At 31.5% G+C, this 57,671-nt stretch carries 52 protein-coding genes and 1 riboswitch (2 of these 53 running past the window's edge); of the genes, 33 read left to right on the top strand and 19 right to left on the bottom strand.

Annotated features, from left to right (window positions below; all coding sequences use genetic code 11):
* Positions 1–637: the 5' portion of a response regulator transcription factor gene (locus GXK57_RS07955; protein ID WP_160674067.1), read on the bottom strand. It extends 50 nt beyond the left edge of the window; 637 of the gene's 687 nt are visible here — the first part of the coding sequence; it begins with the start codon at positions 635–637; the stop codon falls past the left edge of the window.
* Between the two features lie 542 nt (positions 638–1,179).
* Here GXK57_RS07955 and GXK57_RS07950 point away from each other — a divergent pair.
* Entirely contained in the window at positions 1,180–2,148 is a 969-nt protein-coding gene (locus tag GXK57_RS07950) for an aminoglycoside phosphotransferase family protein (RefSeq protein WP_160674064.1), read from the top strand.
* A 247-nt stretch (positions 2,149–2,395) separates the two neighbouring features.
* Here GXK57_RS07950 and GXK57_RS07945 read toward each other — a convergent pair whose 3' ends face one another.
* Positions 2,396–3,241, bottom strand: a complete 846-nt coding sequence (locus GXK57_RS07945) for a helix-turn-helix domain-containing protein (RefSeq protein ID WP_160674061.1) — start codon at positions 3,239–3,241, stop codon at positions 2,396–2,398.
* Between the two features lie 276 nt (positions 3,242–3,517).
* On the opposite strand from GXK57_RS07945, the gene GXK57_RS07940 reads away from it, so the two are divergent.
* Both GXK57_RS07940 and GXK57_RS07935 read left to right on the top strand, forming a co-directional pair.
* The gene (locus GXK57_RS07940; RefSeq protein WP_160674058.1) at positions 3,518–5,122 is read left to right on the top strand and encodes an acyltransferase; all 1,605 of its coding nucleotides are present in this window, start codon (positions 3,518–3,520) and stop codon (positions 5,120–5,122) included.
* A 128-nt stretch (positions 5,123–5,250) separates the two neighbouring features.
* Complete coding sequence (locus tag GXK57_RS07935) at positions 5,251–5,466, top strand: hypothetical protein (RefSeq protein WP_160674055.1); 216 nt, start codon at positions 5,251–5,253, stop codon at positions 5,464–5,466.
* A 145-nt stretch (positions 5,467–5,611) separates the two neighbouring features.
* Here the strand turns inward: GXK57_RS07935 and GXK57_RS07930 are convergent, their stop codons facing one another.
* Positions 5,612–6,277, bottom strand: a complete 666-nt coding sequence (locus tag GXK57_RS07930) for an NAD(P)H-dependent oxidoreductase (protein ID WP_160674053.1) — start codon at positions 6,275–6,277, stop codon at positions 5,612–5,614.
* A 366-nt stretch (positions 6,278–6,643) separates the two neighbouring features.
* Here GXK57_RS07930 and GXK57_RS07925 point away from each other — a divergent pair, with 366 nt between their 5' ends.
* From GXK57_RS07925 to GXK57_RS07915, 3 genes are all read left to right on the top strand, one after another.
* On the top strand, positions 6,644–7,078 hold the full coding sequence (locus tag GXK57_RS07925; protein WP_160674050.1) for a MarR family transcriptional regulator: 435 nt from the start codon (positions 6,644–6,646) through the stop codon (positions 7,076–7,078).
* Between the two features lie 277 nt (positions 7,079–7,355).
* Positions 7,356–7,577 (top strand): NifU family protein, encoded by a 222-nt coding sequence (locus GXK57_RS07920; protein WP_160674047.1) that lies wholly within the window; start codon positions 7,356–7,358, stop codon positions 7,575–7,577.
* A gap of 94 nt (positions 7,578–7,671) precedes the next feature.
* Positions 7,672–9,309: a methyl-accepting chemotaxis protein gene (locus tag GXK57_RS07915; RefSeq protein ID WP_160674044.1), complete on the top strand. Its 1,638-nt coding sequence runs from the start codon at positions 7,672–7,674 to the stop codon at positions 9,307–9,309.
* Between the two features lie 137 nt (positions 9,310–9,446).
* Here GXK57_RS07915 and GXK57_RS07910 read toward each other — a convergent pair whose 3' ends face one another.
* A complete protein-coding gene (locus tag GXK57_RS07910) occupies positions 9,447–10,337 on the bottom strand; it encodes a LysR family transcriptional regulator (protein WP_160674041.1) in 891 nt (296 codons plus the stop codon).
* Between the two features lie 165 nt (positions 10,338–10,502).
* Here GXK57_RS07910 and GXK57_RS07905 point away from each other — a divergent pair, with 165 nt between their 5' ends.
* Positions 10,503–11,531, top strand: coding sequence for an epoxyqueuosine reductase (locus GXK57_RS07905; protein WP_160674038.1), 1,029 nt, complete (start codon positions 10,503–10,505; stop codon positions 11,529–11,531).
* A 277-nt stretch (positions 11,532–11,808) separates the two neighbouring features.
* On the opposite strand, the gene GXK57_RS07900 is transcribed toward GXK57_RS07905, so the two are convergent.
* Complete coding sequence (locus GXK57_RS07900) at positions 11,809–12,168, bottom strand: SdpI family protein (protein WP_160674035.1); 360 nt, start codon at positions 12,166–12,168, stop codon at positions 11,809–11,811.
* A 182-nt stretch (positions 12,169–12,350) separates the two neighbouring features.
* Positions 12,351–12,788 carry a MerR family transcriptional regulator gene (locus GXK57_RS07895; RefSeq protein ID WP_160674032.1) on the bottom strand — a complete coding sequence of 146 codons (438 nt, stop codon included), beginning with the start codon at positions 12,786–12,788 and terminating at the stop codon, positions 12,351–12,353.
* Positions 12,789–13,022: 234 nt separating this feature from the next.
* Between GXK57_RS07895 and GXK57_RS07890 the strand changes: the two genes are divergently transcribed.
* From GXK57_RS07890 to ppsA, 4 genes are all read left to right on the top strand, one after another.
* Positions 13,023–13,433, top strand: a complete 411-nt coding sequence (locus GXK57_RS07890; RefSeq protein ID WP_160674029.1) for a cupin domain-containing protein — start codon at positions 13,023–13,025, stop codon at positions 13,431–13,433.
* 53 nt (positions 13,434–13,486) lie between these two features.
* Positions 13,487–13,807 carry a carboxymuconolactone decarboxylase family protein gene (locus tag GXK57_RS07885; protein WP_160674026.1) on the top strand — a complete coding sequence of 107 codons (321 nt, stop codon included), beginning with the start codon at positions 13,487–13,489 and terminating at the stop codon, positions 13,805–13,807.
* A 182-nt stretch (positions 13,808–13,989) separates the two neighbouring features.
* Positions 13,990–15,750, top strand: a complete 1,761-nt coding sequence (locus GXK57_RS07880; protein ID WP_160674023.1) for a 1-deoxy-D-xylulose-5-phosphate synthase — start codon at positions 13,990–13,992, stop codon at positions 15,748–15,750.
* A gap of 152 nt (positions 15,751–15,902) precedes the next feature.
* A complete protein-coding gene (gene ppsA / locus GXK57_RS07875; protein WP_160674019.1) occupies positions 15,903–18,518 on the top strand; it encodes a phosphoenolpyruvate synthase in 2,616 nt (871 codons plus the stop codon).
* Between the two features lie 107 nt (positions 18,519–18,625).
* Here the strand turns inward: ppsA and GXK57_RS07870 are convergent, their stop codons facing one another.
* A complete protein-coding gene (locus GXK57_RS07870) occupies positions 18,626–19,330 on the bottom strand; it encodes an AraC family transcriptional regulator (protein WP_160674016.1) in 705 nt (234 codons plus the stop codon).
* Between the two features lie 467 nt (positions 19,331–19,797).
* Between GXK57_RS07870 and GXK57_RS07865 the strand changes: the two genes are divergently transcribed.
* From GXK57_RS07865 to GXK57_RS07850, 4 genes are all read left to right on the top strand, one after another.
* Positions 19,798–21,228 (top strand): cellulase family glycosylhydrolase, encoded by a 1,431-nt coding sequence (locus GXK57_RS07865; protein WP_160674013.1) that lies wholly within the window; start codon positions 19,798–19,800, stop codon positions 21,226–21,228.
* 331 nt (positions 21,229–21,559) lie between these two features.
* A complete protein-coding gene (locus GXK57_RS07860; protein WP_160674010.1) occupies positions 21,560–23,626 on the top strand; it encodes a methyl-accepting chemotaxis protein in 2,067 nt (688 codons plus the stop codon).
* A gap of 103 nt (positions 23,627–23,729) precedes the next feature.
* Positions 23,730–23,845, top strand: a riboswitch (SAM riboswitch).
* 260 nt (positions 23,846–24,105) lie between these two features.
* On the top strand, positions 24,106–25,257 hold the full coding sequence (locus GXK57_RS07855; RefSeq protein WP_160674007.1) for a PLP-dependent aspartate aminotransferase family protein: 1,152 nt from the start codon (positions 24,106–24,108) through the stop codon (positions 25,255–25,257).
* Positions 25,258–25,262: 5 nt separating this feature from the next.
* The gene (locus tag GXK57_RS07850) at positions 25,263–26,405 is read left to right on the top strand and encodes an aminotransferase class I/II-fold pyridoxal phosphate-dependent enzyme (RefSeq protein ID WP_160674004.1); all 1,143 of its coding nucleotides are present in this window, start codon (positions 25,263–25,265) and stop codon (positions 26,403–26,405) included.
* Between the two features lie 237 nt (positions 26,406–26,642).
* Here the strand turns inward: GXK57_RS07850 and GXK57_RS07845 are convergent, their stop codons facing one another.
* Positions 26,643–27,860 (bottom strand): C39 family peptidase, encoded by a 1,218-nt coding sequence (locus tag GXK57_RS07845; RefSeq protein ID WP_160674001.1) that lies wholly within the window; start codon positions 27,858–27,860, stop codon positions 26,643–26,645.
* A gap of 921 nt (positions 27,861–28,781) precedes the next feature.
* On the opposite strand from GXK57_RS07845, the gene GXK57_RS07840 reads away from it, so the two are divergent.
* The 9 genes from GXK57_RS07840 (at position 28,782) to GXK57_RS07800 (ending at position 36,816) form a co-directional block, all read left to right on the top strand.
* A complete protein-coding gene (locus GXK57_RS07840) occupies positions 28,782–29,039 on the top strand; it encodes a TM1266 family iron-only hydrogenase system putative regulator (RefSeq protein WP_160673998.1) in 258 nt (85 codons plus the stop codon).
* 19 nt (positions 29,040–29,058) lie between these two features.
* Entirely contained in the window at positions 29,059–30,477 is a 1,419-nt protein-coding gene (hydG, locus tag GXK57_RS07835; RefSeq protein WP_160673995.1) for a [FeFe] hydrogenase H-cluster radical SAM maturase HydG, read from the top strand.
* A gap of 625 nt (positions 30,478–31,102) precedes the next feature.
* Complete coding sequence (locus GXK57_RS07830; RefSeq protein ID WP_160673992.1) at positions 31,103–32,104, top strand: rod shape-determining protein; 1,002 nt, start codon at positions 31,103–31,105, stop codon at positions 32,102–32,104.
* Between the two features lie 558 nt (positions 32,105–32,662).
* Positions 32,663–33,064, top strand: a complete 402-nt coding sequence (locus tag GXK57_RS07825; RefSeq protein WP_160673989.1) for a hypothetical protein — start codon at positions 32,663–32,665, stop codon at positions 33,062–33,064.
* 167 nt (positions 33,065–33,231) lie between these two features.
* The gene (locus tag GXK57_RS07820; protein ID WP_160673986.1) at positions 33,232–33,654 is read left to right on the top strand and encodes a hypothetical protein; all 423 of its coding nucleotides are present in this window, start codon (positions 33,232–33,234) and stop codon (positions 33,652–33,654) included.
* 87 nt (positions 33,655–33,741) lie between these two features.
* Positions 33,742–34,527 (top strand): hypothetical protein, encoded by a 786-nt coding sequence (locus tag GXK57_RS07815; RefSeq protein ID WP_160673983.1) that lies wholly within the window; start codon positions 33,742–33,744, stop codon positions 34,525–34,527.
* Positions 34,520–35,347: a hypothetical protein gene (locus tag GXK57_RS07810; RefSeq protein ID WP_160673980.1), complete on the top strand. Its 828-nt coding sequence runs from the start codon at positions 34,520–34,522 to the stop codon at positions 35,345–35,347. The genes GXK57_RS07815 and GXK57_RS07810 overlap by 8 nt, the downstream gene beginning before the upstream one ends.
* Complete coding sequence (locus GXK57_RS07805; RefSeq protein WP_160673977.1) at positions 35,344–36,141, top strand: hypothetical protein; 798 nt, start codon at positions 35,344–35,346, stop codon at positions 36,139–36,141. Before GXK57_RS07810 ends, GXK57_RS07805 begins: the two co-directional genes overlap by 4 nt.
* 15 nt (positions 36,142–36,156) lie before the next feature.
* Positions 36,157–36,816: an ABC transporter ATP-binding protein gene (locus GXK57_RS07800; RefSeq protein ID WP_160673974.1), complete on the top strand. Its 660-nt coding sequence runs from the start codon at positions 36,157–36,159 to the stop codon at positions 36,814–36,816.
* 208 nt (positions 36,817–37,024) lie between these two features.
* On the opposite strand, the gene cls is transcribed toward GXK57_RS07800, so the two are convergent.
* Positions 37,025–38,473, bottom strand: a complete 1,449-nt coding sequence (gene cls, locus GXK57_RS07795; protein ID WP_160673971.1) for a cardiolipin synthase — start codon at positions 38,471–38,473, stop codon at positions 37,025–37,027.
* A 92-nt stretch (positions 38,474–38,565) separates the two neighbouring features.
* The gene (locus GXK57_RS07790) at positions 38,566–39,093 is read right to left on the bottom strand and encodes a TetR/AcrR family transcriptional regulator (protein WP_160673968.1); all 528 of its coding nucleotides are present in this window, start codon (positions 39,091–39,093) and stop codon (positions 38,566–38,568) included.
* A 306-nt stretch (positions 39,094–39,399) separates the two neighbouring features.
* Here GXK57_RS07790 and GXK57_RS07785 point away from each other — a divergent pair, with 306 nt between their 5' ends.
* Both GXK57_RS07785 and GXK57_RS07780 read left to right on the top strand, forming a co-directional pair.
* Positions 39,400–40,143: a DUF429 domain-containing protein gene (locus GXK57_RS07785; RefSeq protein ID WP_160673965.1), complete on the top strand. Its 744-nt coding sequence runs from the start codon at positions 39,400–39,402 to the stop codon at positions 40,141–40,143.
* A gap of 369 nt (positions 40,144–40,512) precedes the next feature.
* A complete protein-coding gene (locus tag GXK57_RS07780; RefSeq protein WP_160673962.1) occupies positions 40,513–41,169 on the top strand; it encodes a prolyl oligopeptidase family serine peptidase in 657 nt (218 codons plus the stop codon).
* Positions 41,170–41,182: 13 nt separating this feature from the next.
* Here GXK57_RS07780 and GXK57_RS07775 read toward each other — a convergent pair whose 3' ends face one another.
* Positions 41,183–41,530, bottom strand: coding sequence for a DUF3784 domain-containing protein (locus GXK57_RS07775; protein ID WP_160673959.1), 348 nt, complete (start codon positions 41,528–41,530; stop codon positions 41,183–41,185).
* 584 nt (positions 41,531–42,114) lie between these two features.
* Here GXK57_RS07775 and GXK57_RS07770 point away from each other — a divergent pair.
* The 3 genes from GXK57_RS07770 (at position 42,115) to GXK57_RS07760 (ending at position 44,503) form a co-directional block, all read left to right on the top strand.
* Positions 42,115–42,945: a PHP domain-containing protein gene (locus GXK57_RS07770; RefSeq protein WP_160673956.1), complete on the top strand. Its 831-nt coding sequence runs from the start codon at positions 42,115–42,117 to the stop codon at positions 42,943–42,945.
* Between the two features lie 12 nt (positions 42,946–42,957).
* Positions 42,958–44,151: a pyridoxal phosphate-dependent aminotransferase gene (locus tag GXK57_RS07765; protein ID WP_160673953.1), complete on the top strand. Its 1,194-nt coding sequence runs from the start codon at positions 42,958–42,960 to the stop codon at positions 44,149–44,151.
* Between the two features lie 91 nt (positions 44,152–44,242).
* Entirely contained in the window at positions 44,243–44,503 is a 261-nt protein-coding gene (locus GXK57_RS07760) for an HPr family phosphocarrier protein (protein ID WP_128213644.1), read from the top strand.
* A 172-nt stretch (positions 44,504–44,675) separates the two neighbouring features.
* On the opposite strand, the gene GXK57_RS07755 is transcribed toward GXK57_RS07760, so the two are convergent.
* Positions 44,676–44,897, bottom strand: a complete 222-nt coding sequence (locus GXK57_RS07755; RefSeq protein WP_160673950.1) for a DUF378 domain-containing protein — start codon at positions 44,895–44,897, stop codon at positions 44,676–44,678.
* A gap of 143 nt (positions 44,898–45,040) precedes the next feature.
* Here GXK57_RS07755 and purB point away from each other — a divergent pair, with 143 nt between their 5' ends.
* Positions 45,041–46,471, top strand: a complete 1,431-nt coding sequence (purB, locus tag GXK57_RS07750; RefSeq protein ID WP_160673947.1) for an adenylosuccinate lyase — start codon at positions 45,041–45,043, stop codon at positions 46,469–46,471.
* Between the two features lie 913 nt (positions 46,472–47,384).
* Positions 47,385–48,389 (top strand): tyrosine recombinase XerC, encoded by a 1,005-nt coding sequence (locus GXK57_RS07745; RefSeq protein ID WP_160673944.1) that lies wholly within the window; start codon positions 47,385–47,387, stop codon positions 48,387–48,389.
* Between the two features lie 235 nt (positions 48,390–48,624).
* On the opposite strand, the gene GXK57_RS07740 is transcribed toward GXK57_RS07745, so the two are convergent.
* Complete coding sequence (locus GXK57_RS07740; protein ID WP_160673941.1) at positions 48,625–49,005, bottom strand: hypothetical protein; 381 nt, start codon at positions 49,003–49,005, stop codon at positions 48,625–48,627.
* A gap of 324 nt (positions 49,006–49,329) precedes the next feature.
* Here GXK57_RS07740 and lexA point away from each other — a divergent pair, with 324 nt between their 5' ends.
* Positions 49,330–49,932 carry a transcriptional repressor LexA gene (gene lexA / locus GXK57_RS07735; protein ID WP_128213649.1) on the top strand — a complete coding sequence of 201 codons (603 nt, stop codon included), beginning with the start codon at positions 49,330–49,332 and terminating at the stop codon, positions 49,930–49,932.
* A gap of 227 nt (positions 49,933–50,159) precedes the next feature.
* Here the strand turns inward: lexA and GXK57_RS07730 are convergent, their stop codons facing one another.
* Complete coding sequence (locus tag GXK57_RS07730) at positions 50,160–50,966, bottom strand: alpha/beta hydrolase (RefSeq protein ID WP_243156384.1); 807 nt, start codon at positions 50,964–50,966, stop codon at positions 50,160–50,162.
* Positions 50,967–51,247: 281 nt separating this feature from the next.
* On the opposite strand from GXK57_RS07730, the gene GXK57_RS07725 reads away from it, so the two are divergent.
* Entirely contained in the window at positions 51,248–51,754 is a 507-nt protein-coding gene (locus GXK57_RS07725) for a TetR/AcrR family transcriptional regulator (RefSeq protein ID WP_160673938.1), read from the top strand.
* A gap of 122 nt (positions 51,755–51,876) precedes the next feature.
* On the opposite strand, the gene GXK57_RS07720 is transcribed toward GXK57_RS07725, so the two are convergent.
* From GXK57_RS07720 to mutS, 5 genes are all read right to left on the bottom strand, one after another.
* A complete protein-coding gene (locus GXK57_RS07720) occupies positions 51,877–53,157 on the bottom strand; it encodes a methionine gamma-lyase family protein (protein ID WP_160673935.1) in 1,281 nt (426 codons plus the stop codon).
* Positions 53,158–53,252: 95 nt separating this feature from the next.
* The gene (gene hfq, locus GXK57_RS07715; RefSeq protein ID WP_160673932.1) at positions 53,253–53,498 is read right to left on the bottom strand and encodes an RNA chaperone Hfq; all 246 of its coding nucleotides are present in this window, start codon (positions 53,496–53,498) and stop codon (positions 53,253–53,255) included.
* A 48-nt stretch (positions 53,499–53,546) separates the two neighbouring features.
* Entirely contained in the window at positions 53,547–54,476 is a 930-nt protein-coding gene (miaA, locus tag GXK57_RS07710) for a tRNA (adenosine(37)-N6)-dimethylallyltransferase MiaA (protein ID WP_160673929.1), read from the bottom strand.
* Between the two features lie 12 nt (positions 54,477–54,488).
* Complete coding sequence (gene mutL, locus GXK57_RS07705) at positions 54,489–56,432, bottom strand: DNA mismatch repair endonuclease MutL (RefSeq protein WP_160673926.1); 1,944 nt, start codon at positions 56,430–56,432, stop codon at positions 54,489–54,491.
* A gap of 11 nt (positions 56,433–56,443) precedes the next feature.
* Positions 56,444–57,671: the 3' end of a DNA mismatch repair protein MutS gene (gene mutS, locus GXK57_RS07700; RefSeq protein ID WP_160673923.1), read on the bottom strand. 1,541 nt of this gene lie beyond the right edge of the window; the window shows 1,228 of its 2,769 coding nt (coding positions 1,542–2,769); its start codon lies beyond the right edge, outside the window; the stop codon is at positions 56,444–56,446.

The raw sequence follows: 57,671 nt of genomic DNA, 5'->3' as shown, positions 1-57,671 counted from the left end.
TAATAATAATCTGAGGTGCGGTCGGGTCAGTTTCTATCTTCTCCCTCAAGCGCTTAATATACACAGTCAAGGTATTGTCATTGACAAACTCGCCAGCAGCGTCCCATAATTCATCAAGCAGCCGGCTCCTTGTGATAATATTTTTAGGATTATTTATAAATACCAACAATAAGCGATACTCTAAGGCTGAAAGAAAGATTTCACTGCCGTCCTTTTTCACTATGCCACTTGATGTATCCACATGAAGCCCGTGGATCTTAAAATCAGCTGGAGAGCGTCCACTTTTTCTAAGAGCGGTTCCGATTCGCGCAATCAATTCACGAGGACGAAAAGGCTTTGTTATATAGTCATCAGCCCCCATGTTAAGCCCAGTAACAACACTAGCCTCATCGCCAGAAGCTGTGAGAAAGATAACAGGAACATCTTGTTTTTCTTTAATTTCTGTACAAATCGTAAAGCCATTTCCGTCTGGCAAAGAAATATCAATCAAAGCTAAATCAAATTTATTTTTCGAAATTACATCCAGAGCTTCAATCCGTGTAGGGGCATGAGTAACTGTAAATCCCTCTGAGCGGAGCAAAAGTATAAGGTTTTTAGCGATTGCCTTATCGTCTTCAACTAAGAATATTCGTTTCATTTATTTTTACCGTCCTTTACTTTACTACTTTTATATAAACAATTAGCAGCTTTTTTAGCGTCAAATGTAAAAAGCTAAGTATTCCCTAGCTTTTTAGATCCCTTAATTCATCCAGTAGAGCAAAGGTTCACTACTGTTTTGTATGAGATTCCTAAAATTTTCGCTGTTTATTTTTTTCGTTATACAATTCATGGATGACAAATCCATAAATATATTGTATTTCTTTTGACAGAAATATACAAGCTGAGGTATAAAGCAAGAAAATATGGAAGTGCTAAAACAAAAGTCTATACTGTATCAGTAAAAGTATCCCTTTGATTCATCATATTTAGTTGAATCTAAAGTCATATGCTAAAGAATAATTGAGACAAGAACGGAAAAAGTGATTTAAAAGCAAGCTATTATTATATAGTGAAATAAAGGTAGGTTTTAGGATATAATATACGTAAAGAATGGTTGACTTTCCTTAATAATGATATTTCTAAAGATCAGTTAAATAAGTCGATTGAAATTAATACAGATATAAAAGAGGAGATTTTATTATGCATTCAAGAACTAAGGCAGATATAAGTGAAGAAAATTTACTACAGATGGTTGAACTGGCTGGTATTAAGGATTTAGTAAATATAGAGGAGCTGACTGGTGGAGAATTTAATGTTGCCTATATGCTTCATACAAAAACTACAAGATATATACTAAAGATTGGACCAAGTGAAGGGACAAACATGCTTACCTACGAAAAAGGAATTATGGAGGTAGAGATTTGGGCCTATGAACAGCTTAGAAAGCATACTGATATAAAGATACCAGAAATAATACATAGTGGTCATGAGATAATAGGAAATCATTGGTTTATAATGACCGTGCTTCCAGGAAAGTTACTATGTGACGTAGAGCTTAATGAAGAGCAGATGTATAATTGGCAATATCAATTTGGTCAAGCACTGGCTCAGATACATAATATTAAAAATGACAAATTTGGTTATACTCAAGTAGGGCTTCATACTACATGGAAAGATGCATACTATGATATGGTATTCAATCTTATAGAAGATGCTGAGAAGCAGGGGAATATGCTGCCGGATCTTTCTCAAATACTTCGCTTTATAAGAAAATGGGAAGGTGCACTTGAAGAAGTAAAGGTACCTAGACTTATACATTATGATCTGTTTGACAATAATGTGTTTATAGATGAAAACCTTAATTTTGCTGGACTCATAGATACTGAACGATGTTTTTTTGGTGATTACTATGCTGACTTTTTTGCCATAGATTTTCTTGGATACCTAGAAGATAATAAAGGTTTAATAGATGGCTATAATTCTGCTGCTGAAGAAAAGATCCAGTTTACACCTTATGCAAGAGCAAGAGTGGCACTTTCTCGTTTAATGCTTGGTCTACTAATGTTTGCAGAAGGAACCACAAGACTTGCACTTTCTGATCCACAACATTGGCAAAGGAAACATCTAGCATCTCTTATAATTAACTTTGCTTTGCATGAACTGGACTAAGAAAGATATTTGCAACGACTAAAAGTGATACTTTAAAACATCCCTATGACTTATATAAATAAAGATATATTACAAAACACAGATCCAGTACGATTATTATCGTATTGGATTATTTGTACTTATCAAAAAATAATGGTGTTTTAAGCATTACATAATTTTATACTTATGAAAATATATATTCTTAATTCAACTTGGTTTGCATTGGAGAAGAGGTATATGTTATTACTAAAAATGATAAATTAGATAGCTAGCTTAACACTTGGCATTGTTCCTTAAATTTATTTGGAGCTATGCCATATTTCTTTTTAAAGGCTTTTGAAAAGCTATAAGGATCTGGATATCCAAGAAAGCTTGCTATCTGTTTTATAGAATAACAACCTATATATAAAAGCTTTTTTGCACGATTCATACGCAATTCATTTATATATTGTAAAGGTGGAACCCCAACATTTTTTCTGAAACGGGTTATAAAGTATTTCTCTGATGTATTTATCATATTAGCTAAATCAATAATACGAATGTTTTTATTCAAATTTTCTTCTATATATTGTAGAACTTGTTGGAGATCAAATCTATCAGTGATGTTTTCTTTTATAGTATTAGGGAAAAAAGTACGGTAAGGTTCACTATTTTCTGCCAAATCTAATATAGTTGCAAGCAATAAATTAAAAGAAGATTTGATTAGATAATTTGCTTGATAATCAGAATTTTTGTATTGAAAATATGTATCTTTAAAAATTTCCGATGTTTTAGCTAGTAGTGGTTTTCTTATAATTCCTGAATAGTTGTAATTGTCTAAAGCATTTAACTTTTTGCCAATGGAAAAGTCAAAATGTATATATATAAATTCGCAATAGTCTTCGATTATTGCAGCTTCGTAGCATACATTGGGATAGAAAAAAATAACATCATCCTTAGATGCTGTATATTCTTTGTTATTTAAAGTTACTGTGACTTCACCGTCTAATATATACCAAATATCATAATCGGTATGGGTCTTTTTTTCTTGATAAAAGGCTGAATGGGATATATCACAACAAGAATTAACTGTTACGTTTATGTAATTATATAGTTGATCAAAAATTGGATTCATATTAGATTTCTTCCGTTCTTTTCTTACTTTTTACCATTATTATAATACAATCTGACATTTCAATAAACTGAAAAATACTTTACAATTATTAAAAGTTACTGAAGTTTCTTTCTTCCGTAATTTTACTTGGATATGTATTTTTGAGATATTATGAAAAGTGTAGGCTCATAGGCTCTGAAAGTTCCATATCCTAAGAAACGTTTCTAATTAAGTAAAATCAATTCAATCTAGTAGTGTATAAGCAAGTAAAGAAATAAATCAAAGGAGTAAATAAGAATGAGATCAGAAGAGTATTTTGATAAATCAATAGATTATTTGCCATGGGAGGAATTGGGAGAAGAGAAAAAGAAAGAACAGGTTATATGGCAGGAACAGCTAAAAAGAAAATATAAGGCTTTATTTGGACGAGATTGTTTTGTCTCTCCATATGCTAATATTTATGGAGTTGAAAAACTACATTTAGGAGATGGGTGCATGATTTGTGCCGGGGGTTTGCTTCGTAACATAACTCTTACAGCTGGAGTAAAATGCTCATTTAATACGAATGCATATCTTCAGGGCAAAATAGCATTAGGAGATTTTGTACGTATTGCCCCAGATGCCAAAATAATTGCAATGAATCATAACTTTGATGATTTAAATAGACCTATTTGTGAGCAGCCTATAACGTCAAAAGGCATCATTATTGGAGATGATGTTTGGATTGGTGCTGGCGCAGTTATCTTGGATGGAGTAACAATTGGAAGTCACTCTGTTATTGGTGCTGGAGCTGTAGTCACAAAGGACATTCCTAAATATTCAGTTGTAGGTGGCAATCCTGCTAAGATCATTAGGTCAAGGAATGAAAATAAAGTAAAGAAAGATATGAATGAAGCTGATCTGAAAAAACGCCTACAGAAATTTGGAAATGAAGTCCGCACTCAATGGCAGGCTGTGCTTAATAATAGAAAGAAACATATAAATGGCAGAGAGATATACGTAAATCTTCCAAGTGATTCTAAGGAACAAGTTCGTCCTTGGTGCGATGCAATAGAAATCGCAGCTATGTTTGACGGAGTACCTGATATTCTTCCAGAAGAATTATTAGTTAAACAAATTCAAGAAATGCAATCCAATGTAATTGACTACAATGTCCTAACGGTGGGGTATGCTTTAGAAGTACTAGGAACAAAAATTCAATATCCATTCAAGGATATTGAAAATGAAAATAAGGCACAATTAGAAGAAAAACTTTACTCATATGACTGGAAAAATGACATTTGGTATGCAGGAGCAGAGATTGATCATTATGGAACAGCTTTGTATATGAACAAAAAGTATTTCCAATCTAAAAATTCTGGTACAACCCTATTTGGCTGGTTAAGCTTAAATGCTAATGCTCAAAATGGAATGTGGGGGATTGGAAATAAAGATGACTTATTGCAGTTGGTCAATGGTTTTTATAGGTTAACTCGAGGAACCTATGCACAGTTTGGCATTCCTCTTCCATATCCAAGACAAGCTATTGATACCCTGTTAAAACATTCAAAGGATACTAGATACTTTAGAGAAGATTGTGGCAACGCATGCAATGTTTTAGATGTTATTCATCCTTTATGGCTTTGTAAGAAACAAACAAATTACCGCTATGAAGAGGGCAGAGAGTGGGCTTATTTACAAATAGAAAGGATACTAAAAAACTGGCAATATGAAGAAGGCTTTAGTTTTGAATTAGAAACAAGCTACAGGGCAGGACTTATGGGTACGGAAATGTGGCTTTCTATCCTATATTTGCTTACAGATTATATTGGATATTCAGAGGTACTTGGATACAAACCAAAAGGAGTTCACCGAACAGAAGTTGCATTTAACATTTTAGAAGTTAATTCAATCGTTGATTAATTTGTAAACTAAAATTAAAATTAGGACCTAAAATAGCAATCTGTGTTTAACTGCTGTAAAAAAGTGTAATTATGTAAGGATATAATGTATAATAAATAGCAACTTATTATATATTAGGGGGAATTCGGTTGGATAGAAGATTTAGTCTGTTATTTGGGATAATAGGAGGTTTTTTTCTTACACAAATTAATGGAATACTTCAATTACAAATGGCTTTTGGAAGTATGAATGGCTACGTTACAGATTTTTTATTTAATATACTTTCAATAATAGGGCTTATATGTGTTATTTATTTTAGCACTTTATTGATTATTGACACGATTAAGACAGTACACAAAAAGTAATGATGATTTTATTATTATGACACAATTTTCTTGAAGTTTAAATTAGGGGCACTTTTGAACGAAGTTCCCCTAAAATATAGCATGCTTTCAACACTGTTCATTAACAAAGCCTGCTTCCTTATCTAATCTTATTTAATATAAAATATTAAACCCATTGTACCACTGCATCTAAAGGTTGTCTTGTCTTTGGATATGGTTCTACTGCACGATATCCAAAGCTAGCCATTACAGAAACTCCAAAATGTTCTGCATCTAAAATACCTTCTTCTTTAAGAATTTCTTCTACTTTTTCAATGTTGAAGCCTTCAATCGGACAGGAATCAACTTGCAAAAATGCTGCTGCAGTTAGCATATTGCCTAAAGCGATATAAGTTTGTTTGCTTGCCCAGTCAAAGAGTGCTCTGTCACTTTCAAGTAAGTTGAAATCATTTTTTTGGAAGCTTTCAAATGCGGCTCTCTTGCCGTCAGCAACTTCCTTAGGAAGCTTTTGTATTTCTGACATGATTTTATTGACATATTCAGAATTATAAATTGTATCAGCTTTTTTTCGTGCAAGAAGAATTACAAAATGGCTAGCACCTTTGAAACTGTTTTGTGCTCCCCAAGATACAGGAAATAATTTTTCTCTAAGCTTTTGATCTTGAATTACAAGGAATTTCCAAGGTTCAAAACCGAAGGAACTTGGAGAAAGATGACCTGCTTCCAATATTGTATTAAAATCCTCTTCTGAAACTATTTTTGTAGCGTCAAATTGTTTGCATGCATGACGGAATTGAAATGCATCTATTATTTTTTCGTTTATACTATTCATAGTACAACCACCTTTCATTTAGCATAAATCGATTTTATCACTTTGTTAAATTATATTGAAGTACGCACATTTTTTATATATGGTATAAAATGATGTGCCTTAGTATAAAATTTTATACTAAGAAACCAGAGTGCATGTAAGAGTAAAAAAAATTCTAATAGCTTATGGTTTACTGGAACATCATTATTATTAAATGAGAGGAAGTTATTTTGTATTGTTTATTATATGGTGAACAGCCATTTATTTAATTAACAAAATAACTTAAATCGATCTTATATAGAAGAGCATAATTTTGAAAAAATACATTGACAAAAAAGTATCAAAGTAATAAAATTTATTCGTACCCGAACGAATGAGGTGGTAAAAATGAAAAGTGAATGCATCGTTGGCAGAATAAACAGAATTAGTGAAGCAACCACTAAGTTAATAATAAAAAAAATAAAGGACGAGCACTTACCTATATTACAAAACCATGCTACATTATTTAATATCTTACCTGAGGATGGTTCAAAGTTACTTTTTAGTGAGATAGCAAATACGTGGCAAATATCTAAATCGTCTTTGTCTGACATAATAAATAAGTATGAGAGTCAAGGATTGTTAAGTAAATGTGTTTGTAATGAAGATAAAAGAAGTGTATATATAGGCTTGACCTCTGAAGCTGTGTATATAAAGAAAAAGCTTGAGATTATGCAAAAAGAAATTCTAGACTTGTTATTGAAGGATTTTGATGAGGAACAAAGGAAAACCTTTGAGGATAATATTGATAAAGCTCTTAAAAATATAGCAAAGATGGACTAAAACGTCTTTGTTAAAGCGTTTCTATATAGAAGATTAATTTATGCTTGTTCAAAAATCGCTGTTTATAGGTTTTTCTGGCATGTATAAATTAATAGATCTGTAGAACTTTAGATAGATATCTTTTATTGAAACTTAATTTGTATTGGGTAAATGCAAAGAAATTTCAATTAATATAGGTTTTGTATTCAAGTATATATAAATAGATAGTTGGAATTCCATTGCTATAAGCATTTTGTTCGTACGCGTACGAAAATAAATATAAAAAGAAGGTTTTTAGATGAAAGAATTGATAATGAAATCATTAGAAAAAATTAGACCTATACTACAAAATGATGGCGGAGATGTTGAACTAGTTGGTGTGAGCAAAGATGGAATTGTAACTGTGAGAATGCAAGGTGCTTGCGGAAACTGTCCAGGAGCAATAATGACAATAAAAGGTATTATAGAAGAAAGATTAAAAAAAGAAGTACCAGGGGTTAAGGAAGTAATTGGGGTTTAATAAGTAAAAGGGCTTAATCCTAAAATCCTGTTCGGGTACTATTAAAATGTTGAAATTATAATTTATATATTACTTAATTCTAAGGTGGGATAAAATGTTTACATCAATACGAAAAAGATTAACTTTTAACTTTGTTTTAATGGCAGCAATAATAATATTGATTTGTACATCATTCTTCATATATGAAATGATAAATGGGATACAAAATCAAATGAAAGCTGATGGAATTACTCTAGCCAATAACGTAAGAGCAAACATAGAGAATTCTGGAATTAAAGAAGTAGGTAAAATTCAGGATATAATAGATGCAACATATAAATATGCAGATGGGGAATTATTGTACATAGGTGTAGTAACTAAAGATAAAACTCTTGTTGCTGGAACATCAAAGGATTCTATTGGTGAAAAAATTGATTCAGTTGGGTTGGACAGTGTATTTGAAGGAAAGACTGGGTCATATATGTATGACTGGAAAGGAACTAAAGCGTATAATGTTGGAATTCCGATCAAAGACGGAAATGATGTAGTATACAGTCTTTCAATTGGTATTTCGATTGTTAATATGGAAAAAACTATTGAAAGCACAATTATAAAGATTATAATTTGCGCAATATTAGTATTGTTATTAGCCGCTATTGCAGGTATATATATCGGAAAAAGAATTGCTAAGCCTATAGAGATCATCAAAGATGCTATTGAAGAAGCTGGCGAAGGGAACTTTACAGCAGACTATGAGATTAAAGGTAAAGATGAAATAGCAAAACTAGCAACTGCAAGTACTAAAACTAGAAAAGGCATGAGTGAGCTTATAAGAAAAATTAAAGTAATATCAGAAAGCTTAAGTAATCTATCGGAGCAGATTGAAAGTGGTGGAAAAACTGTGGGCTTAGCAAGTGAAGAAATTGCAACTTCAGTAATTAATGTATCTCAAGAAAGCATGAAGCAAACAGAAGCTCTAGAGGAGGCTGTTGGTTTATTAGATAGTTTTTCAAAAGATTTGGCCAATGTTGAAAATAAATTATCGTCCTTGGCTGATGGTGGAATGATAATAAAAGAAGATACAAATAAGGGTGTGCAAACTATAAATAAATTAGCTAATACCATTGATGAGATGTTAAATTCCTTCTTAGTATCAAAAGATAAGATTGAAAATTTGGACAAGACCATATCACAAATTAATTCTATTGTAGATATCATTAATGGAGTTGCGAAGCAAACTAATCTGTTAGCTTTAAATGCTTCTATAGAGGCTGCTAGAGCTGGTGAATCAGGTAGAGGTTTTTCAGTAGTAGCAGACGAAATACGTAAGCTTGCTGAAGAAGTTTTAACTTCATCAAAAAGTATAACCGAATTGATAAATACAGTAATGAGGGAGACTAATGATGTTTCTAATACTACAGAACTGGTGACTAAAATAGTAGAAGAAAGTAAAAGTGATATTAATAGTGTAACAACCTCATTTGAAGGGATTATTAGTAAAGTTAATAATATTCCTAGTGATATTAATAATGTACATATTGTTCTCCAAGGAACTATGAAAGGTAGAGATAAGATTTTGACAACAGTTGAGAATATATCTTCAAAGTCACAGGAGATTTCTGCTATTACTGAAGAAGTAACAGCATCAACAGAAGAGCAAGCAGCTATAACCAGCGAATTCTCTAGAACAGCGAAAAAGCTAGTTAAGATTGCAGGGGTATTGGAGAAGAATGTTTCAAATTATACAATATAATCTCCTGAAAAATAAAATTAACGGGTTAGTGGAAAGAAGTTCATTTTTTCCGCTAACCCATTAATTTTATGGTAATAAATAGGTTGAAGAGTATGCGAATAATGTATTATATTAAGGATTTACTTAGTTATAAAGCCTTAACTAATATTAAAGTCATCTCTTACTAACTGAATAAATAGTGACATTGCAGGACTAATCCACTTGTTCTTATGATAAGCATATATTGCTGTAATTTTTTCATCAGAACAACCTACCTCTAGCTCTTTTAACTTCCCATTTTCAAGTTCCTCTTCTACTGTGAAGCGGGGTAAGAACGAAATCCCTAAATTACTTGCGACACATTTCTTTATTGCTTCTATACTCCAAAGTTCGATGGTGTTGTTTAAAGATATATTGTTGTCAAAAAAATAACTTTCAAGAATCTTTCGGTAAATAGATTCTACTTCGTTAATGATAAGGCTTGTATTTATTTTTTGGTTTGGTTTACAAAAATCTAAATTTTTCTCTTCAAAAGATGGTGAACATATTAACGATAAATTGAAATCGGAAAGTGTAACAGAAGCTAAGTTATCATTCTTATGTCCCACATCATACATAAGCCCAAGATCCACTTCACCATTCAATAAGATATTTTTTATAGCATAACAGTTTAGTGATATTATAGAAAGTTTTACATTAGGAGCTTTTTCTTTAAATAGTTTTAATACGTTTTGCAACTTATAGGACATTAATGATTCTGCAACAGCGATCTTTAACTCGCCAGTGATATTATCACTATAAGTACCTAGACTCTCAATTTTTCTAACTATATTTAGCAATTCATTTGCATAGGGTATTAATTCTTTTCCCAATGATGTCAATACCATGTTACGACCTATCTTCTCGAATAGTTTGATTGAAAGTTCCTGTTCTAACTGCTGGATTTGTGATGTAACAGTGGATTGTGTATACCCCAATTTTGCTGCAGCATTAGAAAAATTACCTTCTTCAACGATACTTTTAAAGGTTTTAAAGTGTCTAATATCCATCGATTTTACTCCAATCGTTATTTATAAGCTAATAAAAATTTATAGATACAATAATATATTGATAAAATCGAATTGTCAATTCGAATATATCAATTTCACAAATACATATTTCTTTGTTAAAATATTATCATAGCTAATATCAAAGATATTAAGGAGAGAAAAACTATGGATACTATAGAGCAACTTATACAAAAAAAGGCTTACGAGCTTGGTTACGAAAAATGTGGGATTATTCCATTAAGCATGATTGCTGGGTATAAAGAAAAGTTGGACGAACGTATTAAAAAGGTGCCCGAATCTGAACAATTTTATAAGGGACAGCAACGTTTAGCTAATCCTTTAGCAGATTATCCATGGGCAAAGTCAGTGGTTGTAATGGCTGTACCATACGGTAAATATAAGGTTCCTGAGCAGGTAAAAGGACATATAGCAAAGGCATATTTATTTGATATAAGAGTGGATGAAAACGCAGAGGAATATAAGCATAACAGAGAAATGGAAAGCTATATGAGCGAACTTGGACTAAGGTTTGCAACTAATCAAAAGTTTGGTGTTGTAGGAATGCGTTGGGCAGCTTTGCAGGCTGGTCTTGGAATAGTAAGAAGAAATAATTTCTTCTATACTAAATCTGGCTCATGGGTTCATCTTGAAGCATGGCTTACAGATAGTGAGATGGAATTAAAAGAAACAAGCGATTTGCCACAGTGCCCAAAGAATTGCGGTAAATGTATTGCAGCATGCCCTACAAAATCCTTATCCGATTCTTATACAATGTCTCCAACCGCCTGCGTATCTTTTCTTACAACCTTTGGAGGACGGGATCTACCAAATCAACCTTTGAGTAAAACCTTTGGTTCTTGCATTTATGGTTGCGACATATGTCAAGATGTATGTCCTATGAATAAAGACAAATGGCAGGAAAACGAAGATTTCCCAGGTTTAGAGGGATTAGCTTTATCATTAACACCAGAGGAAATTATGGACATGGATGAGGAGTTTTATAGAAATAAAATACAACCAAAATTCTTTTATGTATCTCCTGAGGACCTTTGGAAATGGAAGGTGAATGTATTAAACTTTATGAGAAATAACTATAAGGAAAGCTACAGGCATTACATTATACAAGCATGCCAAAATGAAAATGAGAACATAGTAGCAATGGCTTATGCAATTAGAAAAGAATTACAGATATAACATGATTACAGATTGGATCGAGAAAAAACAGTAATCCATGTTTTGTATGGTGAAAATTATGGACTTATCAAATAAAAAAATATAATGCAATAATGAGGTCCCTGAAAAAAATAATTTTTCAGAGACCTCAGATTGATTCATAGAGTTTTATATATTAATACTTTTTAAGATTTAATAAGCTTATGAAAGTTTAATGCTTATTTGTGATCTACAATAATCAAGTTTTAGAGTCAAATTATTGGCTAATATACAAAGTTCAGCCTTCTTATAGGAGAGACTAATTATGTGTTCTTTTGCTTCCAGCCCTATCAAATTTCATTCTTAAATGTATTTCAGTTAAGAAAATACATGCTATAGCAATAGTAAGTAGACCTAATAAGGATATTTTCATATTTAATGATAAATTATTGCTATACATATTTCTTAATAATACAGAGAATAGCATGTATATAATGCCCCCTATACAAAGTGTCTTTCCAAAGAAGCGATTACCATCATTCCAGGTTTCTTTATTTTTCATTGCATATGGTGTTCTATACCCAAGATTACTATTCATATGGTTAGGTGGATATTTCATTAACACCGCTCCAATTAGCACAAAAGCTAATCCAATAACAAAACTTGTTATCATATTCATACAACATCACCTCTAATTCATTATAATACAATTATACCACATATTTGTAATTAGTATTAAAAACTATAGTTAAATGGAGTAGCAAAGATGTTTTTATAAATAAATAATCACACATCTTTCTACTTCACAGAATTGATGTGTGATTACTTTTCATATAAATCTATTATAGTTATAGAAGTTTGCTATGAGTTACCTTTTTCATCTTTATTTAAAAATTTCATAGCCAGTTCTTCTCTTAAGCCAGGAACATCAGTTGTTCCTTTTTCTTTTGACATTCTGTAAAATTCACATTTATAATTTATCCTAGCTAAAGCATTTTGTAACATTGCAATTTGTTTCTCAGTTTTTTCCTTCTGATGAACGAAAAGCTCATATCTTTTGTCAATGGTACAATCACCTTCTTCACACCATTGGAAAAATTGTTTAATATCTTCAAGAGGCATTCCTGTATTTTTTAAACACTCTATCATTTTTAAACATTCTACATCTGCATCGTCGAAGATTCTTATATTACCAGAAGTTCTATTAACTAATGGAAGAAGCCCTATCTTGTCATAATAGCGAAGGGTTGATATCGATATGTCTAGCATTTTTGAAATATCACCAATGGAATAATTCATATATTTCCTCCAAAATATTTTAAATTAAGTATTGACCTAAAGTTAGGTTTAGGTATTATGATATATCTATCATAAGATACAAGTAATTCTAAAGCAAGCAAAAAATATGTTTTTGGTGAAGATAATTAGAAAACCAAGCAATATGTCATAGGATCTTTATTGAATACTCACCAGACATATTGCCCTCTGTAATCTTATGAAAAATAATATAAGTAAGCGTAAGGAGAAAGGACTATGGACATTAAGGAATTGGAAAAGGTATCTGACTTTTTACTAGGGGAAGAAAATACTGCATATGCACCATACTTTATTGGAAAAAGCTATTTAAGTGTTCTAAACACTAAAGAGGCAATTATATCTAATGTTACATTTGAACCAGGATGCCGTAATAACTGGCATATTCACCATGGCAGTGGTCAGATATTGATTTGTGTTGGTGGTCATGGCTGGTATCAGGAGCTTGGAAAGGAAGCACAGTTCTTAAAAAGTGGAGATGTAGTTTATATTGCTCCAGAAATCAAACACTGGCACGGTGCTGTAGCAGATGAGCCCTTTGCCCATCTAGCTTTATCTATTCCAGTAGAAGGTGCTTCAAATGAGTGGTGTGAACCAGTAACAGATGAAGAATACAGAAAGTTAAGATAAGCTCATTTTGTATTGGTAGAGAGGATAAAAGTTCTCTCAGAAAGGAGTTATTTATGGAAAAGCAAACAGCAGGAAAAGAAGCACTGGGAACTTTTGCACCTAAGTTTGCAGAACTAAATGATGATGTTTTATTTGGTCAAGTGTGGTCACGAGAGGATAAGTTATCCACTAGAGATAGAAGTATGATTACAGTGACTGCCTTAATTACAAAAGGTATTTTTGATAATTCTTTAAAATACCATATGAACAATGCAAAAAATAATGGTGTGACTGCAGAGGAAATTGCTGAGGTTATCACGCATCTTGCATTTTATGTGGGATGGCCAAATGCATGGGCAGCCTTTGCAATAGCAAAAGATGTTTGGGTGGAATAGGCATAATCTAAAGGAATCATCTTAAGTCAAAACTTTTAAGAATTGTTATTTTAAAGAATTGGTTTTTGCATAAAGGAAGTAATTTTTATGATCAAACTATGTCTACCTAAGAGGTATTTAGTTATGACTTAAAATATAAGCTAATAAATTAATAGATTCGTTTAATTACAGGAGGATGAAATATGTATTTAGAAAAAATAAACTCACCAGAAGATGTGAAAAAATTATCTGTAGCAAATATGAATGATTTAAGCGCTGAGATTCGTCAAACCTTGCTTAAAAAGTTAAGTGAGCATGGGGGACATATAGGACCAAACCTTGGAATGGTAGAACTTACAGTTGCATTGCATCATGTATTTAACTCTCCAAAGGATAAGATAGTATATGATGTATCACATCAAAGTTATATTCATAAGATGCTTACTGGAAGAAAAGAAGCTTTTATAAATTCTGAAAAATATGATGAAGTGTCTGGCTATACCAACCCCGAAGAAAGTGAGCATGACTTTTTTAATATTGGTCACACTTCCACATCCATAAGTCTTGCCTGTGGCCTTGCAAAAGCAAGAGATCTAAAAGGTGAGAAGGACAATGTTATTGCTATTATTGGAGATGGTTCCCTAAGTGGTGGAGAAGCTTATGAAGGTCTTAATAATGCTGCCGAGGCTGGAACAAACATGATTATTATTGTAAATGATAATGATATGTCTATTGCAGAAAATCATGGTGGCCTATATAAGAACCTTAAAGAACTTAGAGATACTGAAGGAAAAAGTGAGTGCAACTTCTTTAAGGCTATGGGTCTAGATTACTATTATGTCAGTGATGGACATGATCTAGATCAGTTGATAAGCACATTTAATAAAGTTAAGGATGCAGAGCACCCAGTGGTAATTCATATTCATACAATAAAAGGCAAAGGCTTTGAGCTTGCTGAAAAGAATAAAGAACAGTGGCATTATGGAATGCCTTTTGAATTAGAAACAGGAGCATCAAAGATTTCTATGGGCAATGCAGAGAATTATTCTGATTTAACAGGAAAATATTTGTTAGATCAGATGAAGCAAGATCCAACAGTTGTTGCTATTACCTCTGGAACTCCATTTGTACTTGGTTTTGGGCCTGATAGAAGAAAAGAAGCTGGTAAACAGTTTGTAGATGTTGGAATTGCTGAAGAGCATGCAGTTGCTTTAGCTTCAGGAATTGCAGCAAATGGAGGAAAACCAGTTTATGGAGTGTATAGCACATTTCTTCAAAGAACCTACGATCAGCTTTCACAGGATTTGTGCATAAACAATAACCCAGCATTGATATTAGTAAATGCTGCATCGGTTTATGGCATGAATGATGTAACACATCTTGGAATATTCGATATTGGCTTTATGAGCAATATTCCTAACATGGTATATCTTGCTCCAACTTGTAAGGAAGAATATTTTGCAATGGTTAATTGGGGAATGAAGCAAAAGGAGCATCCAGTAGCAATACGTGTTCCGGCAATGGGTGTAATAGAAAGCGGTATTGAAGACACAACAGATTATTCTATACTAAATAAATACCAAGTTACCAAAGAAGGTAAAGAAGTTGCAATAATTGCACTGGGAGATTTCTATCAACTTGGTCAATCAGTAGTTTCAAAGCTTGCAGAAGAAAACAACATAAAAGCTACTTTAATTAATCCAAAGTATATCACAGGTATAGATGAAGAATTACTTGATAGCTTGAAAAAGGAACATAAGCTGGTAATCACTGTGGAGGACGGTATCTTGGATGGCGGCTTTGGAGAAAAGATAGCAAGATATTATGGTGCTTCAGATGTGAAGGTAATAAATTATGGTATAAAGAAGGAATTACTAGATCGTTATATTCCAGAGGAGCTTATGAAGAAAAATAGACTTACTGAGGATCAGATTACTGAAGATATTATGAGTATCTTAAAATAAAAAGCTATACTACACCCTATACTTTAATTATAACACATAGGATTTTCTAAAAACAGCCTTATAATTTGATGTTTTTGCGGGTATTATAGGAGCAGATATTACTTCAAAGAGAAATGTTTTATCCACACCTATAATAAGGAAGGGGAAAATTAATGAATTTATATGTGCTTGGTTTTCAGGAGATTCACAAGACAATGATTTCTATGGTAGGGGGAAAAGGTGCTAACTTAGGTGAACTAACCAAAGTAAATGGAATCTTGGTTCCAGAAGGCTTTTGTATTACTACAGAAGCCTATAAAAAGATAATTGCAAACAATCAGAAGCTTAAGGCGTTATTAGATAAGTTATCACAGCTTTCTATAGAAGATAGGGAAAAGGTTCAAGAAATTAGTAAGCATATTCGACAGGTTATAGAAAATATATCTATCTCTAAGGATATACTAGATGAGATAGAAGCCCATCTAGTAAAGTTTGGAGAAAAAGATTCCTATGCAATACGATCTAGTGCTACAGCAGAGGACTTACCTACAGCTTCCTTTGCTGGACAGCAGGATACTTATTTAAATATTATAGGAAGAGATGCTATCCTAAAGCATATAAGTAAATGCTGGGCATCACTATTTACAGAAAGAGCAGTAATATATCGTCTTCAAAATGGCTTTGACCACCGTAAAGTATACCTTTCTGTGGTGGTTCAGAAGATGGTATTCCCACAGGTGTCTGGAATTATGTTTACTGCTGATCCGGTGACTTCTAATAGAAAGGTTTTGTCAATTGATGCTAGTTTTGGACTTGGTGAGTCTCTAGTTTCCGGTGTAGTAAACGCCGACAACTATAAAGTGCGTAGCGGCAAGATTATTGATAAGAAGATATCCTCAAAAAAATTGGCTATTTCTGCAGTAAAGGATGGTGGTACGAAACAACATCAAATCACTGCTGAACTGCAGAATACACAAGCTCTAAGTGATGAACAGATTTTGCAGTTGGAGCAAATAGGCAGAAGACTTGAAGAATACTTTGATTTTCCACAGGATATTGAGTGGTGTTTAGCTGATGATATATTTTACATTGTCCAGAGTAGGCCAATCACTACTTTGTACCCTATCCCTGAAGTAAAGGATCAAGAGAATCATGTATATATATCTGTAGGGCATCAGCAAATGATGACAGATCCCTTAAAGCCACTAGGGATGTCATTAATGGAGTTAGTATCATATGGTCAAAGGTTCAAGGCTGGCGGAAGGCTGTTTGTTGACATTGCACAAATGCTAGCTTCACCTGATAGCAGAAAAATCTTATTGACCAACATGGGCCAACATGATCCACTTATGAAAGATGCACTTATGACCTTAATAGATAGAGGAGATTTCATAAAGGATTTACCTGAAGATAAAGAGAAAAAAGGTAATGCTGATGGTAATAAAGGTGTGGCAGCTCTTGGAGCTCAAGCTCCCTTAGAAACAAATCCCATAATCGTTTCAGAGCTGATTAAAAAAAATCAAACCTCCATAGATCAGTTAAAGCAAAAAATTCAAGGAAAATCAGGAACAAATTTAATTGATTTTATACTAGAAGATATTCAGGAATTAAAGAGAATATTATTTGACCCACAAAGTTCAGCTGTATTTATGTCAGCCATAAATGCTTCCCATTGGATCAATGAAAAAATGAATCTGTGGTTAGGTGAAAATAATGCTGCGGATATACTTTCTCAATCTGTTCCCAACAACATTACTTCTGAAATGGGCTTAGAATTATTAGATTTGGCCGATATGCTTCGTCCTTATCCAGATGTAATTGATTATTTAGAACATACAAAAGACGATAACTTTTTGGAGAAACTATCCCAATTACATGGTGGGCTAGAAGTAAAAGCTGCAATACTGTCTTATCTTGAAAAATACGGAATGAGATGCAGCGGAGAAATTGATATTACTAAAACCCGTTGGAGTGAGAAACCTCTTACACTTGTCCCAATGATTCTTGGCAACATTAAGAATTTTGAGCCAAATGCTAGTAAGCAAAAATTTGAACAAGGGCGCAAGGAAGCTTCAGAGAAGGAAAAAGAGCTATTAGATCGATTGATTAGGCTGCCAGATGGTGAAGAAAAGGTACAAGAGACAAAGCGAAATATTGATTTAATTCGAAATTTCATTGGTTATCGTGAATACCCAAAATACGGTATGGTTAGCCGCTACTTTGTTTATAAGCAAGCTTTAATAAAAGAAGCTCATCGATTGGTACAGACAAACGTTATTAATGAAAAAGAAGATATATATTACCTCACTTTTGAAGAATTACGTGAAGTCATTGCTAAAAGTAAAATAGATTATGATATGATCAACAAGAGAAAAGAGGAGCACAAAATATTTGAAAATTTAACTCCTCCAAGAGTTATTACATCTGATGGTGAAATTATTATCGGTGAGTATAAACGTGTCAATCTTCCTGATGATGCCATTGCAGGTTTAGCTGTTTCTTCCGGAGTTGTGGAAGGAAGAGCACGTGTCATATTAAGCATGGAAGATGCTGAGCTAGAAGAGGATGATATATTAGTAACTACCTTCACTGATCCTAGTTGGACACCTCTTTTTGTATCTATAAAAGGTCTTGTTACTGAAGTAGGTGGACTAATGACTCATGGAGCAGTTATTGCCCGTGAATATGGATTACCAGCGGTAGTTGGCGTTGAAAATGCTACCAAACTAATAAAAGACGGCCAAAAAATTAGAGTTAATGGAACAGAAGGTTATATAGAAGTTATATAATTGTACTGTACGAACTTAATTTAGCTGTTTAAGTTTATTTAGGTTTAATAAAGCAAGTAAAAGTATAGCTATTAAAAAATAAGATGTTTAGCCTTGGCTTAAACATCTTATTTTTTGTGATAAAGCTTTCTAAATGCTCTTGGGGTCATATGTTCACTTTTCTTAAACATAGAAATAAAATAACTAGGATTACCAAAACCAGTAAGGTCACAAACCTCCTGAATAGAGATAGAAGGATACTCAGCCAGCAACTCCTTTGCTTTCCTGATGCGAATATTTAACAAGTATCGGTAAGGAGAAATATGAAAAACCTCTTTAAATATTCTTGTCATATATTGAGCACTATAACAAACCATAGAGGCAAGATCCTGATTACATACATCCTCAGCATAGTGTTCCTCTAAATATTTAACAATAGGCTTAACAATGGTATCATACTTTGATGAGAGAGGTGAACTTTTTAAGAGATGTATTTTTAGCTTCATTAAAAAAGAGTAAATATAGCCAGCAACTTCTAGAGGATAATAAGTATCATCTATTTTGTTGTTAGCAATTAATTTTTCAATAAAGCAATCAACATCCCTATCTAATTCATCTATATACAAATATTCTCCAATACCTAATAGAGTTAAGATTTCATTTACAAGAGTGCCTCCGAAGTTAAAATAAGCTATCTTCCATTCATTTGTAATGTTTGAGTAATTGTGAGGAAGATATGGAGTAATCAAAATACCACAATTTGAATCCAATATAAATTCTTTTCCGTCAATCTCTATTTTTCCAATTCCTGTTTGCGTATGAATCCAGTGCACGCAGGGGCATCCATTGAAGCAAAATGTCATTTTCTGATCACAATTATAGCCAAAACTATTTACATATAAGGGTAGACTATAATCTTTTCTTTTAAAACTATAGCGCATAGAGCCCCCTTTTTAGTTCAAATAATTATATTTTTTGTTATAAAACTATGATTATTTTAACATTTTTATATGTTAAAATACAAATATAGTTAGGAAAATTTAACAGTTAGCTAGATATATTTGATATTATGCTTACTATAAAGTCCCAAAACTTAATTAGAGTTACTTTATTAATTTATATAAAATTGCTTTTTGTTTATATTAGTAGATTTCATTTAAACTTGGAGGTGATAAAGAATCTACCTAAAGATAAAGCGCCAATTAATTGGAGGAAAGTACTTAAATAGTTAATTATAAGATTTAATTTTAAAGTCACAGATTTAAGTATTATATCTAAAAGCGTATTTAAGGGGGATTTTATGAGAATTAATAAAAGATGTATAAAAATGTTTTTTACTAGTGTTTTAGTAGTTTTATTTACTATGTCTAGTTTGGTATTGCCTGCAAGAGCAGCAGATAATACTACGGTATCACAAAATGGTCAGTTAAAAGTTATCGGAACAAAACTCTGTAACAAGAATAATCAACCTATACAATTGAAAGGAATGTCCTATTTTTGGCACTGCTGGGATCCTGGATTGTATAATTCTAGCACAGTATCACAATTAGCAAACAATTGGAATGCAACAGTTGTAAGAGCACCAATGGGAATAGATGTAGAAGGCGGATATTTGTCTGACCCAGCTGGTTCTATTAACAAAATAAGCACAATAGTTGATGCTGCAATCAATCAAGGTATATATGTTATTATTGATTGGCATGAGGAAAAAGCTACAACTCACGTATCTCAAGCTGTTAACTTCTTTAAGACTATGGCTCAAAAATATGGAGATAAGCCAAATGTTATCTATGAAATTTATAATGAGCCTACATCAACCTCTTGGAGTGATATTAAAAGTTATGCACAACAAGTAATAAACGGAATTAGACAGTATGATCCTGATAATATTATTGTTGTAGGTACACCTAACTGGTCACAAGATGTTGATGTAGCTGCAAATGATCCTATTCAAGGAACAAACATTATGTATACACTACATTTTTATGCTGGTACCCATAAGCAATGGCTTAGAGACAAAGCAACTAATGCAATTAATAAGGGAATTGCTCTTTTCGCTACAGAATGGGGAACTTGCGATGCTTCTGGTAACAGTAATCTAGATTTAAATGAATCTACTACTTGGCTAAATTACCTAGATTCAAATGGCATAAGCTGGTGTAATTGGTCCCTTAATACAAAGCCTGAAACAGCATCTGCACTGACAGCTAACGCTAATCTAACTGGGCCTTGGAGTGACTCTGAACTTACTGACTCAGGAAAATATGTAAAGTCAAAATTGACCTCAAGTATACCCCCACAACCAGGTACAGGTATTGTTTCTGGAGGTACTTATAAAATAATAAATGTTAATAGTGGAAAGGCACTAGACTCTGATGGTACTGTTGATGGAGCAAATGTTCAGCAATGGTCTTATGGTGGCGGAAATAATCAAAAGTGGATTGTTACAGATGTAGGTGAAGGGAAATATAAGATTATAAATGTTGCCAGTGGAAGAGCCTTAGATTGTGCTGGAAATTGGGATGGCGCAAATGTCCAAATATGGTCCTATGGTGGTGGAAATAATCAAAAGTGGTATCTAAATGATATGGGAAGTGGACAATATAGGCTTATAGGCGTTGATAGTGGAAAGGCCTTAGATGGTGCCGGAAACTGGGATGGTGCAAATGTTCAAATATGGTTTTATGGTGGAGGTAATAACCAAAAGTGGACTTTTGTTAAATTGAATTAATTCAATAAAAAGAAATTATAAAAAGCTACCAATATAATGAATATATTGGTAGCTTTTTCAATTTAATTATATATACAGGATTAAGTAAGTAGGATAGTTTTTTACATGCCAAATATTACATTGAGGTAATCTAAGAAAAACAGCTTAATTTAAATAAAGTAGAATATATATATTTCGAATATTAAGAATATACAGACTTTCGTATTTAATTATCAAATTTGAAGTTATAAAGGAGATGCTACTATGGATAAAGAAGTTAGTGAAAAACAGAGGATGTTTATTTCAGAAGAAAAAATTATATTAAAAATATTTAATAAAAAGAGAGGTTATTATGAATAAAAGATTTGGTGGAATAAAGGGAAAGATTCTAGCTTCTACAATAATAACTATTTTAGTAACATTAATAAGTATTAGCAGTATTGTAATATATCAAGTGAACAAAAAAGCCTATGAAGATTATTATAGTAATTCCAAAGAGCAAATGTCTTCGATAACACAAGCAATTAACATTTTTTATGATCAATTGGATAAAAATCTTGATATGTTAGCAGAAAATCCTTTATTAAAAATGACTAATAGTAGTATATCGACTTATAAAAATACCACTGAAGCTACTAGTATGGACCCTGTTGCTAAAGGTGGACTTGAAAAAGCAATCTACGAAGTGTTTGAGCAATATGCAAATAGTCATAAAGGTACAGTTTACGTATACATGGGAACAACAGAAGGAAGCTATATTCAGTGGCCAAAAGAAACTATAACAGTAGGTTATAATCCTGTTAAGAGACCTTGGTATGAAGATGCTATAAGCAAAAGTGGAAGCATCATAAGGACTGCTCCATACACTTTCAAAAATCATCTGTTTACAAGTAATGCTCGTACATTTACAGATAATAATGGTAAAGTCTTAGGTGTAATGGCTCTTGATGTAGAGCAATCTGCTATTAGTGATATGTTAAGTAAAATGAAAATTGGAGAAACCGGTTATGCAATAATTGTACATAATACAGGTATAGTAATGGCAGATGGGAAAAATCCTAAAAATAATTTTAAAAAAATTGATGAACTTGGTATTCAAGGTCTAAATAAAATATTAGATAAAGAACTAAAGTCCTTTGAAGTTACTATTAATGGTGAAAAATATATAGTTACTCCATATAAGGTTGAAGGTACTGATTGGATATTAGCTTCATTCATGACTGAGAAAGAATTACAGTCAGGTGCAAAAGGAATAATCAATATTGTAATCGTATCTTCCATAATACTACTTCTAGTAGCAGCTGGTTTACTTACTTATATATCTGGAAGTATAACAAAACCTATTATAGCGGTGACTAAGAAAATAAAAGACTTTTCTAACTTGGAGTTCTTAGAAGATCACAATTTAAATGATAAAAATTACTTGAATAGAAAAGATGAAACTGGCGATATGATAAGGGCTCTAAGTAGTATGAGAGTTAATGTGGCAGAATTTATTCGCAAGACTGCCGATGCAACTGAACAGGTAGCTGCGTCATCAGAGGAGTTGACAGCAACTTCCCAAGAAGCAGCCACTTCATCAGAAGAAGTTGCAAAAACTATTGAAGAAATAGCGAAAGGAGCCAGCGAGCAAGCTGTAGATACAGAAACAGCTGCTAATAGTGTTGAGGAGTTAGGATCGTTGTTAGAGCAAGACTTAACTTATATTAAAGAGCTTAATGTTGCAGCCTCACAGATTGAAAAGAAAAAAGAAGAAGGCTTCTTAATCATAAAGGATCTTATTAATAAAACTGAAAAAAATAACGATGCCTCAAGTAATATATACAATATAATAATGAGTAATAATGAAAGTGCAGAGAAGATTGAAAGTGCTAGTACTATGATTCAAAACATTGCAGATCAAACCAATCTGTTAGCCTTAAATGCAGCTATAGAAGCTGCAAGAGCAGGTGAAGCCGGTAAAGGTTTTGCAGTGGTAGCTGACGAGATAAGAAAGCTGGCAGAACAGTCAAATAGCTTTACAAATGATATTAAAAACGTAATAAATGAGTTAAAAACAAAATCACAAAGTGCAGTAAAAATTATGGAGGAAACTAAGCATATTGTTGAGGAACAGGCCGGTAGCGTTGGTGAAACACAAGAAAAATTTGAAGGAATAGCCGAAGCTATAGATTTCATAAAGAATATAATTAATAAACTTAATAATTCTGCAGAATTAATGTCTGATAACAAAAACAAAATAATTGAGCTAACACAAAATTTATCATCAATTTCTGAGGAGAATGCTGCTGGAACAGAGCAGGTATCGGCATCTATGGAAGAACAGGCTGCTACAGTTCAGGAGATTGCAAACTCAGGTGAGAGCTTAGCTATGATAGCAGAAGATTTAAGAGTATTAATAGCTAAATTTAAGATTTAAAGTGATTTTTTATTATTATAGAAAGGTATTGACAACATATGTAAGTGAATATATAATACTTAGTAATTAAATATATTTAGTATGTATTTGCTTACATATTAAATTCTTATCACGAGAGGTGGAGGGACTGGCCCTATGATACCCAGCAACCAGCATAAGCTTCATTTAACTTATGTATTGGTGCTAATTCCTGCAGTTGATAAAACTGGTAGATGAGGAGAAAATTCTAGATTTGTATATAACATGTCGGGGTTATCCTCAGACATGTTTTTTTATTCTAAGAAAAGTTTAAAATTTTTCTTAGATAAACCTAGTAATATGGACGGAAAGGAATAGCTTTTTAGTATTAACAATAAAAAAAGTGTATTAGCCTAATAGATTTTTAAATTAAATTCTGAAAGGCATATACGAATAAAACTCACTGAAGTGGGTGCTTCAGAGAATTTTCTCAGTAATAAATATTTAGGGGGCTTTTTAAGATGAGTGAAGGAAGTTTTTTAAGGTTTGAGACTACTGCTGTACATGGAGATAAGGGGTATGATCCATTAACTGGAGCTATTAGCTTTCCAATCTATCAATCTTCGACCTTTAGACATGGAGGTTTAAATGAAAGTACTGGGTATGATTATTCAAGGTTGTTAAACCCAACCAGCGAAGAAGTTGAAAATACTGTAGCTAAACTAGAAGCTGCAAGATATGGAATAGGCTTTTCAACAGGTCTTGCTGCTATTGATGCAGTACTAAGATTATTTAAACCTGGAGATCACATATTGGTTTCTGATGATCTTTATGGTGGAACCTTTAGATTGTTCAGAGAAATTTACAACGTTTATGGAATTAAACACAGTTTTATAGATACCACAGATTTAGATGAAATAGCAAAAAATATTAATGAAAGTACTAAAGCAATATTTATAGAAACACCTTCCAATCCTATGATGAAGGTAACTGATATAAAGGCAGCTGCAGAAATAGCAAAGCTAAATAAACTTATAGTAATTGTCGATAATACTTTTTTAACTCCATACTTTCAAAAGCCATTAAATCTAGGTGCTGATATTGTGGTCCATAGTGGTACAAAGTTCCTGGGAGGTCATAATGATACCTTAGCGGGCTTTGTTGTAACTAATAGTGATGATATAAAGGAGAAGATTATATATTACAAAAAAGCCACTGGAGCAGTGTTATCTCCTTTTGATTCATGGCTTATACTAAGGGGAATTAAAACACTTCCAATCAGAATGGATAGAAGTCAAGAAAATGCAATGAAGATAGCAGAATTTTTAAAAGCACATCCTAAGGTTGAAGAAGTATTCTATGTAGGACTTCCTGAAAGTAAAGGCTATGTTATAAGTAAAAAACAATCTTCAGGCTTTGGAGCAATGATTTCTTTTAAAGTAAAAAATAGAGCTGATGTAGCAAAAATATTAAAGAATGTGAAGGTTATAACTTTTGCGGAGAGTCTTGGAGGAGTTGAGACTTTAATAACCTATCCTCAAAAACAGACTCATTCGGAGGTCCCACAGGAAATTAAAGATAGGCTTGGTGTTACAGATACATTACTAAGACTATCTATAGGGATAGAAAACATAGAAGATTTAATACAAGATTTAAAGAAAGCTTTGGGGTAATAATTATGAGATTTGGAACAAAATTAATTCATAATGGGAATGAAATTGATGAAATAACAGGAGCTTTGAGTATACCTATATACCAAGCTTCCACTTTTCATCAAAAAGATATAGATAACTTTGGTAAATATGACTATTCAAGAAGTGGAAATCCTACAAGAGAAGCCTTAGAAGATACCATAGCTCAGCTTGAAAATGGGTATAGAGGCTTTGCTTTTTCTTCAGGTATGGCAGCAACTTCCTCAGTATTATCAATATTTTCTGCTGGAGACCATATTATTATTTGTGAAGATGTTTATGGTGGGACTTATAGAATAGCTTCAAAGGTCTTTAGTAGATTTAAGATAGAGTTTACCTTTGTAGATGCCTCAAAGCTTGAAAATATAAAAAAGGCAGTTAAACATAATACTAAAGGAATTTTTTTAGAGACTCCATCAAATCCACTGCTAAAAATAACAGATTTGAAAGGGGCTATAGCAATCGCTAAGGAAAGTAACTTAATAGTTATTGTAGACAACACCTTCATGTCTCCTTACCTTCAAAGACCTTTAGAATTAGGAGCAGACATAGTAGTTCATAGTGCAACTAAATTTATAGGCGGACACAGTGATGTGGTAGGAGGCTTAGCGGTAGCCAAAAGTAAGGAGTTTGCAGATAGGATTTATATGATACAGAATTCTTTTGGTGCCATTCTAGGACCTCAGGATTGTTGGCTACTCTTAAGAGGATTGAAGACTCTAAAAGTTAGAATGGATGCTCATCAAAGAACAGCTATTAAACTAGCTCATTGGCTAGAAGATAGGCAAGAAGTTGAAAGAGTTTATTATCCAGGATTAGAAAGTCACTTAGGTGGAGAAATACATTTTGCACAAGCTTCCGGCGCTGGTGCAGTACTTTCTTTTAAGTTTAAGACTATAGATCAAACAAAGTACTTTTTGAATAACATCCAAAATGCCGCTTTTGCTGTATCTCTTGGAGGAGTTGAAACTATAGTTTCATACCCAGCTAAGATGTCCCATGCCGCAATTCCAAAGGAGGAAAGACAATCTTTAGGTGTAAGTGATACTCTAATAAGAATATCCGTTGGCTTAGAAGAATTTGAAGATTTGGTGGATAGTTTTAATGAAGCCATTTTAAGAACTCTATAAAAAGCTTACTAAAATATTTTTTTATACTTTATATCCTAATAATATGTTGTAAAGACTTGATAGTGCTAGTTATAAAGATATAATTTATTGGGGCTGATAACTCTTACTTTAATAAATATAAATTACTATAACTAGGATAAATATAACATAATACTAAAATTAAAAGCACTTAGACAAGTAATTCTATTATAATATAGAACTTGCTAAGTGCTTATGAATACTTATTAAAAAACTTTATTAGTTTTTAGAATGGATTCTCATCCAAGATGGATCACCTATATCTGAACTATTATAATTTATAGCAACATCCACAGGTGTTGTGCTCCAAGTGTCATGGATAATTACATATTCATAATCTGTACCTTGATATTCATATCCTACACCGGTAACAGCATGTCCATCACCATATCTAGAATTCTGAAGACTACAGAATAAAGGATGAGATTCATCTATTTCATCACGGAAATCTCCGTATGGCGATTCATCTTCGCCTTTTCCTCTTGGATCTGTAAATATAGCAAGTTTCCAACCATGATTAGCTGCTACTTGTTTAATTCCTGGTCTTTCATTTGATATACTTGTACCGCCTTTACTATCTGTATTCATTGCAGCTGCCAATTCATCAATCAATGTATTGCCAGTAGGTACTCCTGAATGATGATAGTAAGCTAGTACATTAGCTGCTGCAGTAGGTGCACAGCCTCTATACCAATTGTAGTCTGGAACTCCTGAAATAACTTTATGATATAAATAAGAGGAGTTATTTTTTATTTTTGAACTATTTAGTGGATTGTAGTTTGGAGCTATATTTTCTTCTTTTACATTTTCTCCAGAAAGCATGTCCCAAGTCTTCTGAGCAGAAGTGATATTTTTTGATTTGTGTTCTTTTGCTTTAGCCTCTTCGGTCATTGATTTTACAATGGTGTTATCAATATCCTTATTGTCTCTTAGGTCAAAATATTTATAATTTGAAGTTGTTTTCGCAAAATTTCTATTAGATGCATTTTTATCAGTATATTTAATACTATAACTTAAAATACCACTGTATATATAAGTTATGTCAGTCTTATTATTAAGTTTTGAAGTGAGTTCGGTGTATGGAGAATAAGTTCCTATAGCAGATTCTAATATGGGCTCATTTTCTTTATTGCTGCTTAATATAATATAACCCTTTGCTCCAGTTTCTCCATTTTGGACATCAATGCTGTAAGCCACTAATTTTCCATCAAAATCATATAGATTTTTTTGGTTAACCACCTTTATACTTGCCCACTTATCGCTCTTGTATTGGTTAACTGTTCTAAAAGCATTTTTGGCAAGGACTTCAATTTTGCTAGAATCATTTAGATGTTTAATAACATCCTCCTTGGTAGCAGCATGTACAGTACCAGCGCTTATTAAAGTGCTTAGTATTGCTGTAGCAGTAACAAATGATAATAATTTTTTAGGTTTCATAATGATCATCCTTTCTATAATTAATAACTGCACGAGCTTCATAATAACACACTAAAATGGTAAAAACAACATATATGTAACTATTTAATAGTTATTTTGTGTTATACGGATTATTCCGGAGCAATTCCGGCTTTATATTCCATAAATAGCCATATACAGTTCAATACAAGTAATTATTGTCACTACTTTAAACTTTTATAGAACATATTATATGTAATTATAAACTTATTCTTTATAATATGGTTACCTTGAATATTGTGATTAAGATTAGTTGAGCTAGGGCTAAATCAGACTTTCTTACTAAAAAGAAAGTCTTTTTCATTATATGTTGCGGTGTTCATTCTTCATGGGGAATTTCTTAATAGAACGGAAACTAAAATAAAGCTTCTTGGAAGTCAGTTCCTTTTACTTTGGAAAACCTTGTGATATAATAGACATAGTTGGTGTACTTTCTGAGACCAAGCTCTTTGGGATTAGTTGTTTTATGAAAACTTAAGTTTTTGTAAAGGGATTGTCTTTAATTGTTTTATCCTCAAAGTCTGCCACAAAAATTATGTTTAAAGTATCGTACTGAATGGATGAGGGTTCGTCCCAAATTAGAAGGCGAGAGAATAGTTGTTATAAACTCAGGGAATTAATTTATTTGATTAACTGCGATTTATTTTCTGTCCTTGTTCCTTTTTGGTACAAGGATTTTTTGCTTTTTAGATATGATATATAATATGTTTTTTCTATAACATTCAATTAATAAACTAATACCTTTAATATTTATAGACATAAGCTGTTATTTATATTGTGCTGAAGAGTAGAAGTTAAAAATGTGTAATCTGTCAAAAGCTAAGTAGACATTTTTATGGCAGATATGCATAAATCACTAATGAAGCCACATTAGCGATTTATATATGTGAAAGGATTTTTAATATGGATACAAGAATCGCTATTATTGGAATTATTGTTGAAAATAAGGATTCGGTAGAAAAATTAAATACTATTCTGCATGATTATAATGATTATGTTATAGGCAGAATGGGAATCCCTTATGCAGAGCGAAAAATTAATATAATAACTATAGTTGTTGATGCACCTAATGATGTTATCGGAGCTCTTTCTGGAAAATTAGGAATGTTACCCAACGTAAACATCAAAACGGTTTACTCTAAGGTTTTTAGCCAGGAGTAATAATATTGGAGGGATTTTAATGTATAATGTTAAATCTAAAGTTGCTACAGAATTTATTGATGATGAAGAAATAAAAAGCACTTTAGCCTATGCCCAAGAAAACAAAAGTAACAGAGAACTTATCGCTAGTATAATTGAAAAAGCTAGGAACTACAAAGGTATAAGCCATAGAGAAGCTGCTGTGCTTTTAGAATGTGATGTAGATGAATTAAATAAAGAAATGTATAGCCTAGCTAAAGAGATAAAGCAAAAATTCTATGGCAATCGTATAGTAATGTTTGCTCCGCTATATCTTTCAAATTACTGTGTAAATGGATGTGTATATTGCCCATACCATTATAAGAATAAACATATAGCAAGAAAGAAACTAACTCAAGAAGAGATAAGAAGAGAAACTATTGCTCTTCAAGATATGGGACATAAGCGTTTAGCTTTAGAAGCTGGAGAGGATCCTATAAATAATCCACTTGATTATATTCTTGAAAGCATTAAAACCATATATAACATCAAACACAAAAATGGAGAAATAAGACGTGTAAATGTAAATATTGCCGCTACTACTGTTGAAGATTATAAAAAATTAAAAGATGCTGGTATCGGAACTTATATATTATTCCAAGAGACTTATCATAAGGACACTTATGAAGAACTTCATCCAACTGGACCAAAGCATAATTATGCTTATCATACAGAAGCCATGGATCGTGCTATGGAAGCTGGTATTGATGATGTAGGTATTGGTGTATTATTTGGTTTAAACCTTTATAAATATGACTTTGTAGGTCTTATGATGCATGCTGAACACTTGGAAGCAGCAATGGGGGTGGGTCCTCATACAATAAGTGTACCTCGTATTAGACCAGCTGATGACATAGATCCAGACAGTTTCTCAAATGCAATATCAGATGAGATTTTTGAGAAGATAGTTGCTATAATACGTATAGCTGTACCATATACAGGAATGATTGTTTCTACTCGTGAGTCTAAGAAAACTCGTGAACGTGTACTTGAACTTGGAGTATCACAAATCAGTGGTGGTTCTAAAACAAGTGTTGGTGGATACGTAGAACCAGAACCAGAAGAAGAAAACTCAGCTCAATTTGATGTCAATGACAATCGTACTCTTGATGAAATAGTAAATTGGTTACTAGAACTTGGATATATACCAAGCTTCTGCACAGCTTGCTATAGAGAAGGTAGAACAGGAGATAGATTTATGAGTCTTGTTAAATCAGGACAAATAGCAAACATCTGTCAGCCAAATGCCTTGATGACATTAAAAGAATACTTAGAGGATTATGCTTCTGAAGAAACTAAGAAGAATGGTGAAAAATTAATATTAGCTGAAACTGAAAATATTCCTAACGATAAGGTTAAAACTATAGTTAAAGAACATTTAACTGAGCTTAAAGAAGGAAAAAGAGATTTCAGATTCTAGTAGTGTTATGAAAGCTGCCTTTGACTTAATAAAGTCTTAGGCAGCTTTTTTTACTGTCTTAGACAGTATGTTTTTTGTTAGATAAATATAGTGATATCAATGCCTTAGAATAGCTTTTGGGGTAAACAAAAAGATCTTATTTCCATGATAGATTTTCATCATAACAACTAGAAAATGCAGATTCTTAAAAAATATACGTATTTACATTATATAAATTAAATCTTTATTAATAGAACAATTGTAGTACTTAATATAAATGTGTTTTTAATATACTAGAACAAGGGATTTTTTTATAAGATTTTTTTCCTTAAATTGAATATCTTTTTAAATTTCCGTGAATATCATAATTATTCGAATGTAAATTAGCTAAGACTTCTTTATTTGGTAGACCTTATTACCACATTTTAAATTGCATTAGTATTATCCATTAAAAGTATATAAGTATATATTATGGCTTAATATGCATAATTTATGCATTGATACATTAGCAAAAAACGGTTTATACTGTAAAAAAAGTTGTTATTGGATGCATAATGTAAAGTTAATAGTTATTCTCAAATGTAATTTTAAAATTATTTCAATACATATCGTCGTAATAAAATGTAATTTGAAAGGAGCAATTTAAATGGGATTTTTAACATCTTCTAAAGATTTAGGAATAGATTTAGGTACATCAAACACTTTAATATATTTAAGAGGAAAAGGTATTGTTTTAAGAGAACCATCTGTAGTAGCAATTAAAACAAAGAATAGACAAGTTATAGCTGCTGGAACGGATGCTAAGAATATGATAGGAAGAACCCCAGAAGGAGTAGAAACAGTTAGGCCTTTGAGAGATGGCGTTATAGCTAACTTTGACTTAACAGAAAAAATGGTTAAGATATTTATAAATAAGATACGGATGAGTGGTAGTACAAAGCGTTCAAGAGTTGCCGTATCACATCCATCAGGAGTTACTGAAGTAGAAAAAAGAGCTATAAATGAAGCTATAAGTCAAATAGGAGCACGTAAAGTAATGCTTATAGAAGAACCTATCGCTTCTGCTATAGGAGCAGGACTACCTGTAGATGAACCCATTGGCAATATGATTGTGGATATAGGCGGAGGTACCACTGAAATTGCTGTAGTTTCTCTTCAAGGTATTGTAAGGAGTAAAACTTTACGAATAGCTGGAGATGAATTAGATGAGACTATTATGAGCTATGTAAAAAGAGAATTTAATCTTCTCATAGGAGATATAACCGCAGAAAATATTAAAATCCAGCTAGGTTGTGTATATGCAAAAGACTTAGCCGACGATAAAGAGATGGAAGTTAGAGGACGAGATTTGGTTACAGGTCTGCCAAGATCTATAATTGTTAAAGAAAGTCAAATAAGAGAAGCCTTGAAAGAGCCCGTGATAGCAATAATTCAAGAGATTAAGGCTACAATAGAAGAAACACCTCCAGAACTTGCTGCTGATGTAATGGACAAGGGAATAATGCTTTCTGGTGGAGGATCACTTTTAAAAGGATTAGATGAACTTATTTTCAGTGAAACATCAATTCCTGTCCATATTGCTGAAGAGCCTTTAGATTGTGTTGTCAGAGGAGCAGGCAAGTGCTTAGAAATGATAGATGTTATATAGCACATACAAAGTTATCTTATTTACTCTAAGAATATATAATATACTGAATCTGGTATGACATAGGAGAAACGAGAAGTTCTAAATATCATATGATTTTATATTAATTTATAAATTATAAAGCTATTCTTCCAATTAAAGTTTGGAGGAGTAGTTTTTTTATTTAGAAAAACTTTGATATATTTGATTTACGAGTAACTTATAGTTTCATTATAAGTAAAGTGTATAGGTATTCATAGAGAAAATAAAAAAATAAAGAAACAATTATTAATAAATTTATAATCATTTTAGTACTAAATTGTTAATTTATCGCATTAAATATAATTTTACTAAAGTTATTGAGAGAATTTTGTTATATGCATAACGTATCTCCATTTAATCTAAGTCGTAACGCGAAAAAACAATCATAAAATGAAATAAACTTTTATTTTAGAAGTGTGTTATTTCGACATCTGATTTCCGATTTATGTGATACTATATTAAATGTAGACAAGCTTGTTAAAAATATGAATTCATGCAACAAAAAAATCAAAAATCAAAGTCTTTTTAGGAGGAGAGAAAATGAAAATGAAAAAAGTAATAGCAGCTGGACTTGTAGCTGCTGCAGTAATGGGGACTTCAAGTATAGCATATGCAGGTGTGTATTATAATTACGATTTAGTTGTACCTGTTAGTGGTGGTATTGATACATCTCCAGGCTATAAAGCTGATGCAAGTGCACCATACGCGTACAATGACAATGAATTAGTAGGTGGTGGCTATAAACTTTATAGCACTATTAGGTTACATGGTACAGATGTAAGTGATGAAGACTATTTCACTGCTAACGGATGGTCAAAGATGAAATACTATGGTGATGCAAGTAGTGTAAGAGGTTACAGTCTAACAATGCATATAAAGTCAGGATTAACTTGCTGGGTACAAGTTCATTCCGCTGGCTCATGGACTCCAGATGCTTACTAGAATTAGTTAGTATATTAGTAAGGGTTATAATAGGTGCATACGTAACACAAGTATTAATGTTATGTGTGTACCAAAAGTTGGATTTCAGATTATCACTAACCAATTAAGTAGACAAGAATTGGTTTAGTACTTTAAATATATATATAAGATTGAAAAGGGGTAACTTTATGTTTAAAAAATCAAAGAAAAAAGGATTTATAGCTTCTGGTATTCTTGCCTTGGCTATAATGGGGACTTCAAATATTGCTTATGCGATGAATAACTCTGGGACCTATGATTTAAAGGTTCCAGTGTTTGGAGGTATATCTACCTACGATGTAACTAAAAGTGATGGAAATGCATCTTATGCATTTAATTCAAATACATCAACGTCTCAAAATTTTAGATTATATTCCAATATAGAACGCTCAGATACTAGTGAACAAATTGCATCGGAAGATTCTTTTTCTTCAGGTGGATGGTCAAAGATGAGTTACAATGGAAGGCAATCTTGGTATTACGGATATAGAACCAGAATGCATATATATTCTGGAAAAGATATTTGGGTACCAGTTTATACAAAGGGTGAATGGACACCTGATTGTTACTAAAAAATCAAAGTTTTACCATATGGGAATAGGTGTTTATCTATTCCCATATATTTAATTTTTTTATATTAAGAAAAAGGGAGGCTATATATGAAATACTATTTTAAAGAAGAAATGAAAAGAATTTTTCTATCAAAAAATATGCTCGTAGCAGTTATTATGGCATTTCTTTGCATGTTCACTAGTATACTACTAGGTAATTTTTATGTAGAAAAGAAAGATGCAGTTTATTATTTTATGCTGGCTCATTCCTTAGGGAGTGCTAGTTTACTTCCATTATTGGCGCCTGTAATAGTTTCACTTCCGTTTGTAGCTTCTTTCTTAGAAGATAAAGAAAGTGGATTTTTTAAATATTTATTGTTAAGAATTTCTCATAAAAAATATGTAGTTATAAGATTAATATCTAATGCACTTGCAGGAGCTTTAGCACTAACTATTCCTTTAAGTACTATTTTTGTTTTTTACGCTTTATTTTATGGAGTAAAAACAAATGGCATGGCTGTAGGTAAGTATGCTGGAGATCTAAGTTGGCTATCAGTTAATAGACCATTACTTTTCGTATTTTCAATAATTGCTCTTACTTTTATATATGGCATGGTCATTTCTACTTTAGGATTAGGTTTGTCTGTAATAATAAAAAATAGATATCTAGCAATAATACTGCCTTTTATACTTGCTATATTTACAGGTACAGTACTAGAGTATTATGGTGTAAATAGCATCTTTGACTTTCATCTATCCGGAATAATTGACTTCACCCTCCGCAGCTATGTAAATATAAAGCATATCCTTCTTTATGATTCTATTTTGTTTTTATTTGGTGTATTACTTTTTGTGAAATTTTCAAGTGGTAGAAATGGTGATAAAATTGAATAAGAAAAATATGTTAAAGAATTATTTTAATAATATTATTTTAAATAAAATAACTTATTTTGCTATATTTATTTTAATACTTTACGTGTTTGGTCAATTTTTTGATTTTACTAAAACCTTCGTTGGATATAAAGATGTAAGTATTTATGACTATATGCTATTTTTGTTTAATCAGTATATTTTTCTTGTTTTCTTTTTAGATCTGTTCTTTCTGATAATAATAAGGAACCTAATAAATAAAAGTAGCTATAATAAATACATGTTCTTAAAGTTTTCTAATAGGAAACAACTGTTTTTTATAAATATAGCAACAACAGCCATAACATCATTGTTATATGTACTAGTTGTTGTAGTTATAATATTTCTACAAGGTGTTTTGAATCTTTGTATTAAAAATGATTGGTCGAATTCGAGTATTATAATTTCGAAGATTATGACAACTGACATAACGGCTTGTATTAAAGCAGTCAGTCCCTTATCAGCATGTTTGATAAATTATTTATTAACTTCGTTATATATTTTCTTTATAGGTATAGTTTTCTATGTAAGTAGTCTTTATTTTAGAAAAACTATAATGCCTTTTATAATTACAATTGGATTTATTGTTATTGGTGTTACAGCATATACTGGTTCAATACATTCTGCTATTACATTCAGCCTCTGTGAAAATGCAATGATATATTCAGAAGTATGGGCTTCTACTAGTTTTTTATATCAGATTGTCTTTAAACTGATCTTTTGGTTGATAACTATATCTAGTGTTATAGCTTTAGGTCTATATAGGGTTAAAAGAGTAGATTTTAAATTTGAAGGTGAAAAATGAGGAAATTTATTAATATGTTAAAACTTAATTTATATTCTATATTCTCACCTAAGGTAATAATAGTATGTATTGCGATGTTTGCATCCATGTTATTTATGACTATTGGCATGTATGACAGTGCTTTTAGTTCAAACTATATATTAAATATCATCTTTATTGGCCCAAGGAATCTTGCAGAAGATATAGGTCAGGTATTTATGTATCTTTTTTACCAGGTACCCATCTTAGTAATAATGGGAAATTTCTTGTACAAGCAGATCAATGAAAATAGTACTTATCTTATACCTAAGCTGGAGAGCAAGAAAAAATGGTATCTTTGTGTTGTTACAACGAATTTTATAACCAATTTGCTATATTATGGTGTAGGGGTAGGCATTGTAGTGCTGTGTGATAAATTATATTTATTAGGAAACAGTAGCCAAAAGGTTATAGCTATAGATGCTATAAAAAATATTATAAATACATATTCCTTAGTGAGTATTTTAATTTTACTTGTTGCTACAAGCTTTTTACTTACATTGATTCAAAATACCCTTTCCTTGGTATTTAAGGATTCAAATATTGCGTTTATTGCCAATATGGTTTTAATACTATTTTTCATTGAATTAGGAGCACATAATAAATTAGATAAATTCTTGCCTCCTAATCAAGGAATTCTTATCAAGCACTATACAAGTAATTTTTCTATCATATGGTCAATAATCTATACAGTTATATTTAGTTGCATACTTTTGTTTATTAATTTTAGAATAGTGATGAAAAACGATTTACTCATACTTTCAAAGGGTAGATAGAGAAGAGGAGATATTATGGGAAATAAAGTAGTTGAAATAAAGAATCTATATAAGAAGTATAAGGATGCTGTAATACTTAATAAAGTAAATTTAGAGCTAGAAGAAGGTAAAATATATGGAATAGTAGGAAGAAATGGTTCAGGTAAGTCTATGTTATTTAAAACTATATGTGGACTTATCAATCCTACAGAAGGTGAAGTTAAGGTTTTTGGTGAAGATATAGCCAATGGTAACTTTCCTAAAAATACAGGGGTAATAATAGAAGCACCAGGTTTTCTTCCTCAGTATTCTGGGTTTAATAATTTAAAGTTATTAGCTTCTATCAATAATGTAGCTACCGATGAAGATATTAAGAAGGTTATTGATTTAGTTGGGTTAAATCCTGAAGATAAGAAGCCTGTAAAGAAGTTTTCATTAGGTATGAAGCAAAGACTAGGAATAGCTCAAGCTATTATGGAAAAGCCTAAATTACTTATATTAGACGAGCCTATGAATGGACTTGATAGCAGTGGAGTAGAGGATATAAGAAATCTAATTAAAGAATATAAAAGTACAGGGGTAACTATAATTTTATCTAGTCACAACAAGGAAGACATTGAGATATTGTGTGATGAAGTATTCAATATGGAAAATGGTGTACTAACTTCTGCTAAGACAGAAAAGAGTAAAAATTAAAGATAAAAAACTCTTATATAGCTATCATATATACAAGGATTAATGATTATAGAAAATATAATTATAAAAACAATCTAGCTAAAAGGTAAGACCTAAAGCTAGATTGTTTTTATTTTATGTTCCTTAACAGCACTTTTGTTATTTATGTAGTCGAAGTCTATGCGCTTAACTTTTATAGTTTTCAAAATACTTAATACTTATAATATAGTTATAGCATAGGAGAAAATAATCTACATAGATTTTCTTGAAGCTTTATATAAAGCTTTCTCTTATCGTAGACCTCTTTCGTAACAAACTCAGAAATTTTTCTGTCTTCTTCAAAGATTTGATTACATTTATATGCCAACTCATTATCATATATAAAGGTGTTTACCTCAAAGTTATATGAAAAACTCCTTACGTCCATATTAGCGGTGCCTATAGAAGCTACCTTACCATCAATTACAAGCATTTTTGAATGAAGGAAGCCTGGATACAAATAAACTTCTCCTCCGTACTGGAGTATATCCTTTATATATGAAGTAGTAGCTCTATATACTAATAGCTTGTCATATATTTTAGGCAGCATAATCTTTACATCTACACCGGAAAGGATAGCTATCTGAAGTGCTTCTATAAAGGAGTCATCTGGTATAAAATATGGAGTTTGTATATATATAGTCTTCTTAGCTGAAGCTATCATTTTAATATAAGCCTTCTTTATATGATCACCATTGACATCAGGGCCACTAGAAATAACCTGTGCACCTATTGAGCCTTTGCATTTAACTTTAGGAAAGAACTTGTTCAATGTATCAATATCTGTTTCTCTTTCGCTGTCAGAAGCATAGGACCAATCCATTAGAAATCTTTCTTGAAGAGTATAGACAGAGGTACCGGTTATCCTGAGGTGAGTGTCTCTCCAAGGCTTAATGCGATTATCTAAGCCTAAATATTCATCTCCTATGTTCATGCCGCCTGTGTATGCTATCTTTCCATCTATTATTACAATCTTACGATGATTTCTGTAGTTTACTCTTGTATAAGTACCAATTTTTATTGGGGAGAATCTATACACCTCGCCACCACACTTTATTAGGTTTTTAAACATTTTGTGTGGAGTAAGTATACTTCCTACATGGTCATAAAGTACCCTTACTTCAACGCCTTCGCTGGCCTTTTTAGTAAGAAGGTCAACCACCTTATTTCCTAACTTGTCGTTGTTAATAATGTAATATAATATATTAATTGTCTCTTTAGCAGCTCTTATGTCTTCTAATAAAGACTTGAACTTATCCTCACCCTTAGTGTAAATCTGTATATCATTATCAGAAGAATAATAGCTATTGGCACCATTAGAATTCATTTTGATAATATCTTCGTAGGGTATAAGCTCCTTATCAATATAGTTTTTGTTATCGTATTTCAGTAGGTAGTTTTCTTTGTGTAATCTTTCGTTATACAGTATGTCCAATTTCTTTTTAAGCGCAAAGGTTCTTTTTTGATTTGGCCTTAAGTTTCTCCCAAGGATAGGATAGAAAATAAAACCTAATACTGGTATAAAAGTAAGTATTAGAATCCACGAAAGAGCAGTTGAAGTTTTCTTTCTCTCTACAAAGAGGATAGTGATTATAGTAATGGAGTTTAATACATATATAGTACCTAGAAACCATGACATCCTTAGTTGCTTTAGTATTCCGAAAATAGTTAAAGTATAGAAAATTAGCTGATTTGTAAAACCTGTACTGAATAGATATAAGGGAACATATTTTAGTAGCATTCTTTTACCAAGCTTATAAGTCTTTCAACGAGTTTGGACTTCTGGCATTCATCAAGCACATCTAATCCTAATAGATTTGAAAATGCTATACCATCACAAGCAAAGCTAATAATAAGTGCCAGCACTGGATCTTTAGTTTTATTAATTTTCTCTACCCATTGTTTTCTTTTGTCTAGCACAGGTTGGAGCAAGTTTTGATTTGATGCAACTGCAGCTAAAAGTCCATACATTGTATTTGTGTCTATTTTAGATTGATTATATTGTTCCTGTATATAAGATATAAGCCAGTTACTATTGCTTTCATCATCATCACCTTGTATGCTTCTTTCAAATAACTCTACGTATTTTTCAATAAGTACTCTTATTAAACTTTCTTTATTAGAGTAGTAGTGAAGAAGTCCCCCTTTACTTATACCAGCTTCTTTAGCTACCTCATCTAAAGTAAAAGCGTTTAATCCTTTTTCCTCAATGACTTTATTGGCCGAATACAGGATTTTTTCTTTTATAGAAATAGTCATAAACTTTATGTCTCCTTTAATTATATATTGGCAAATAAGATTTTTTGATTTTTCACCTGATAGTTTTCTCTAAACCCTTCACATTCCTAGGCTTAACTAGAGAAAAAATATATAGATAGTTAAATAGTTTTAGACTAATATATACCTAAAATTTAAAATCTTATTCACATACCGACTGGACGGTATTATAATATTATCAAAAAGCAAAATTTATGTCAATAAAGCAAAAATGCTGACATATGATGAGTAACATATGAATAATAGCTTTATAATGGTGTATAAAATATATTTAATAGGGAGATTGCAATGGAAGATAAAAAGTCCAGTTTTCTAGGGATAGATGGATGTAAGGGCGGCTATGTAGCTGTTTATATAACAGAAGAGGCTTTTGAGATTAAAGTCTTTGAAAATATTGAAGAATTATGTTTAACCTATTGGGATAGTAAGGTAATGCTTATAGACATGCCTATAGGATTACCTGAAAGTGTAGAAGATATAAGACCGGAGAGTGAAGCTAGAAAGATTTTAAAATCAAGGGCTTCCTGTATTTTTAATGTGCCTTGTAGACAGGCACTATATGAGACAGACTATTTAAAAGCAAATGAAATGAATAAATTAATTTTAGGCAAAGGTTTAAGTAAACAGTCTTATGGAATATTTCCTAAAATAAGAGATGTAGATCGGTTTTTATTAGAGCATCCTGATTTTAAAAATAGACTACTAGAAAGTCATCCAGAAATATGTTTTTCTATGTTGAATTGCTATGAAAGAGCTCCTAGAGTAATAATAGAAAACAAGAAAACAATAGAAGGTTTTGAAAAAAGGATTACTTTACTTAGCAAGTACTATATACATACAGAAGAGGTAAGTAGAGAGATTGATTCTAATAAGAGGTTTAAAACTATTAGAGATGATATCATAGATGCTCTATGTCTTGCTGTAACAGGCAAAGTTAGTTATGAGTCTAATCTAAAAAAGATTCCTGACAAGCCATCTATGGATATAAGAGGTTTGTATATGCAAATGGTATATGCTTATGGAGATTATTAAATCTTATGTAGCAAAAGATTATCATTAAGAAGCTAACTAATGTATTTCTAGTATCTATATCTATGTATCAAAAAAATGTTGTTACGATTTCTTTGTTATATAACAATTAAGTATTTTAATAAGCTTAATATTAAGTTTCATAAAAGTATATTTTTGAATTTACATAATCTAAATAACAACATTTTTTAAATCCATTCGCATAGGCGTTGAAATCCTATGTGTATATTCCTTAGAAAAGTAGACTATCAAAAATATATAAACCTATATTTTCAGCTATAGCTTAATAACAGTTAATGATAAAATAATATTATAAAAATAAAATGTTATATTCTTATAGCATTAGAATTTAATAAAGAAAAAGGGGCTAATATGAGTTATTCAGATCACAAACTTAAAAAAATTATAAATATTTCATTAGATTATTTAATATATAAACCAAAAAGTTACGATGAAAATAAAAAATGGCCACTAATACTTTCCCTTCATGGTTCAGGAGAACGGAATAAGGATATTGAAGCTGTAAAACAATATGGCATACATAAGATACTTAGGGAAAACGAAGATCTACCATTTTTAGTACTATCACCTCGCTGCCCAAAGGATGAAAGCTGGGAAATGCAATTTAAATATTTAAAGGAACTTCTAGATATAGTACAGCAGGATTACTCCATAGATAGCGAAAGAATATATCTAACAGGCTACAGTATGGGTGGATACGGTACTTGGAACTTTGCTATAACTAACCCAGAACTATTTGCAGCTATAGCTCCAATATGCGGTGGAGCTATTTCTCCTAAAAAAGCTGTTAGATACTTGAAAGATACACCTATATGGGTAGCTCATGGTGATAGTGACACTGTGGTTGATTTTGAGGAAAGTAAAAGGATAGTAGATAGGTTAAAGGAATACAATAAAAAGCTTATATTCAAGGTTTATGAAAATTGTGATCATGAAGTTTGTACCAAAGCTTATGAAGACCCAGAGCTTTTTAACTGGCTTCTAAAGCAAAGAAAGAGAAGAGGTTAGTGGCATATAACTACTAATCTCTTCTCTTATGCTGATCTTTATAAAACTTTTCTTTATCTTTTTCTGTTTTAAAAACAGAGATAAATACAAAAACAATTATGATTAATGCTATTGGTATAGCTGCAAATAAAGGATGCACTTTACCAAAGTCTGTACTAATATAAATTAAAAGTACTGCTAACAATATATCAACGGCTAATAATTCAAAGCCTGAATTTCTACAAAGTTTTTTCTCATCATATTTTTCTTTTTCTTCTTTGGATAAAGTGTTATACCCAGCTAGCAAAATACCACCTTTTCCGCTAATGAGAATTAATGATAGCGCTGTAAGAATAGCCAATATTATTATTCCTATTATCATTATCTAATATCTCCTTTAAGTTGTATCATATTAGTATAGTTAAGCTAATATGTATAATAATTTTTTCAAAAGATTAATTACCACTTTTATACTTATTTTATTTATATTGTAACTATAAACTTTAAGGTTAACAAGTGTTCTTAGAGCTTTACTATTTAGAAATCTAAATTATTCTTAATTAAAAATCGTATTTTTTATTTATAGCCCTATATAAGATAAATAGTGAGTTAAGAATTATATACAGGATTACAAACTCAAACTCTAAGCTATAATCTTTCTATTAAATATTCTTTGTAAGACCTTGTTTTGAGAGGATAACTTGTGCTTTATATTGAGTTCTCTATAAAAGAGTATACCTTGAAAACCGCTCTAACATTATATATTTATATGTTTTTATAAATATATAATCATATGAATATAAAATTATATGAAGATTAATTTTTATAGATGGATAGTTAATTTTATATTAGAATAGAATATATAGAACAGTGCATAAGAATAATTATCAATGTATATCGGATTATTTACTTTTAGAATTAATAATGTTATATTTTAATATATAATATGGAAATAAGGTGCATAAGATGAAATATGCTGATTTACATATACATTCAAATTTTTCTGATGGAACGTTAAGCCCTTCAGAAATACTTCGTATAGCAGAATCTAAGGATATAAATACTATATCTATCACTGACCACGACTCGATAAAATCTCAGTTTATTCTTAAAGGTTCCCAGTCCTCTGTTAATATAATTAACGGTGTAGAAATAAGCACCACTTACGAGGATTTAGAATTGCATATATTAGGTTATTTTGTAGACATTAATAATTCTATGCTTAATGAAATTATGGTTAAATTAGGCGAAGCTAGAATGGATAGGATTAGAGAGATTATCAAGAGACTAAATAATCTAGGTGTGGATGTTAGTATAGAAGATATTCAATGTTCTTGTATCGATACTACTGGGAGAGCACATCTTGCCAACATACTTGTAGAAAAAGGCTATGCTGATACATATAAAATGGCCTTTAACAATTATCTTATTAAGGGAAAACCTGCATATGTTGAAAGATATAAGCTAAGTTATAAGGAAACCTTATGCTTAATTAGAAATGCTGGCGGTATACCGGTGCTTGCTCATCCAGGTAAGATATATAGAGGCATGGATGTTGAAAAAATAATTAAAAGATTAAAAGACTACGGTCTTTGTGGTGTGGAAGTTTTTCACCCTGGTCATTCTAAGGAACAAATTAATAAATGCTACAATCTTTGCAAAAAATATAAGCTTTTAATTACCGGTGGTAGTGATTGCCACGGAGTGTGCTGCAATGAGGATAAAAATCTTATTGGTGAATTTGGCATAGATAAAGCTTATTTAGATAATATTATTAGATTTTATAATAAATTATAAAGGTGGGGTATCATGACATTATCAAGAAAAATAGAAGCATTAACTCCTTCTATAACACTATCAGTTACAGCAAAGGCAAATGAAATGAAAAAAGCTGGAATAAACGTTATAAGTTTTGCAGCAGGAGAACCAGATTTTAATACACCTCAAAATATCATTGATGCAGCTGTTGAAGCTATGAAAAAAGGTTATACTAAGTATACACCTGCATCAGGACTTATTGATCTAAAGAAGGCAGTATGCGAAAAATTTCTTCGTGATAATAATCTTACTTATTCTACATCACAAGTAATAATTTCAAATGGAGCAAAGCAATGTTTAGGAAATTTATTTCTTGCATTACTAAATCCAGGAGAAGAGGTTATTGTTCCTACTCCATATTGGGTTAGTTATCCAGAACTTATAAAAATAGCAGATGGCGTTCCAGTTTTTGTTGAATGTAAAGAGGAAAATGATTTTAAATATACCATTGATGAATTAAATAAGGTGTTAACTGATAAAACAAAAGCAATTTTACTTAATTCTCCTAACAATCCTACTGGAACTATTTATTCAAAAGAAGAATTAATAGAAATTGCTAACTTTGCTAAAGAACATGATTTATACATAGTATCAGACGAAATATATGAAAAATTAATATATGATGGAAATGAACATGTTAGCATAGCTGCTTTATCAGAAGACGCATTTAATAGAACTATAGTGATAAACGGTGTTTCTAAAACCTACTCTATGACAGGTTGGAGAATAGGATACGCTGCTGGACCAGGAAATGTGATTAAGCTTATGTCTAGTATACAAAGTCACATGACTTCAAATCCAAATACTATAGCACAGCATGCTACTATAGAGGCTCTTAATACAGAGGAAGCTGTAGTAAAAGATATGGCTTTAGAATTTGAGAGAAGAAGAAACTTCATGGCAAAAAAATTAAATGAAATTGAAAATGTAAAAATAATTAACCCAAGCGGCGCTTTTTATGTTATGGTAAACATATCATATTATTTAAAAAAGAAATTTGGTGAAACTATTATTGAGGACTCAATAAAGTTTTCAGAAGTTCTCTTGGAAGATGGCGCTGTTGCTACTGTTCCGGGAATAGCATTTGGACTTGATGACTATATTAGGTTATCTTATGCAACATCTACAGATAACATTGAAGAGGGAATAAACAGATTAAAATCCTTCTTAAATAAACTAAAATAAGCAACTTGTCCAAAACTTATTGAAATTTTGTCCAAAAGTTATTATAATATAATAGTTAATGATATAAAATATGAATAAAGAGGTGGATATAATGGTAACTAAAGAAGTATTAGTTAAAAATTCAACTGGTTTACATGCTAGACCAGCAACATTATTAGTAAAGAAGGCATCATCATTTAAATCTGATATTAGCATTGAATTCAATGGAAAGAAAGCTAATGTTAAGAGTTTAATAGGAGTTCTTTCTTTAGGCGTTACTAAAGATGCTAACATAAAGGTTATAGCTTCTGGCGATGACGAAACTTTAGCAGCTGAAGAAATTGTTAAGTTAGTTGAAAGCTTAGAAGAATAAGACGAAAAAGGTTCCGTTAGGAACCTTTTTTATTTTTGTTATGACTTTTTAAAAAATTGACTTTTTGTTACATACATCTTATACACATTAAGGATGTTTCAAAATGCATTCGTATTATTATCTTTAGTGGAGTAGAGTGGATAGCTAGTCCAAAATCTACTTATAGTTATGTTCAGAAACCCTTTTTAAAATCTGTTTTGCTTTTAAGTATTACATATACAAGATTTATTGCTGCGGCGAAAACTAGTATATATATGATTCTTTCAACGATACAGTTACCGAAGGATATAAACTTAACGAGATTAAAGTTAAGTAATCCTATCAGTCCCCAGTTGAGAGCTCCTATAATTACTAATAAAAAGCTGAGTTTGTCGATTATACTAAGCTTGTACACAATATTCAACTCCCATCATATTAAATTCCCACTGTATATATATTAAAATAATTAATAAAATATACCTGTAAAATATGAAAAAATATGATATAATACGAATGATGACTCTATATTTTTACATTTTATTCGTAGGAGGATGAAGAATGAGAAATTTGTATAGCACACCTTTGAATTCAAGATATGCGTCAAAAGAGATGTCTTACTTGTTTTCTGATGACATGAAATTTTCAACTTGGAGAAAGCTTTGGGTTGCATTAGCAGAGTGCGAAAGGGAATTAGGATTAAATATTACTGAGGAACAAATTAATGAGCTTAAAGAGCACATATACGATATTAATTATGATGATGCCATAGCAAAAGAAAAAGAAGTAAGACATGATGTAATGAGTCATGTTTATGCCTATGGATTACAATGCCCAAGTGCAAAGGGGATAATTCATTTAGGTGCAACAAGTTGTTATGTTGGAGATAATACGGACATAATAATAATGAAGGAAGCTTTACTGTTAGTTAAGAAAAAGCTTATAAATGTAATAAATCATTTAGGGAATTTTGCTGAGAAATACAAAGATTTACCTACTTTAGGTTTTACACATTTTCAACCAGCTCAGTTAACAACAGTAGGAAAGAGAGCTACACTTTGGATTCAGGATTTATTAATAGATCTTGAAAACTTAGATTTTGTTATTGAAAAGTTAAAGTTAAGAGGGGTAAAAGGAACTACTGGTACTCAGGCTAGCTTTATGGCTCTATTTAACGGAGATGAAGAAAAAGTAAAAGAATTAGATATCATTGTAGCTGAAAAAATGGGCTATAAGAGTAGTTATGCAGTTACAGGCCAAACATACCCAAGAAAAGTAGATTCTATAGTTCTTAATACTTTATCTGAAATAGCTCAAAGCGCTTATAAGTTCAGTAATGACTTAAGACTTCTTCAAAGTATGAAAGAAGTAGAAGAGCCTTTTGAAAAGAATCAGATAGGATCTTCAGCTATGGCTTATAAGAGAAATCCTATGCGTTCAGAAAGAATGGGAGCTTTAGCTAGATATATTATAGTTGATGCTTTAAACCCAGCTATTACAGCTTCCACTCAATGGTTTGAAAGAACCTTAGATGATTCTGCTAATAAGAGAATAGCAGTAGCAGAAGCTTTCTTAGCTTTAGACGGCGTATTGAATCTTTACATAAATATCGCTGAAAATATGGTGGTTTACGATAAGGTAATAGCTTCTCATGTGTCTAATGAATTACCTTTTATGGCTACAGAAAATATAATGATGGAAGCTGTAAAAAGGGGAGCAGACAGACAGGAAATGCATGAAAAAATAAGAGTTCACTCTATGGATGCTGCTAGAAGAGTAAAAGAAGAAGGTCTTAATAACGACCTTATAGAAAGAATTGCTTCTGATGAAAGCTTCTTATTATCTAAAGAAGAAGTTTACAATGTAATTGATCCTAGCAAATTTATAGGGAGAGCACCAGGTCAAGTGGTAGAGTTCTTGAAGAATGAAGTTGCTCCGGTTTTAGAAGCTAATAGAGAATCATTAGGAGTAGAAGCTCAAATAAATGTATAAGTTACATTTATAAACATAATTTAAGCGAAAATGTAAGAGATGTGAAAACATCTCTTATTTTTATTTATATTACTTTACTTAACATAATATTTAATATGTAAAATTACAATCTTCAATTGCATACAATTTATTAAATTAAAAAACCTTATCAATAGTGATTGAGAAGTTTTTTTAGTAAAGAGTTGATTTTTTATTATTTACTAATAATATATGTAGTTGTATCGGGTATTGGTATATTTATATTAAATAACTTTTAGATTCTAAGATTAATAATTGAAAAAAGCATATATGAATACACCGAATATATTAGAAACTAAAATTTTGTGTTTAGATACATAAATATATTATTAGAAGTTATAGATCCGTAACAAGATTTATTCATACATAATATATTTAATACATATTAATATTTAGCTATATATATAATCTGAGAATATAATTCAGATTTTTAATATAAAAGCTGCTAGTTAAAATTATTTTTTGTGCAATGAATAATTTTAAAACTGTGTGGATTTATACAAAAATATTAATTTTAAAAATATATAAAATGTGCAAATAGATGTTCTAGAAATTTTCCGTAGAATTTTTTCGTCAAAATCGATTGGTGAAAAATTTTGATTTAGATTCATGTAAATTATAAACGCATTATAAAAAAAATAGATTTATAAGTTAAAAACATAAATATGAAGATGCTGATTAAATAAACAGTGTAAAAATAGAAAATCATACATGTGACAACACGAAATTAGTTTTTTCTTATAAAAAATCAGGATTTATGATAAAAAAACACTAAAAATACCGAAAATTAATTTCGCTAAATGCTAATTTAGCGAAATAAGTGTACAGATTTTATAAAATATATGGTATAATTTAATAAGAACTTATGATTAATGGTTTTTAAGGAGAATTTTCAATGAAATACGATATAAAAGCAATTCAAGCAAATAATAATTTACCACCTTCGGTTATTGATTTTATTAATTATTTAGAAACTATAAAAGGTAAATCAAAAAGAACAATTGAAGGATATAAATTTGATTTAACGGTATTTTTTAGATTTTTAAAGGTTTATAAAGGTCTCTGTAGTTCAAATGTAGAATTCGAAGAAATTGTTTTATCAGATATAGATGAAACTTTCATAAAAAATATAAAGCTAACTGATCTGTATGCATTTATGAGTTTTGTTGAAAAACAAAGAGAAAACGGAACTTATGCCAGAGCTAGAAAAGTCGCAGCTTTAAAGTCTTACTTTAAGTTTATCTCCACTAAAGCAAAGATAATATCTGAAGATCCTACAATAGAACTAGAAACACCAAAGATAAGCAAAAGACATCCGGTTTACTTAACCTTAGATCAGAGTATAAACTTATTGAATTCTCTGGATAAGAAAAACAAGAACTATCTAAGGGATTATTGCATATTAACCTTATTCTTAAACTGCGGCTTAAGATTATCGGAACTTTGTAATATACAAATAGATAAAATCAAGAATGATATACTTACTATTATAGGTAAAGGAAATAAAGAAAGAACCGTTTATCTTAATGAAGCCTCATTAGATTCTATCAATAGATATCTTCAAGTAAGAGACGCTTCAAAGTGTGATACTGAAAACAAAAAGTATTTATTTCTTTCTTCAAGAAACAAGAAAATTGATAAAAGAACTGTAGAAATATTAGTAAAAAAACATATAACAAACAGCGGATTAACCGAAGCAAAATATACACCGCATAAGCTTAGGCACACTGCTGCTACCCTTATGTATAAATACGGCAATGTAGATATAAGAAGCCTTCAGCAAATTCTTGGTCACGAAAGCGTTTCTACTACACAGATTTATACCCATATAGATGATGAAAGTCTAAGAGAAGCTGTGAAATCAAATCCTTTATCTCAGATTAATAAGTATAATAAGTAACATACAGTAATAAATGTTTTAGATATAAACTTCTCTAAAATCAGCACTTTACTTTTCTACTGTATAAACCAGCTTATTTTTTTGTTAGTTAAATATAGTTCGAAATTTAAACGCCACTACCCTAATATCATGTAAAAGAAAAACACTGAAAGAATATATTCTTTCAGTGTTTTTTTCTTTTGTTATTTTCAGAGCTTATGTAAATATAGTGAAGTCTAAAAAAATAGACGCTCCACTACTCTCTTCTTCTGATCTTTATAAGTCCTGGATAAACTTCTTCAGTCAACTTTTGAATACTTTCAGTATCATCTAAGATATCTTGCAAATCATCTATGTATTCTATGTGATCCCAGGCATCTTCGTAATCTTCTTCTTCGTATATAACTTCGCTATCTTCAGAATCTTCGTATAGGTCTACCCCATCATCACTTTCGTCATCAAGCTCAATTAGCTCATCTTCTACAAAATCATTTTCATCTACACTTCTAGCAATGTCTTCAATCTTTATAGCTCTAAGATCAACACCTTCATTTTCTAGGCATTTACCACAATTGTCGCATATTTTATTAGGAAAAATATCGCATAATTCGTCTTTTAAAACTTCGTTATTATTCATACTTTCTCTCCTATCTGCAAAATGCAAATTAAGTTTACTCATAATGTACACTACTCCGCTTTTAATCTATTGTCAATATATCCGTACATATATGTTTAGAATATATAGATGTACTACTTTGATATTAGAATTTATATCTTCAATTGATCATATTAAAAACAAAGAGGTTTTGAAGATAATTTTCAAATATAATTGTTACACCTTTATATACAATAAACAATTATATCAAACCTTAGCAATAATATCAACAAAATGAGAACGTTAGTTTGATAAGTGACAATATATGTGATATAATCATATTAATTAGATTGAGAGGTGTAAGTTATGCTTGAAAATAATAAACAAACAGAGATATATGAGTTCTTAAAAAATTATACTGAAAACAAAGGATACCCACCTTCAGTTAGAGAGATTTGTGAAGCTGTTTCATTGAAATCTACATCAACTGTTCACGGACATCTTAAGAGATTAGAGAAAAAAGGCTTGATAAAGAGAGATCCTACCAAACCAAGAGCTCTAGAGATAGCTGAACTGTCAATGCCTAAGAAAGAAATGGTTCATATTCCTATAGTAGGTAAAGTTACTGCAGGTATGCCTATACTTGCTACAGAAAATATAGAAGATGTATTTCCTATTCCAATTGAATATATAAAACATGATAATGAGCTATTCGCTTTAAAAGTAAGCGGAAATAGTATGATTGAAGTTGGTATTGAAGATGGAGATCTTGCAATAATAGAACAATGTAATCATGCTAACAATGGAGAAATAGTTGTTGCCTTAATAGAAACAGAAGCTACTATAAAAAGATTCTTTAAAGAAAAAGATCACATAAGATTACAGCCTGAGAATAAAACTATGGAACCTATTATAGTTGATGATTGTGCTGTATTAGGACGTTTAGTTGGCTTATTTAGATCTTATTAAGATTACATAATATTTATTTATAAAGCTTAAATGCTTATTTCTTAATTTACTTTAAGACATTTTAGGTATTGAGAGAAGATTAATAGATAAAAGGTTTAATACAAAATATATAAAATCATATATCCAATGATATAAAGCAATCTAATATTGATAATTATATAAAAGAACGGTATACCGTTCTTTTTTGCTATTCAGTCGCAAAGTGTATATACAAATGTCCATAAATGCTATTTGTCTTTCTTTGTGATAAAACTATAAATTGTCTTTAGCGAGCTCTTTGCATCATTACCTCCAAATCCATGCCCAGCACCTTCTAGCAGGAAAAGCTCTGAATTTTTATATATGTTGTTCGCTTTAATCGAATATTTAGGATCCACGTTTTGGTCTTCTGTACCATGCATTATAATAACGTTCCCTTCATACTTTCCAATCTCTTTGTACACATCAAGATTATATAAGGTTTTCCAGAAATCTGACCCTGTGGTCATTTTCCCAACAGCAAACGTCTTTGGAATTGCTTCTATGGAAGAGAAGTTAATTCTTGCTGAGTCCGCAGAACTAAATGCCGGAAAGCAAAGAATTAACCCGGCAACATCAGAATGCTGAGCCGCAGTAAGAGCTGAAACTAAGCCGCCAAAGCTCTCTCCCATTAAATAGATTTTACTTTGATCTACCCATTCGTAGTTTTTTACCTCTTTCATGATACATTCTAGATCAGAAACTTCTGTTAGATAGGTCATGCTCTCAGTAACTCCGTCACTTTGTCCCCTAAAAGAACCTCCACGAAAATCGAATATAAGTGTAGCAATACCGGATTCTGCTAGTGATTTTGCTTTATTGGCAAGAAGTGCAGACTGACAATTGAAGCCATGTGACATAATAAGGATTTCTCTTGTTTTTTTCTTATCATCGGGCACATAAAGTGTACCTCGAATAGTCTGTCCGCTATTTTTCACTTTAATAACTGTAGTATTATAGTGATACTGCTTTTTAGTTAACGTACCAGGATCCTGTAAATAACAGAGAAATGCCAAAGAACCTTTTCCATGGATTCCTTCGTTCACAATATAGCCAAGCGCAATTAGAACAATTAGCACGAGAGCAACAATAATTCTCCACCTTTTTCTTCTTCCTGCTTTTTCTTTTTGAACTTTCATTTTATTAAAGGTCATATCTTCCCCCTATACAACTGTATAAGCTTTTGTTATTATTTAGGTACAGTTGTTCCTTTCTTCGAATTAATTATATATTCTCATATTAGAAGAATCAATATATAAGTCAAATAGCGGAACAGGAAGGAGATTTTGTTCTTATTATGCGTAGAAAAAATATAGATGAAGAGTTTATAAGAGATTGTGTTGCCGAAGCACTATCCCAGTTAGCAAAAGAAAAGTCTTATAACGATATTAGTGTGGTAGACATCTGTAAAAGAGCTGGAATCGGTCGTACAACATTTTACAGATACTTTACCAATCCGGACGGAAAGAAGAATGTGCTTTTTTATAAAATCGCTCGTGACTGGGGCATTTATTCCGAAAAGCATTCAGAAAGTTTAAAAGCAAATTCATCACAAGCTTTAATTAATTATATTTATGAAGAAAAAGAACAATTTATATGGCTTTATAAAAATGAGCTAATAAATATTATTTTTGAAATTTTTTATGCAAGCACAGTAATGGATCCAAGAAAACAAAATCAAACGCTCTACGCTGATGCTTTTCTTGCCGGCGGCTTATTTGGAGTTGTATATCAATTGTGTAAAAATGAATTCAGAGAAAATCCTGAGATTATAACGGAGCACCTTTCTAAAGGCTTTTTTTAGTCAACCCAAATGTATAAGAATTGTCAGAATAGCAATTGAAAAGAAAAAAGAGGTACCGTCAACATTTTACACTTATGTTAACGGTACCCAAGCTAGAACAATAAAAAAGCAATATAGAAATATTACCCTATATTAGATAAAGCTATAAGTATTCCTATCTTTGCGTGATCAAAAGTAAGTCCACCTTGTAGATATGCTATATAAGGCTCTCTTATAGGTGCATCTGCAGACAATTCTATTGATGAGCCTTGTATAAATGCTCCGGCTGCCATTATAACTTGATCATTATAGCCAGGCATATCCCATGGTTCACATTCTACGAAGGAATCTATAGGCGAACCTTTTTGAATTCCCTTACAGAAGTTTATTAGCTTTTCAGCATTATTAAACTTAATAGCTTGAATTATATCGCTTCTCTTCTCATTAAACTTAGGAAGGACTTCATATCCAGCAAGTTCCATGATTCTAGCACAGAAAACCGCACCTTTAACTGCTTCTATAGCTACGTGTGGAGCTAAGAATAGACCTTGGAATAACTGTCTCATCACTCCGAAAGTAGAACCACACTCTCCACCTATTCCTGGAATAGTAAGTCTAAAGGCCGCTTGTTCTACGTATTCGCTCTTTCCAGCAATATAACCACCAGTAGGAGCTATTCCGCCACCTATATTCTTGATCAGAGAACCTGCGATTATGTCAGCGCCAACATCAGTTGGTTCTATAGTATCTATGAATTCTCCGTAGCAGTTGTCCACAAAAACTATAACATCATTTCTGATAGATTTAACGAATTTTATAGCTTCACCAAGCTCTGATACTGCAAAAGAGTTTCTCCAGCCGTATCCAGTACTTCTTTGCATATGTACTACTTTTACCTTACTATCTTCTCTTAATGCTTTTCCTATGGCATCAAAATCAAACTTTCCAGCAGAAGTAAGATCTATTTGAGTGTAATTTACCCCATATTCCTTTAAAGACCCTATGTTTTCATTACCACTAATACCTATGATATTATGTAAAGTGTCGTATGGTTTACCACTTACAGTTAAGAGCGTGTCATTAGGTCTAAGGTTACCAAATAAAGCTGCTCCAATAGCGTGGGTACCATTTACAAAGTGAGGTCTCACTAAAGCACTTTCTGTATTGAATACTCTTGCATAAACCTTATCTAAAGCATCTCTTCCTATATCACCATAGCCATAACCTGATGAGTTAGTAAAGTGGTTATCGCTTATTCTTTCTTCTTGAAGAGCATTAAGAACCTTAAGCTGATTGTATTCTCTTATCTCGTCATACATAGCAAATTGCTCTTTAACATCTTCTATAGCCTTCTCATATAAACTAAGAGTGTTCTCATTTATATTATAACTTTTTCTTAAAAATTCTTTTGTAATATCAAACATACATTAACCTCCAAATTTATCCTACGGAACAAAAAAGATTTTATCATATAAAGAAAAATAAGGCAAACTTTAATGTTTGCCTATGCTAATAATACCTATATATTTTCATCAACCTGAGGAGTATTGAATAGTATTGGCTTTGCTGGGGTTACTGTAGTTATTGCGTGCTTATAAACTAACATTTGCTTTCCTTCAGAATCTAGAACAACAGTAAAGCTATCAAACCCTTTTACAAATCCCTTCAATTGGAATCCATTAACTAAATGTATTATAACTAAAATCTTATTCTTTCTTGCGCCGTTTAAAAATATATCCTGCAAATTATTTGTTGATTTATTCATAACCGTAACCTCCAAATTCTCTTAATCATATATATTATTATAATGCTATTAAATATTTATGTCATCAACTATTTTGTTTATTATTTCATCATCAGTTAGCTTATCCTTATCTAGATAAACAACTCTAGGATCTTTTCTAAACCATGTTAACTGTCTTTTAGCATAGTTTCTGCTGCCTTGTTTTATCATGTCAACAGCCTGCTCTAAAGATATTTTCCCTTGAAGGTAGTATAAAATCTCTTTGTAACCTATGCCCTTCATAGATTGCATTTCAGGAGTTAAATCCATAGTCATTAACTTATTACACTCATCAATTAATCCATTGTCAAGCATTATATCAACTCTCATGTTGATTCTATCGTAAAGCTTTTGTCTATCCATAGTTAATACATAGTAGTGAAGATCATAATCGCATTTATATATAGACTCTGTTTCCTTAAATTCACTAAACTTTTTACCAGTAGTCTTAAAGACTTCTAAGGCCCTTATAACTCTTTTTCTGTTATTGGCATGAATAGAATTATAGCTTTCTAAATCTATTTCTTTTAGCATGGAATGTATATAGTCATTGCCATGTTTATCAGCTAGATCTGTAAGATACTCTCGATACTGTTCATCCTTTTTGCTATCGGTAAAGTTTAGATTGCATATTATTGAGTCTATGTATAGTCCAGTGCCACCAGCTATTATAGGAAGTTTACCTCTGCTATAAATATCCTCTATATAACCTTTAGCAAGCTCTTTAAAGTCAGAAACGCTAAATTCCTCACGAGGATGAACCACATCAATCATATAATGCTTAACTCCATCCATTTCTTCCTCACTCACTTTAGCAGAGCCTATATCCATGTATTTATATATCTGCATTGAATCCGCAGATATTATTTCTCCATTTAATGCTTTGGCTAGTTTTATGGATATATCAGTTTTTCCCACTGCTGTAGGTCCGCCTAACACTAATAATTTTCTTTTTTTCATATCGTAGTTCCTCTATTGTATTCTTCTAAATTTCTTCTCTAATTCATTTAAAGTAAACTTTATTATAGTTGGTCTTCCATGTGGGCAATGGAAAGGATCCTCAATGTATCTCATAGTATTTATGAGTTCATACATCTCTTCCATACTTAGTAGATCATGAGCTTTTACAGCAGCCTTGCATGCCATTGTAGCAATTCTATTGTACTTAACTTCTGTGGTTTTTCCTGACCCAAGGTTTTTTAAATTGTCTATTATATCAATTAGAAGAGTTTTAGGATTAAGCTTATCTAAGAAGTATGGTACTTCTTTTAACAGTATACTAGTATCTCCAAAATCTTCGATTAGAAAACCTGCTTTTTCGAAAACTTCTTTATTTTCTAGAACAATCTCATAATCATCCATAATCAAGTTTATTACACAGGGTATAAGAAGACTTTGAACCTGAATATGAGAATTTTCGATATCCTTTAAATACTTTTCAAAAAGTATTTTTTCATGTGCCGCATGTTGATCTATTAGATATAAGATATCTTCATGTTCACATATTATATAAGTCTTATCAAATTGTCCTATTACTCTTAGGTTAGGTATTTTAGCATTTGCCTTTTCCTCTAAGTTTGAGCAACCTTTTGAGCTATATGAGACAGCTTCACGAGAAAGGCTACTTTCATATGTAGAACCATTGTTTTCTACTGTTTCTTTACTTTCGTCAGAAGTACTCTTTCCAAAGGTTATTGGCTTTAAATCAATTGGAAGATCAACCACTTGTTTGTTACCTTCATAGTCAGTTTCCTCTTCATCTTCTTTTATTATAGCCTCTTCTTCATTATTTCTTTCGGTCTGTTTTACTGGATACTCATAATTACTGTGAGTATTGAAGGTATTATTAAAGTCTATATCAAGTGGAATGTTCTCAACCTTTTCTTCCTCTAATGCTTGCTCCTCTGGAAGCTTGAAGGACTCAAAAACATCATTTTTCAAAGCCTTATGAACGCTATCGAAAGCTATTTTGTAGATACTTCTATCATCCTTAAACTTTATTTCTGCCTTTGTAGGATGTATATTAACATCTATAAGCTCAGGATATATATCTATAAACAGTATGAAGAATGGAAACTTGTTAACAGTACTAAAGGATTTAAAGGCATTTTCCACTGCAACTGTAGCTAGTTTATTTTTTACATAACGTTTATTTACAAAAAGTATTTGATTGTTTCTTGATCCTCTGCTTATTTCCTCTTTTCCTATATAGCCATAGGCAGAAGATGTATCAGAATGATCTTCAAAATAAATAAGGTTATCTACTATATTCTTCCCAAAGATAGTTCTTATAGCATCAAGCATGTTTCCATTGCCATAGGTTTGAAATATCTTTTTGCCGTTATTGTAGTACTGTATAGCGATATCAGGATTAGCTATAGCTATTCTGCTTATTATCTCATTAATTAACGAAGCTTCTCTGGACTGAGACTTTAAGAATTTTTTTCTTGCTGGAACATTAAAAAATAAGTTTTTAACTTCAATTTGAGTACCAGTTGGCATACTCACTTCTTCATTTTGCGTAATAACTCCACCATCTATCTGAAGAAGTTTTCCTGTGTCAAAATCCAAAGTCTTAGATTTTATAGTAACATTAGATATAGAAGCTATACTCGGAAGAGCCTCACCTCTAAAACCTAAAGTGTTTATACTATACACATCATCTATTGTACTTATTTTACTTGTGGCATGAGGCATAAAAGCCTTTTCTATGTCCTCAGGATGTATTCCGCTACCATCATCTGTGACTTTAATAAGGCTTTCTCCACCGTTTTCAATCTCTAAAACTATGGATTTTGCCTCTGCATCTATACTGTTCTCTACTAGTTCTTTAACAACAGAAGATGGTCTCTCAACCACTTCTCCTGCTGCTATTTTATTTGAAGTATTTGTGTCTAGTAGATTTATTCTTTTCAAAATATCACCACCTAAATTATCTCTTTAGCCTTTTTAACTAGCTCGTATAGTTTATTCATAGACTCTAATGGTGTCATGGACATTATATCCATGGAAGCAATAGCTTTCAGTAGAGTATCTTTTTCTATATCAGTGAAATTAAGCTGTTGAGCCTCGAAGAAATCTTCCTTATGCTTTTTACCTTTACTTCCCTTGCGAGGCAATACTTCCTCTTCTTTTATTTCATCTACTGCTATCTCTGCTTCTACAGACTCTGTTTCAGTTATAACAGTATCAACCACTTTAGATGAAACTTCTATTATAGTCTCATTAGTATTAGTTGATGTTTCCTTTATAGAAGTTGCAATAGAATCTAATTTATCATGAACTTTGTTATTATCTTCAAGAGAGCCTAGTATTTCCTTAGCTCTATCAATTACTCTAGAAGGAAGACCAGCAAGCTTTGCTACCTCTATACCGTAGGATTGGTCTGCTCCTCCTTCTACTATCTTTCTTAAGAATATAATTGTATTATTAATCTCTTTTACTGCAACAGAGAAGTTCTTAACTCCCTTAATCTCTTTTTCAAGTCTAGTAAGCTCATGATAGTGAGTAGCAAATAAAGTCTTGCATCTTAAACTCTCATCTTTAGTCATGTATTCTATAACCGACCAAGCTATGCTTAAGCCGTCGTAAGTACTTGTTCCTCTACCAACTTCATCTAAAAGCACCAAGCTTTTTCTAGTAGCATTGTTAAGAATATTAGCTACTTCCCACATCTCTACCATGAAGGTACTCTTACCCCCTGCAAGGTCATCAGAAGCACCTATTCTTGTAAATATCTTATCACATACAGATATATCTGCATAAGAAGCTGGTACAAAGGAACCGATTTGAGCCATGAGAGTAATTAAAGCTACTTGCCTCATATAAGTTGACTTACCTGCCATGTTAGGACCAGTAATTATTAAAAGTTGTTCCTGATCTACATCTAGTTTTGTATTATTAGATATAAACTCACCTCTTGGAATTACTTGCTCAACTACTGGATGTCTACCATCTTTTATATCTATTACGTTATCCTCATTTATTAAAGGCTTTATGTAGTTGTTGCTTATAGCAACCTGTGCTAAGGCACAAAGACAATCAAGCTCAGCTATAATCTTTGCTGTATGCTTCATCCTATCTATCTGCGCTTCTACCTTTTCTCTTATGTCAACGAAGATACTGTATTCAAGATTGATAAGTTTTTCTTCAGCA

Origin of the sequence: Clostridium sp. C8-1-8, assembly GCF_009928445.1 — a bacterium.
Classification (GTDB): domain Bacteria; phylum Bacillota; class Clostridia; order Clostridiales; family Clostridiaceae; genus Clostridium_AR.
Note: the sequence above shows the minus strand (reverse complement) of the source record. Positions and strands in the feature narration are given on the sequence as shown.

What these genes read in the sequence shown, in the direction of transcription:
- GXK57_RS07840 (WP_160673998.1), top strand. Translation starts at nt 28,782, where the DNA reads ATGGATACAAGAATCGCTATTATTGGAATTATTGTTGAAAATAAGGAT.
- GXK57_RS07895 (WP_160674032.1), bottom strand. Translation starts at nt 12,788, where the DNA reads ATGAATTATTCCATTGGTGATATTTCAAAAATGCTAGACATATCGATA.
- GXK57_RS07790 (WP_160673968.1), bottom strand. Translation starts at nt 39,093, where the DNA reads ATGACTATTTCTATAAAAGAAAAAATCCTGTATTCGGCCAATAAAGTC.
- GXK57_RS07900 (WP_160674035.1), bottom strand. Translation starts at nt 12,168, where the DNA reads ATGAATATGATAACAAGTTTTGTTATTGGATTAGCTTTTGTGCTAATT.
- GXK57_RS07910 (WP_160674041.1), bottom strand. Translation starts at nt 10,337, where the DNA reads ATGGATATTAGACACTTTAAAACCTTTAAAAGTATCGTTGAAGAAGGT.
- GXK57_RS07880 (WP_160674023.1), top strand. Translation starts at nt 13,990, where the DNA reads ATGTATTTAGAAAAAATAAACTCACCAGAAGATGTGAAAAAATTATCT.
- cls (WP_160673971.1), bottom strand. Translation starts at nt 38,473, where the DNA reads ATGTCATGGTTTCTAGGTACTATATATGTATTAAACTCCATTACTATA.
- GXK57_RS07825 (WP_160673989.1), top strand. Translation starts at nt 32,663, where the DNA reads ATGAAAATGAAAAAAGTAATAGCAGCTGGACTTGTAGCTGCTGCAGTA.
- hydG (WP_160673995.1), top strand. Translation starts at nt 29,059, where the DNA reads ATGTATAATGTTAAATCTAAAGTTGCTACAGAATTTATTGATGATGAA.
- GXK57_RS07915 (WP_160674044.1), top strand. Translation starts at nt 7,672, where the DNA reads ATGTTTACATCAATACGAAAAAGATTAACTTTTAACTTTGTTTTAATG.
- GXK57_RS07865 (WP_160674013.1), top strand. Translation starts at nt 19,798, where the DNA reads ATGAGAATTAATAAAAGATGTATAAAAATGTTTTTTACTAGTGTTTTA.
- GXK57_RS07920 (WP_160674047.1), top strand. Translation starts at nt 7,356, where the DNA reads ATGAAAGAATTGATAATGAAATCATTAGAAAAAATTAGACCTATACTA.
- GXK57_RS07905 (WP_160674038.1), top strand. Translation starts at nt 10,503, where the DNA reads ATGGATACTATAGAGCAACTTATACAAAAAAAGGCTTACGAGCTTGGT.
- GXK57_RS07805 (WP_160673977.1), top strand. Translation starts at nt 35,344, where the DNA reads ATGAGGAAATTTATTAATATGTTAAAACTTAATTTATATTCTATATTC.
- GXK57_RS07940 (WP_160674058.1), top strand. Translation starts at nt 3,518, where the DNA reads ATGAGATCAGAAGAGTATTTTGATAAATCAATAGATTATTTGCCATGG.
- lexA (WP_128213649.1), top strand. Translation starts at nt 49,330, where the DNA reads ATGCTTGAAAATAATAAACAAACAGAGATATATGAGTTCTTAAAAAAT.
- GXK57_RS07720 (WP_160673935.1), bottom strand. Translation starts at nt 53,157, where the DNA reads ATGTTTGATATTACAAAAGAATTTTTAAGAAAAAGTTATAATATAAAT.
- GXK57_RS07740 (WP_160673941.1), bottom strand. Translation starts at nt 49,005, where the DNA reads ATGAATAATAACGAAGTTTTAAAAGACGAATTATGCGATATTTTTCCT.
- purB (WP_160673947.1), top strand. Translation starts at nt 45,041, where the DNA reads ATGAGAAATTTGTATAGCACACCTTTGAATTCAAGATATGCGTCAAAA.
- GXK57_RS07855 (WP_160674007.1), top strand. Translation starts at nt 24,106, where the DNA reads ATGAGTGAAGGAAGTTTTTTAAGGTTTGAGACTACTGCTGTACATGGA.
- ppsA (WP_160674019.1), top strand. Translation starts at nt 15,903, where the DNA reads ATGAATTTATATGTGCTTGGTTTTCAGGAGATTCACAAGACAATGATT.
- hfq (WP_160673932.1), bottom strand. Translation starts at nt 53,498, where the DNA reads ATGAATAAATCAACAAATAATTTGCAGGATATATTTTTAAACGGCGCA.
- GXK57_RS07850 (WP_160674004.1), top strand. Translation starts at nt 25,263, where the DNA reads ATGAGATTTGGAACAAAATTAATTCATAATGGGAATGAAATTGATGAA.
- GXK57_RS07885 (WP_160674026.1), top strand. Translation starts at nt 13,487, where the DNA reads ATGGAAAAGCAAACAGCAGGAAAAGAAGCACTGGGAACTTTTGCACCT.
- GXK57_RS07820 (WP_160673986.1), top strand. Translation starts at nt 33,232, where the DNA reads ATGTTTAAAAAATCAAAGAAAAAAGGATTTATAGCTTCTGGTATTCTT.
- GXK57_RS07890 (WP_160674029.1), top strand. Translation starts at nt 13,023, where the DNA reads ATGGACATTAAGGAATTGGAAAAGGTATCTGACTTTTTACTAGGGGAA.
- GXK57_RS07815 (WP_160673983.1), top strand. Translation starts at nt 33,742, where the DNA reads ATGAAATACTATTTTAAAGAAGAAATGAAAAGAATTTTTCTATCAAAA.
- GXK57_RS07770 (WP_160673956.1), top strand. Translation starts at nt 42,115, where the DNA reads ATGAAATATGCTGATTTACATATACATTCAAATTTTTCTGATGGAACG.
- GXK57_RS07860 (WP_160674010.1), top strand. Translation starts at nt 21,560, where the DNA reads ATGAATAAAAGATTTGGTGGAATAAAGGGAAAGATTCTAGCTTCTACA.
- GXK57_RS07780 (WP_160673962.1), top strand. Translation starts at nt 40,513, where the DNA reads ATGAGTTATTCAGATCACAAACTTAAAAAAATTATAAATATTTCATTA.
- GXK57_RS07945 (WP_160674061.1), bottom strand. Translation starts at nt 3,241, where the DNA reads ATGAATCCAATTTTTGATCAACTATATAATTACATAAACGTAACAGTT.
- GXK57_RS07830 (WP_160673992.1), top strand. Translation starts at nt 31,103, where the DNA reads ATGGGATTTTTAACATCTTCTAAAGATTTAGGAATAGATTTAGGTACA.
- GXK57_RS07845 (WP_160674001.1), bottom strand. Translation starts at nt 27,860, where the DNA reads ATGAAACCTAAAAAATTATTATCATTTGTTACTGCTACAGCAATACTA.
- GXK57_RS07745 (WP_160673944.1), top strand. Translation starts at nt 47,385, where the DNA reads ATGAAATACGATATAAAAGCAATTCAAGCAAATAATAATTTACCACCT.
- GXK57_RS07760 (WP_128213644.1), top strand. Translation starts at nt 44,243, where the DNA reads ATGGTAACTAAAGAAGTATTAGTTAAAAATTCAACTGGTTTACATGCT.
- GXK57_RS07775 (WP_160673959.1), bottom strand. Translation starts at nt 41,530, where the DNA reads ATGATAATAGGAATAATAATATTGGCTATTCTTACAGCGCTATCATTA.
- miaA (WP_160673929.1), bottom strand. Translation starts at nt 54,476, where the DNA reads ATGAAAAAAAGAAAATTATTAGTGTTAGGCGGACCTACAGCAGTGGGA.
- GXK57_RS07800 (WP_160673974.1), top strand. Translation starts at nt 36,157, where the DNA reads ATGGGAAATAAAGTAGTTGAAATAAAGAATCTATATAAGAAGTATAAG.
- GXK57_RS07925 (WP_160674050.1), top strand. Translation starts at nt 6,644, where the DNA reads ATGAAAAGTGAATGCATCGTTGGCAGAATAAACAGAATTAGTGAAGCA.
- GXK57_RS07765 (WP_160673953.1), top strand. Translation starts at nt 42,958, where the DNA reads ATGACATTATCAAGAAAAATAGAAGCATTAACTCCTTCTATAACACTA.
- GXK57_RS07930 (WP_160674053.1), bottom strand. Translation starts at nt 6,277, where the DNA reads ATGAATAGTATAAACGAAAAAATAATAGATGCATTTCAATTCCGTCAT.
- GXK57_RS07725 (WP_160673938.1), top strand. Translation starts at nt 51,248, where the DNA reads ATGCGTAGAAAAAATATAGATGAAGAGTTTATAAGAGATTGTGTTGCC.
- GXK57_RS07785 (WP_160673965.1), top strand. Translation starts at nt 39,400, where the DNA reads ATGGAAGATAAAAAGTCCAGTTTTCTAGGGATAGATGGATGTAAGGGC.
- GXK57_RS07950 (WP_160674064.1), top strand. Translation starts at nt 1,180, where the DNA reads ATGCATTCAAGAACTAAGGCAGATATAAGTGAAGAAAATTTACTACAG.